54 protein-coding genes are annotated in these 54,119 nt (G+C 66.6%); 12 read left to right on the forward strand and 42 right to left on the reverse strand.

Translation table 11 applies throughout. The features are described from left to right. Positions 1-256: 256 nt before the first annotated feature. The 5 genes from Tchar_RS05985 (at position 257) to xth (ending at position 7,328) form a co-directional block, all read left to right on the forward strand. A complete protein-coding gene (locus tag Tchar_RS05985) occupies positions 257-1,303 on the forward strand; it encodes a PilW family protein (protein ID WP_144328159.1) in 1,047 nt (348 codons plus the stop codon). Positions 1,304-1,374: 71 nt separating this feature from the next. Beyond that, a complete protein-coding gene (locus Tchar_RS05990) occupies positions 1,375-1,902 on the forward strand; it encodes a pilus assembly PilX family protein (RefSeq protein WP_201739313.1) in 528 nt (175 codons plus the stop codon). Between the two features lie 11 nt (positions 1,903-1,913). After that, positions 1,914-6,089: a pilus assembly protein gene (locus Tchar_RS05995; protein WP_144328161.1), complete on the forward strand. Its 4,176-nt coding sequence runs from the start codon at positions 1,914-1,916 to the stop codon at positions 6,087-6,089. Between the two features lie 4 nt (positions 6,090-6,093). Then, positions 6,094-6,477: a type IV pilin protein gene (locus Tchar_RS06000; RefSeq protein ID WP_144328162.1), complete on the forward strand. Its 384-nt coding sequence runs from the start codon at positions 6,094-6,096 to the stop codon at positions 6,475-6,477. After that, positions 6,477-7,328, forward strand: coding sequence for an exodeoxyribonuclease III (gene xth, locus Tchar_RS06005; protein ID WP_144328163.1), 852 nt, complete (start codon positions 6,477-6,479; stop codon positions 7,326-7,328). Before Tchar_RS06000 ends, xth begins: the two co-directional genes overlap by 1 nt. 115 nt (positions 7,329-7,443) lie before the next feature. Here the strand turns inward: xth and ntrC are convergent, their stop codons facing one another. The 7 genes from ntrC to Tchar_RS06040 all read right to left on the reverse strand — a co-directional run bounded on the left by ntrC (position 7,444) and on the right by Tchar_RS06040 (position 15,373). Then, positions 7,444-9,072 carry a nitrogen regulation protein NR(I) gene (gene ntrC, locus Tchar_RS06010; RefSeq protein WP_144328164.1) on the reverse strand — a complete coding sequence of 543 codons (1,629 nt, stop codon included), beginning with the start codon at positions 9,070-9,072 and terminating at the stop codon, positions 7,444-7,446. A 38-nt stretch (positions 9,073-9,110) separates the two neighbouring features. Further along, positions 9,111-10,211: a nitrogen regulation protein NR(II) gene (gene glnL / locus Tchar_RS06015; RefSeq protein ID WP_144328165.1), complete on the reverse strand. Its 1,101-nt coding sequence runs from the start codon at positions 10,209-10,211 to the stop codon at positions 9,111-9,113. After that, on the reverse strand, positions 10,201-10,578 hold the full coding sequence (locus Tchar_RS06020) for a hypothetical protein (protein ID WP_144328166.1): 378 nt from the start codon (positions 10,576-10,578) through the stop codon (positions 10,201-10,203). Before Tchar_RS06020 ends, glnL begins: the two co-directional genes overlap by 11 nt. 416 nt (positions 10,579-10,994) lie before the next feature. Next, positions 10,995-12,410, reverse strand: a complete 1,416-nt coding sequence (gene glnA, locus Tchar_RS06025) for a type I glutamate--ammonia ligase (RefSeq protein WP_144328167.1) — start codon at positions 12,408-12,410, stop codon at positions 10,995-10,997. Positions 12,411-12,618: 208 nt separating this feature from the next. Then, entirely contained in the window at positions 12,619-13,437 is an 819-nt protein-coding gene (locus Tchar_RS06030) for a competence/damage-inducible protein A (protein ID WP_144328200.1), read from the reverse strand. A 182-nt stretch (positions 13,438-13,619) separates the two neighbouring features. Then, on the reverse strand, positions 13,620-14,603 hold the full coding sequence (locus Tchar_RS06035; RefSeq protein ID WP_144328168.1) for an EI24 domain-containing protein: 984 nt from the start codon (positions 14,601-14,603) through the stop codon (positions 13,620-13,622). A gap of 5 nt (positions 14,604-14,608) precedes the next feature. Further along, positions 14,609-15,373, reverse strand: a complete 765-nt coding sequence (locus tag Tchar_RS06040; protein WP_144328169.1) for a 16S rRNA pseudouridine(516) synthase — start codon at positions 15,371-15,373, stop codon at positions 14,609-14,611. Between the two features lie 71 nt (positions 15,374-15,444). Here Tchar_RS06040 and Tchar_RS06045 point away from each other — a divergent pair, with 71 nt between their 5' ends. Next, positions 15,445-16,056: a DUF2062 domain-containing protein gene (locus tag Tchar_RS06045; RefSeq protein ID WP_144328170.1), complete on the forward strand. Its 612-nt coding sequence runs from the start codon at positions 15,445-15,447 to the stop codon at positions 16,054-16,056. Between the two features lie 21 nt (positions 16,057-16,077). Here Tchar_RS06045 and Tchar_RS06050 read toward each other — a convergent pair whose 3' ends face one another. From Tchar_RS06050 to Tchar_RS06070, 5 genes are all read right to left on the reverse strand, one after another. Next, positions 16,078-17,352 (reverse strand): heme biosynthesis protein HemY, encoded by a 1,275-nt coding sequence (locus tag Tchar_RS06050; protein WP_144328171.1) that lies wholly within the window; start codon positions 17,350-17,352, stop codon positions 16,078-16,080. A 52-nt stretch (positions 17,353-17,404) separates the two neighbouring features. Next, positions 17,405-18,421, reverse strand: a complete 1,017-nt coding sequence (locus tag Tchar_RS06055; protein ID WP_236640296.1) for a uroporphyrinogen-III C-methyltransferase — start codon at positions 18,419-18,421, stop codon at positions 17,405-17,407. A gap of 110 nt (positions 18,422-18,531) precedes the next feature. After that, the gene (locus tag Tchar_RS06060; protein WP_144328172.1) at positions 18,532-19,320 is read right to left on the reverse strand and encodes a uroporphyrinogen-III synthase; all 789 of its coding nucleotides are present in this window, start codon (positions 19,318-19,320) and stop codon (positions 18,532-18,534) included. Further along, entirely contained in the window at positions 19,317-20,333 is a 1,017-nt protein-coding gene (gene hemC, locus Tchar_RS06065; protein WP_144328173.1) for a hydroxymethylbilane synthase, read from the reverse strand. The genes Tchar_RS06060 and hemC overlap by 4 nt, the downstream gene beginning before the upstream one ends. A 10-nt stretch (positions 20,334-20,343) precedes the next feature. Continuing rightward, positions 20,344-21,144, reverse strand: coding sequence for a LytR/AlgR family response regulator transcription factor (locus tag Tchar_RS06070; protein WP_144328174.1), 801 nt, complete (start codon positions 21,142-21,144; stop codon positions 20,344-20,346). A gap of 206 nt (positions 21,145-21,350) precedes the next feature. Between Tchar_RS06070 and argH the strand changes: the two genes are divergently transcribed. Continuing rightward, positions 21,351-22,811, forward strand: coding sequence for an argininosuccinate lyase (gene argH, locus Tchar_RS06075; protein WP_144328175.1), 1,461 nt, complete (start codon positions 21,351-21,353; stop codon positions 22,809-22,811). A gap of 106 nt (positions 22,812-22,917) precedes the next feature. On the opposite strand, the gene speE is transcribed toward argH, so the two are convergent. Beyond that, the gene (gene speE / locus Tchar_RS06080) at positions 22,918-24,195 is read right to left on the reverse strand and encodes a polyamine aminopropyltransferase (protein WP_144328176.1); all 1,278 of its coding nucleotides are present in this window, start codon (positions 24,193-24,195) and stop codon (positions 22,918-22,920) included. Positions 24,196-24,507: 312 nt separating this feature from the next. Beyond that, positions 24,508-25,161 carry a c-type cytochrome gene (locus tag Tchar_RS06085; RefSeq protein WP_236640299.1) on the reverse strand — a complete coding sequence of 218 codons (654 nt, stop codon included), beginning with the start codon at positions 25,159-25,161 and terminating at the stop codon, positions 24,508-24,510. Between the two features lie 127 nt (positions 25,162-25,288). Here Tchar_RS06085 and Tchar_RS06090 point away from each other — a divergent pair, with 127 nt between their 5' ends. The 4 genes from Tchar_RS06090 (at position 25,289) to Tchar_RS06105 (ending at position 33,173) form a co-directional block, all read left to right on the forward strand. Beyond that, complete coding sequence (locus tag Tchar_RS06090) at positions 25,289-26,131, forward strand: AAA family ATPase (protein ID WP_144328177.1); 843 nt, start codon at positions 25,289-25,291, stop codon at positions 26,129-26,131. Between the two features lie 18 nt (positions 26,132-26,149). After that, positions 26,150-27,337 (forward strand): vWA domain-containing protein, encoded by a 1,188-nt coding sequence (locus tag Tchar_RS06095; RefSeq protein WP_144328178.1) that lies wholly within the window; start codon positions 26,150-26,152, stop codon positions 27,335-27,337. 134 nt (positions 27,338-27,471) lie between these two features. Then, positions 27,472-29,241 carry an autotransporter assembly complex protein TamA gene (locus tag Tchar_RS06100; RefSeq protein ID WP_161595460.1) on the forward strand — a complete coding sequence of 590 codons (1,770 nt, stop codon included), beginning with the start codon at positions 27,472-27,474 and terminating at the stop codon, positions 29,239-29,241. After that, positions 29,241-33,173, forward strand: a complete 3,933-nt coding sequence (locus tag Tchar_RS06105; RefSeq protein ID WP_144328180.1) for a translocation/assembly module TamB domain-containing protein — start codon at positions 29,241-29,243, stop codon at positions 33,171-33,173. The genes Tchar_RS06100 and Tchar_RS06105 overlap by 1 nt, the downstream gene beginning before the upstream one ends. Positions 33,174-33,452: 279 nt before the next feature. On the opposite strand, the gene Tchar_RS06110 is transcribed toward Tchar_RS06105, so the two are convergent. The 9 genes from Tchar_RS06110 to Tchar_RS06150 all read right to left on the reverse strand — a co-directional run bounded on the left by Tchar_RS06110 (position 33,453) and on the right by Tchar_RS06150 (position 39,740). Then, positions 33,453-33,716, reverse strand: a complete 264-nt coding sequence (locus tag Tchar_RS06110; RefSeq protein ID WP_144328181.1) for a hypothetical protein — start codon at positions 33,714-33,716, stop codon at positions 33,453-33,455. A 403-nt stretch (positions 33,717-34,119) separates the two neighbouring features. Further along, positions 34,120-34,608 (reverse strand): lysozyme, encoded by a 489-nt coding sequence (locus Tchar_RS06115; protein ID WP_144328182.1) that lies wholly within the window; start codon positions 34,606-34,608, stop codon positions 34,120-34,122. After that, positions 34,608-34,964, reverse strand: coding sequence for a hypothetical protein (locus Tchar_RS06120; RefSeq protein ID WP_144328183.1), 357 nt, complete (start codon positions 34,962-34,964; stop codon positions 34,608-34,610). Before Tchar_RS06120 ends, Tchar_RS06115 begins: the two co-directional genes overlap by 1 nt. Before the next feature lie 2 nt (positions 34,965-34,966). Continuing rightward, positions 34,967-35,227, reverse strand: a complete 261-nt coding sequence (locus tag Tchar_RS06125; RefSeq protein ID WP_144328184.1) for a hypothetical protein — start codon at positions 35,225-35,227, stop codon at positions 34,967-34,969. Positions 35,228-35,229: 2 nt separating this feature from the next. Then, complete coding sequence (locus tag Tchar_RS06130; protein ID WP_201739315.1) at positions 35,230-35,628, reverse strand: GPW/gp25 family protein; 399 nt, start codon at positions 35,626-35,628, stop codon at positions 35,230-35,232. Beyond that, positions 35,625-36,680 (reverse strand): phage late control D family protein, encoded by a 1,056-nt coding sequence (locus tag Tchar_RS06135; protein WP_144328185.1) that lies wholly within the window; start codon positions 36,678-36,680, stop codon positions 35,625-35,627. The genes Tchar_RS06130 and Tchar_RS06135 overlap by 4 nt, the downstream gene beginning before the upstream one ends. Beyond that, complete coding sequence (locus Tchar_RS06140; protein ID WP_144328186.1) at positions 36,680-36,889, reverse strand: tail protein X; 210 nt, start codon at positions 36,887-36,889, stop codon at positions 36,680-36,682. The genes Tchar_RS06135 and Tchar_RS06140 overlap by 1 nt, the downstream gene beginning before the upstream one ends. After that, on the reverse strand, positions 36,889-37,314 hold the full coding sequence (locus Tchar_RS06145; protein WP_144328187.1) for a phage tail protein: 426 nt from the start codon (positions 37,312-37,314) through the stop codon (positions 36,889-36,891). Before Tchar_RS06145 ends, Tchar_RS06140 begins: the two co-directional genes overlap by 1 nt. Beyond that, a complete protein-coding gene (locus Tchar_RS06150; RefSeq protein ID WP_144328188.1) occupies positions 37,314-39,740 on the reverse strand; it encodes a phage tail tape measure protein in 2,427 nt (808 codons plus the stop codon). The genes Tchar_RS06145 and Tchar_RS06150 overlap by 1 nt, the downstream gene beginning before the upstream one ends. On the opposite strand from Tchar_RS06150, the gene Tchar_RS06155 reads away from it, so the two are divergent. Beyond that, a complete protein-coding gene (locus Tchar_RS06155; RefSeq protein WP_132963603.1) occupies positions 39,739-40,071 on the forward strand; it encodes a hypothetical protein in 333 nt (110 codons plus the stop codon). The two genes, Tchar_RS06150 and Tchar_RS06155, sit on opposite strands and share 2 nt — an antisense overlap. Here the strand turns inward: Tchar_RS06155 and Tchar_RS13725 are convergent. Genes Tchar_RS13725 through Tchar_RS06240 form a run of 19 tightly spaced genes read right to left on the reverse strand, consistent with a single transcriptional unit; the run spans position 40,019 to position 53,742 of the window. Continuing rightward, the gene (locus tag Tchar_RS13725) at positions 40,019-40,177 is read right to left on the reverse strand and encodes a hypothetical protein (RefSeq protein WP_161595461.1); all 159 of its coding nucleotides are present in this window, start codon (positions 40,175-40,177) and stop codon (positions 40,019-40,021) included. The genes Tchar_RS06155 and Tchar_RS13725 overlap by 53 nt on opposite strands. Then, positions 40,174-40,443, reverse strand: a complete 270-nt coding sequence (locus tag Tchar_RS06160) for a phage tail assembly protein (protein ID WP_165902871.1) — start codon at positions 40,441-40,443, stop codon at positions 40,174-40,176. The genes Tchar_RS13725 and Tchar_RS06160 overlap by 4 nt, the downstream gene beginning before the upstream one ends. Before the next feature lie 21 nt (positions 40,444-40,464). Next, positions 40,465-40,689, reverse strand: a complete 225-nt coding sequence (locus tag Tchar_RS06165) for a hypothetical protein (RefSeq protein WP_144328189.1) — start codon at positions 40,687-40,689, stop codon at positions 40,465-40,467. Between the two features lies 1 nt (position 40,690). Then, complete coding sequence (locus Tchar_RS06170; RefSeq protein WP_144328190.1) at positions 40,691-41,197, reverse strand: phage major tail tube protein; 507 nt, start codon at positions 41,195-41,197, stop codon at positions 40,691-40,693. A 12-nt stretch (positions 41,198-41,209) separates the two neighbouring features. Then, positions 41,210-42,376 carry a phage tail sheath subtilisin-like domain-containing protein gene (locus tag Tchar_RS06175; RefSeq protein ID WP_144328191.1) on the reverse strand — a complete coding sequence of 389 codons (1,167 nt, stop codon included), beginning with the start codon at positions 42,374-42,376 and terminating at the stop codon, positions 41,210-41,212. Between the two features lie 15 nt (positions 42,377-42,391). Beyond that, positions 42,392-43,054 carry a hypothetical protein gene (locus Tchar_RS06180; protein WP_144328192.1) on the reverse strand — a complete coding sequence of 221 codons (663 nt, stop codon included), beginning with the start codon at positions 43,052-43,054 and terminating at the stop codon, positions 42,392-42,394. 11 nt (positions 43,055-43,065) lie between these two features. Further along, complete coding sequence (locus Tchar_RS06185) at positions 43,066-44,319, reverse strand: hypothetical protein (RefSeq protein ID WP_144328193.1); 1,254 nt, start codon at positions 44,317-44,319, stop codon at positions 43,066-43,068. Positions 44,320-44,328: 9 nt separating this feature from the next. After that, on the reverse strand, positions 44,329-44,748 hold the full coding sequence (locus Tchar_RS06190; protein WP_144328194.1) for a hypothetical protein: 420 nt from the start codon (positions 44,746-44,748) through the stop codon (positions 44,329-44,331). Positions 44,749-44,762: 14 nt separating this feature from the next. After that, a complete protein-coding gene (locus Tchar_RS06195) occupies positions 44,763-47,012 on the reverse strand; it encodes a hypothetical protein (RefSeq protein ID WP_144328195.1) in 2,250 nt (749 codons plus the stop codon). Positions 47,013-47,015: 3 nt separating this feature from the next. Then, positions 47,016-48,233, reverse strand: coding sequence for a phage tail protein (locus Tchar_RS06200; protein WP_144328196.1), 1,218 nt, complete (start codon positions 48,231-48,233; stop codon positions 47,016-47,018). Continuing rightward, positions 48,226-49,170 carry a baseplate assembly protein gene (locus Tchar_RS06205; RefSeq protein ID WP_144328197.1) on the reverse strand — a complete coding sequence of 315 codons (945 nt, stop codon included), beginning with the start codon at positions 49,168-49,170 and terminating at the stop codon, positions 48,226-48,228. The genes Tchar_RS06200 and Tchar_RS06205 overlap by 8 nt, the downstream gene beginning before the upstream one ends. Continuing rightward, positions 49,161-49,715, reverse strand: a complete 555-nt coding sequence (locus Tchar_RS06210; RefSeq protein ID WP_144328198.1) for a phage baseplate assembly protein V — start codon at positions 49,713-49,715, stop codon at positions 49,161-49,163. The genes Tchar_RS06205 and Tchar_RS06210 overlap by 10 nt, the downstream gene beginning before the upstream one ends. After that, positions 49,712-50,275: a hypothetical protein gene (locus Tchar_RS06215; protein WP_161595462.1), complete on the reverse strand. Its 564-nt coding sequence runs from the start codon at positions 50,273-50,275 to the stop codon at positions 49,712-49,714. The genes Tchar_RS06210 and Tchar_RS06215 overlap by 4 nt, the downstream gene beginning before the upstream one ends. Beyond that, on the reverse strand, positions 50,275-50,784 hold the full coding sequence (locus Tchar_RS06220) for a phage virion morphogenesis protein (protein WP_132963590.1): 510 nt from the start codon (positions 50,782-50,784) through the stop codon (positions 50,275-50,277). The genes Tchar_RS06215 and Tchar_RS06220 overlap by 1 nt, the downstream gene beginning before the upstream one ends. Further along, positions 50,781-51,215, reverse strand: a complete 435-nt coding sequence (locus Tchar_RS06225; RefSeq protein WP_143897633.1) for a DUF1320 domain-containing protein — start codon at positions 51,213-51,215, stop codon at positions 50,781-50,783. The genes Tchar_RS06220 and Tchar_RS06225 overlap by 4 nt, the downstream gene beginning before the upstream one ends. Before the next feature lie 6 nt (positions 51,216-51,221). Further along, a complete protein-coding gene (locus Tchar_RS13730; protein WP_161595463.1) occupies positions 51,222-51,398 on the reverse strand; it encodes a DUF7302 family protein in 177 nt (58 codons plus the stop codon). 11 nt (positions 51,399-51,409) lie between these two features. Beyond that, a complete protein-coding gene (locus tag Tchar_RS06230; protein ID WP_132963588.1) occupies positions 51,410-52,390 on the reverse strand; it encodes a major capsid protein in 981 nt (326 codons plus the stop codon). A gap of 13 nt (positions 52,391-52,403) precedes the next feature. Further along, positions 52,404-52,775, reverse strand: a complete 372-nt coding sequence (locus Tchar_RS06235) for a head decoration protein (protein ID WP_132963587.1) — start codon at positions 52,773-52,775, stop codon at positions 52,404-52,406. 13 nt (positions 52,776-52,788) lie between these two features. After that, the gene (locus Tchar_RS06240; RefSeq protein WP_132963586.1) at positions 52,789-53,742 is read right to left on the reverse strand and encodes an HK97 family phage prohead protease; all 954 of its coding nucleotides are present in this window, start codon (positions 53,740-53,742) and stop codon (positions 52,789-52,791) included. Positions 53,743-54,119 lie beyond the last annotated feature (377 nt).

Here is a 54,119-nt window from a genome sequence, read left to right on the forward strand (position 1 = left end):
CAAGCGGAAGAAGTCCTCGGTGGCGGGGCAGGCAAACATCGAAAAACTCCCAGAAAACGGCGCATCAGACCATCAAATCTGGGGGAAATTGTACTCGCAAACAGACAATAACACAAGAAAAATCATGATGTTATGAATATTTCAGGGGCGACGAAATAACGTGTTCGTCGACCGACTGCCGCGTTCGTGTATATTGGGACGACAGTCGCGGAACCGATGGCACTTCAAATACGATGGTCGAGTTGCGGTCACCCCTATGAGCCACTTCAACTCCGGGTCACGTATCACTTCCTCCTGGCGCAATACCAGGAAGTGCGATACTGGGTTTTCGCTGATAGAGCTCATGGTCGCGCTGACCATCGGGCTGGTCGTTTCGGGCGCGGTGTTCAGTCTATTCATCGCCAACAAGGAAACTTACCGTATAACGGAAAATCTAGCGCGCATGCAAGACGACGCCCGTGTGGCTTTTGAATTGCTGGGTCGTAGCGTACGGGCAACGGAGGGCATTGTGTGTGGTCGCGTGCCGGTATATAACGTACTCAATAATTCAACCACGCAATGGTGGAGCAATTGGGCTGGTAGCCGCATACGCGGCTACAGCGGTAGCGACGCCGCACCGCGCGCCTTTGGAACCAACCCGACCGATCGCGTCAACGGCACAGACGCCCTGTACGTACTCGGCGCTGCACAACAGGAACCCGCAATCGTCATCGGCCACAATCCATCCGGCTCTCCACCAATTCTGACGACTAATAGTTCACATAGACTGCAAGTAGGCGACGTCGTGGCGATTTGCGATGGCATGCAGGCGACACTTTTTCAAATCAACGGCGTGCCCACCGCAACGACCATTACCCACGCGGCCGGCGGCGGGCCGCCAGGCAATTGTACCGATCGGCTAAACGAGTCTTGCGGTGGCACCAGCGGTGGCCCACCAAAACAATTTCCTGCTGGCGCCCAAATCACCCGCCTCGATGCCGAATTATGGTATATCGGACACAACAACCGAAACGGTCGATCCCTATACCGGCTACGTATGAACCAGGGCAATGTCATAGCAGAAGAAATGTTACCTGGAATTCATAACATGCAATTGAGCTATCTGACGTCCGACGGCGCGAATCCTCCGAATCTCGACAACCAGTTTCGCCCGGCAGCGGCCATAACCGATTGGAACCGCGTTGTCGGCGTACGCGTAGCGCTGACCCTGCAGAGCGCCGAAAGGGTTGACGCCAGTGGCAACGCGATACAGCGCCAATCGTTTGCCTTGTTCAGTATCCGTGCACGCGAGTATTTGCCATGATACCCAATGACCAGGTCAAACGCAGCACTCGGCACTCCCGGCAATGTTCGCATACCGCTTCCGAGCGTGGAATGGCGCTGATCGTCGCACTCGTCATGCTCGCTGCGATGACCATCGTCGGCGCCGCCACCTTGCGTACCGCCACCATCGAGCAAAAAGCCGCCAACGCCACACAAGATCGCAGTTTGGCGTTTGCAGCCGCGGAAACAGCCCTGCGCTTCGGTGAGACGGTGGCTTCTGCACAGGCCATGGCCAGCCCCGTCAATATTGGCTTTCCAGCACAAGGACTGTCTACAGTCACCGGTGGCAACGGTTGCACACCGACTCCGTGTGCAGCCGGCTTGTGCGAACCTCCCGATCCCGATTGCCCACCGCGCTGGCTGGACTCTGCCTTCACCGGCTGGGTCAACGCAACGCCGCTTGGGGGCGTCATCGGTACGCCGCAGTACTTTGTCGAATTTATCGGACTCAATTTCCCGTGCAGTGACGGCGGCCCGTCCGATCCGAGAAATTGCAAGCGCTATCGGATAACCGCGCGCAGCATCCCGAGTGCCGATCGCAGTGTCGTCATCTTACAATCCGTCTACGCCAGTGAGTGAGGATCTTCATCATGAAGCCGTTCATCGTCGCGTTGATGAGCGTCTGCGCCGCATCCTTCTGCCATGGCGCTGTCATTCCAAATGTCCCACCAATTGCCGCCGCAACTGCGGTCAAACCGCTGACGCTGCTCGTCGCCGGCCGAGATCACCGTTTATTTTATGAAGCTTACAATGACGCCGGTGACATCGACGGCGATGGTGTAATTGATACCCGTTTCAAGCCCACCATCGAATACGTGGGTTTATTCGATTCCAACGTCTGCTATGTGTATAGGCCTGCCGCCCAAAGATTCGAACCTGCAAGTGCTGCGAGCGGTCCTCTGCGCAAGTGTAGCGGGCAATGGTCAGGCAACTGGTTAAATTACATCACGACGTCCCGCATCGACGCACTCCGCAAAATTCTCTACGGCGGCATGCGTGAAGTCGATAGCCCAACCGAAACCGTCTTACGGCGCGCGTATATACCGCAAGACGCCCACTCTTGGGCTAAAGAATACACATCTCCAGCTATTGACGGGTACAATATCGCCGAATATACTCCGCTTGCTTCTCCAAGCGCGGGACGCCGCCACTTTTTTGGCAACCTAACGCGCAATGCGAGTACTAACTGCGCATCCTTGAATTCTTGCAGCGATGCATTACCCCCGATCTTAGCGGTGGTCCAAAATTCGACCAAGCGCGTTTGGGAGTGGGCATCGAAAGAGAGACCGGTGCTTGACAACACCCATGGTGGCACACTCACCGACTATGTCGTGCGGGTTCAGGTGTGCACCGCGACATTCAACAACGGTTGTAAGCGCTACCCCAATGGTACCTATAAGCCGACCGGCCTGCTGCACGAGTACGGAGAGTCCGAGTCCATGTTGTTCGGCCTGCTGACCGGTAGCTATGATCAAAGCGTCGCAGGCGGGCGCTTACGCAAGGTCATTTCGTCTTTTACCAACGAAGTCAATCCGACGACCGGACAGTTTACCGCTGCAGCCGCAATCGTTCGGACATTCAACAACCTGCGTATCCGCGACTTCAACAACGGGGTGACAGCCAGCTATTACCGCAGCGGTTGGATAACCACCCGCCCGCCGCTGCCGGGTGAATTTCCCGACTGGGGCAACCCGATCGGTGAAGCCATGTACGAGGCAGTACGCTACCTGGCTGGCAAGGGTACACCGACTTTGGCATTCATGGGAAGTACCGCAATCGATACAGAGGTCGGACTGGGCACGGTCGCATGGGACGATCCGTATAGCGGGCGACCGTATTGCTCGCGCGCCAATCTGATGGTTTTTTCCGACGTCAACATCTCCTACGACTCCGATCAATTGCCCGGCGTCGATAGCAATTTTGGCCCTGGGATCCCGGGCGATTTACCCGGCTTCAACGCAGCCGCCGAAACCAATGCGATCGGTGCTGCCGAGGGCGTAGTCGGACGGCGCTTCATCGGCCAGGCAGGCGCCTTGTATGACTCGGCGCCCACGCCCAAAGAAGTCGTGCCCGGTCTGGGCAATATTCGCGGGCTCGCGCCGGAAGAGCCGACCAAGCAAGGTAGCTATTACGCCGCCGGCGTCGCGCGCTACGCGCATCGCACCGACCTGCGGCCGTCTCTGCCTGGTAAACAAAGCGCAATGACTTTCTCGGTTGCCCTGGCGTCTCCGCTGCCGCGTATCGAAGTCCCGATACCCGGTGGCCGCAAGATCACGTTGGTTCCATTTGCCAAATCCGTAGGCGGTGGTGGGATCAACCCTGCCAAAGGCCAATATCAGCCGACCAACCAGATCGTCGATTTCTACGTCAACCGTATTGCGAATTCTGGCCCGGCGGACGCCGACCCGAGTGTCAACGGAGGTCGTTATTACGCAGAGTTCGTCATCAACTTCGAGGATGTCGAGCAAGGCGCTGACCACGATATGGATGCCATTGCCATCTACGCCGTTCACTTGAATTCTGATAACACGGTAACGGTGAAGGTCACCCCCGTATATCAAGCCGGCGGAATACAGCACCGCATTGGCTACGTCATCACCGGTACGACGGCCGACGGTATCTACCTTGAAGTACAAGACGAGGCCGATACGGTGCCCTACTTTTTAAACACGCCTCCCGGGAAACTCCCCGGTCATTGCGATCCCTCATCGGGCAAGCCCGAATGCGATCTTCTTCCCTATCTGGGCGGCTCACCAAGCTTCGCGACGGCGACGCGAACATTCACCGCGAACACCTCGACGCCGGCAGCCACACTGTTGCCTGATCCGCTGTGGTACGCGGCGAAGTGGGGCGGCTTCGAGGATCGAAACGGAAACGGTATTCCCGATCTCAGCGTCGAGTGGGATGAGAACGGTGACGGCGTGCCCGACACCTACTTTCTCGTGCAGAACCCCGCCAAGTTGCGCGATCAGCTTCGGCGGACGCTCGAGAGCATTGTCGCGCGAACCGCGAGCCTGACGCGGGTTACTGCCAACTCGACTTCGATCACGGCCGGCACTCGCATCTATACCGCGCAGTTCGAGTCCCAATACTGGAGCGGGGACGTGCGCGCCTATCCCATGACGCCATCTGGGCCGGGCACTACCCCTGCGTGGAGTGCTGCTTCCGCCATGCCGGCGCCCGCAGCGCGGAAAATCTACACCCGCAACTCTGCCGGCACGCCAGTCGAACTGCTATGGGGCAATCTAACGCCTGCGGATCGAAGCCACTTCGGCTCACCACAGATCATCGATTATCTGCGCGGCGTGCGCGCTCAGGAGATACAGAACGGCGGTATCTACCGGAACCGCCCGATCGCCAACGTTATCGGCGACATCGTTCACTCATCTCCGGTTTATGTCGGTGATACGCAAACGGTCTATGTCGGCAGTAATGACGGAATGCTGCACGCATTCAACGCAAATACAGGGGTCGAGATATTTGCGTACATTCCCAGCACGCTGTTGCACAGACTTCGAAATCTCGCGTCACCGACTTATACGCACGAGTATTTCGTCGATGGCGAGATCGTCGTAACCAATCATACCTTGACGCCCGGTTCGAATATATTGGTCGCCACATTGGGACGCGGTGGCAAAGGGCTGTTTGCCCTCAACGTCACCAATCCGAACGCGTTCAATCCATACCATACCTGGGAGCGACTCGACGGATCTGACCCGGATCTTGGTTATATGCTTGGCAAACCCGTATTGACCAAACTCAATAACGGCGAGGTCGCTGTCATCGTCGGTAACGGATATAATTCGACATCGGGCAAGGCGGTTTTGTATGTGATTCGCGTCAGTGACGGCGCAATATTGAGGAAATTCGACACATTGGTTGGCGGTGACAACGGTATGGGCAGCCCCAGCGCCGTCGACACCGATGGCGATGGTGATGCCGATCTTCTTTACGTCGGCGATCTCAAAGGAAATGTCTGGAAGATCGATATCGGCTCAAGTAACCCTTCTTCGTGGGATTTCGCATTCAAGTTAGGGACTACGCCACAGCCTTTTTTTGTCGCAAAGGATAGCGGCGGTAACACCCAGCCGATCACTGCGCCCATCGTATCCGTTATCAATAATGTATACGGTGATCCCAATTACGGCAAGCGGTTCGTCTTTTTCGGTACCGGCAGCTATTTTCGGTCAACCGATCCTGCCGACCCACAAACTCAAACGTTATATGGACTCATCGACAACGGCGTTCCGATTCTTAATCGAACGGTTCTGGTGAGTCGAACAATCGTTAGTGAGACCACATTTGGCGGCACAGACGTTCGGATTTTTAGCGGAGTGACGCCATTGGATATGGTCGGTAAAAGCGGCTGGTTCTTGGATTTTACGACCCGTCCACGGGAGCGATTCATTTACGGCGCCATGGTGCTACCTCTCATCCGTCCCACGCTGGTCGCAACGTCGATCATTCCGTCGACGGATGTTTGCCTACCCGGTGGAACTGGCTTCATCAATGCCATCGATCCATTCACAGGCGGGCGTATTGGTTTTGGAATTTTCGATGCTAATGATAACGACAATTTCGCCGATGACAAAGTTGGCAGTCATTACATCGGTGCGATTGGTACCGCCAGCATGCCCACAGACCCCGTCCTTCTTGGCAATCGGATCCTTAGTGGTGGCAGCGACGCCGACACCACAAATATCAGGGTTAATTTCGGTCAGCGTAGCACGGGACGCATTTCATGGCGAGAAATCGTGAGGGAATGAGACGATGAACACACGCGGTTTCACATTGATCGAGGTGATGATCGTAGTCGCGATCGTCGGTATATTGACTGCAATTGCTTATCCTAGCTATCAACGATACGTGCTCAAAAGTCACCGCACAGCGGCACAGTCCTGCCTGACGGAGTTGTCTACATGGATGGAGCGGTACTATGGTGCGAATATGACCTATAGCGGTGCTGCGTTGCCAGCATTGGCCTGTCGCAACGATTTGTCGAGTCGCTATACATTTTCTTTCGGTAGTGGCCCCACTGCGACGACGTACACGATTCAGGCGGTGCCGATTGGGTCGCAAGTGCCCGACGGCTGTGGCACGTTGGCGATCAATCAAGCCGGCGTACGTACCGCCGCGGCATCGGGGTGCTGGTGATGCACCTCGCCACTTGGAACGTCAATTCGCTGTCCGTGCGGCTGCCGCAGGTGCTCGATTGGCTGGCCGCGCACCCGGTGGACGTGTTGGCGCTGCAGGAGCTCAAGCTCACGGACGACAAGTTTCCGGCCGACGCGTTGGCGCGGGCCGGCTATACCGCCGCCTGGTTTGGCCAGAAGACGTATAACGGCGTGGCCCTGCTGGTGCGCTTACCCGGCGCGATCGCTCAAGTCCAGCGCAATATCCCGGGCTTCGACGATGGGCAGGCGCGCGTGATCGCAGCCACCGTGCTACCGGCGACGGGCGCCGAGCCGCTGCGCGTGATCAGCGCCTATTTTCCCAATGGACAGGCGCCGGGTAGCGACAAATTTGCCTATAAGCTGCGCTGGCTGCAGGCCTTGCGCGACTGGCTGGCGCTGGAGCTGGCCCGCCACCCGCGCTTGGTGCTGATGGGCGACTTCAACATCACCGTGGACGACGCGGACGTCTGGGATCCGGAGGGGCTGCGGGAAACGATTCACTGCACCGGCGCCGAGCGTGCGGCGCTGCAGGCGCTGGCCGAGCTGGGGCTGCACGATGCATTTCGCCTGTTTCCCCAGCCGCCACGCAGCTTTACGTGGTGGGACTATCGCCAGTTGGCGTTTCCCAAAAACCAAGGTCTGCGCATCGACCATATCTGGATCAGCGACGCTTTGAAGCCGCTGGCGCGGGCCTGTCACATCGACCGTGCCCCCCGTAAATGGAAGCAACCCAGTGACCATGCGCCGGTGGTCTTGACGCTGGATGACCACGCCGCGCCCGATGCCGCGGCCAAGCGCGATCACGGGGCGGCCGACCCGGCGCTGGCGTGAAGACTTGGCGCGCGCTCAACGCTCGGGCGTCAACCGTGGCGGGCATCGGTGCCCGCGCGGAGGCCCAGTCCGGATGGCGCGAACCTGGTGGCGCCATTCGCACTTCTGAAACCCGTCACGGATCGGGCGCGTCCATGCCCAGCTCCTGCATCTTGCGTGTGATGGTGTTGCGGCCGATGCCCAGACGTTGCGCGGCTTCGACACGGCGCCCGCGGGTGACGTGCAATGCCGCCTCGATGAGCCGTGTCTCGACACGCCGCACAACGGTATCCCAGACGTCGTCACGCCCGGCCATCAGCAAGCGCGTTGCTTCGGCCTGCAGGGCGGCTTCCCAGTCGCCGGCGGCAGTCACCCCGGTTTCTGCGACAGCCGGTACGGGGCTACCGCCCGCGACGTCCCGGCCGGTGGGGCGCTGCGTGTCCCGAGGCATAGTCGCTGCAGCATAACCGCTCAGCATGGCCTGTGCGCGCTCCAGGGGACCGGCGGCTGCCGCCGCGGGCGACGGGGCTTCAGACCATTCGCCCCCGGCTGCCGTGGATACGGCGACTGAACCAGCCTCGGCGTTTGCTGTGGTGGAGATGCTCGCCAGCACTTCTGGCGGCAGATCTTTCACCTGCACGACCTGCGCGGGCGCCATCACCGTCAACCAGTGACACAGGTTTTCCAGCTGTCGGACATTGCCGGGGAAGTCGTAGGCCATCAACGCCGCCAGCGCGTCATCCGACAAGCGCTTGGGCTCGACTTCGAGCTGGCGCGCACTTTGCTGCAAAAAGAAGCGCGCCAGCAGGGGGATGTCCTCGCGCCGCTGGCGCAGCGCAGGCAGGCGCAGGCGAATGACGTTGAGGCGGTGATAGAGGTCTTCGCGAAAGGCGCCTTCCTTGACGCGCCGCTCCAGATCTTGGTGGGTGGCAGCGATGACGCGGACGTTCGCTTTGAGCGGTGTATGCCCGCCCACGCGGTAGTAGTGGCCGTCCGAGAGCACGCGCAGCAGCCGCGTTTGCAGCTCCAGCGGCATGTCGCCGATTTCGTCCAGAAACAGCGTGCCGCCTTCGGCTTGCTCAAAACGGCCGCGACGCAGGGTCTGTGCTCCCGTGAAGGCCCCGCGCTCGTGCCCAAACAGCTCGGACTCCAGCAGGTCTTTCGGTATGGCGGCGGTGTTGATGGCGATGAATGGCCCTTTGGCACGGGGGGAGTGTTTGTGCAGCGCGCGCGCCACCAACTCTTTGCCGGCGCCAGACTCGCCCGTGATCAGCACCGTGACGTGACTGTGGCTGAGCCGCCCGATGGCACGAAAGACGTCTTGCATCGCCGGGGCCTGCCCGAGCATCTCGGGGGCACTGCCCAACACGTCCTCGGCAGCGGCTTCCTCGCGCAGGCTTTCCTGCGCCGCACGGCGAATGAGCTCGACGGCTTTGGGCAAGTCGAACGGCTTGGGCAGATATTCGAACGCCCCACCTTGAAAAGCGGCCACCGCGCTGTCCAGGTCGGAGTATGCCGTCATGATGATGACCGGCAGGGCAGGATACTGACGCTTGACCCTCTCGAGCAGCTCCAACCCCGATCCACCCGGCATGCGGATATCGCTGACGAGCACCTGCGGGCCTTCGTCTGCGCCGTCGGCCAGAGCGTCCAGCACGGCCTTGGGGCTGTCGAAACTGCGCGTCGGCAGCGCCTCCCGCGCCAGCGCCTTCTCCAGCACGAAACGGATGGAGGGGTCGTCATCGGCAATCCAGATCGGTTTCATGCGCGGCACTCGCTTGCGGTCTGCCCCCGCGGCCGATGCTACGGCAGCGGTATGAGGATCTTGAAATCGGTGTGGCCCGGTCGGCTGTCGCACTCGATCAGACCGTTGTGCTGCTGGATGAAGGTCTGCGCCAAGGTCAGCCCCAGCCCAGAGCCACCATCGCGCCCCGACACCAGCGGGTAGAAGATGCGGTCTTTGATCTCGTCCGGCACGCCCGGCCCGTTATCGATGACATGCAATTCCAATGCCAGCCGAAAACGCTGCTTGCCAAAGGTCACTTGCCGCTGCACGCGCGTGCGCAGGGTGATGCGGGCGTCCCCTGCCGCGATACGGTCTTTGAGCGCATGCGCGGCGTTGTGCACCAGGTTGAGCAGCGCCTGGATGAGCAGCTCGCGGTCGCCGCGCAACTCGGGAATCGAGGTGTCGTAGTCACGCACGACGCTGAGGCCACGCGGGAACTCGGCCAGGATGATGGCGCGCACGCGCTCGCACACCTCGTGGATGTTGACGTCGGCCATGACCGGGGCACGCCGATGGGGCGCCAGCAGCCGGTCCACCAGCGACTGCAGCCGGTCGGCCTCGTGCACGATGACCGCCGTGTATTCGACCAGATCGTCTCGCCCGGCCAGCTCCATTTGCAGCAGCTGCGCAGCACCCCGTATGCCGCCCAGCGGGTTTTTGATCTCGTGCGCCAGATTGCGAATCAGCTCTTTGTTCGCCCGAGCCTGTTCGAGCAAGCGCTGCTCGCGCTCCTGGCGCGTTTGCTGCTCCAGCGGCAGCATCTCGACGATGCGCTGCTGCGGTGACTCGGTGGCCGCCAGCACCAGATGCACGGGCAGAGGCTCGCGCAACAGGCGTTTGAGGTGGGTGTCGTAGCGGATGACGGCATACTCGTGGCCGCGCATGCCTTGCAGTGCATTTTGCAACAACGCGGGTTGTGTCAGCCAGTCGGTCAGCGCCACGCCGCGCAAATTGCGGCGCGACAGGCCCACTGCATCTTCCAGCGCGTGGTTGGCATAGCGTATGACGCCGTGCGGGTCCACCACTGCCACCAGCGTCGCCAACAGATCGAGCGCCGCCAGCAACGCGTCGTCAGTCGGCGGCCCGTCGGCGGCCAGCGTGCGGCGGTCAGCGCCCATCGGCGCCACCCAGTCGTCCCATCTCGCGGCGGATGGCGGCCACATCGGCCTCGGCCCGCTCGACCCGGGCGCGCAGCTCCTGCACGCGCGCTTGGTAGGCCGCGGTGTCGGCGTTTTCGGTAGCCAGCGGCGGTGGTCGGCCGTCGGCGTAGTCGGCGCGCGCGCGCTGCAGCCGCTCCTCGGCACGGCGTAATTCCTGCTCCAGGATGCGGCGCGCTTCGGCATCACGCTGGCGCTGCTGCTCTGGCTCGACACGCTCGCTGGGTGCCCGCGCGCCGCTGGCAACCGCGCGCGCAGGCACGGGCGCGTTGGCTGGCTTGTCGCCACTTTGGCCACCGCCGGGACGCGTACCCTCGACGATGGTCACGTTCCCCCCCTGGACCTCGCGGCAGCCTCGCGCGGCAGGGTTGGGTCCGGGTTGGTTGGTGTACTCGTTACCACAGCGCCAGATGGCACCACCCTGTGCCGCGGCGGCTGGGGCAAGGGTCAGGCACAACACACCAAGCAGGCTGGTGGTAAACCAGCCCCACATGCCCCCTGTCCCCCGTCTGTGCTGCGCGTCGATTCGGTCGTGCGACACCATGCCAATCCTGCCTTGATGCAACGCGTAGAGTATCCGGCAAAACGGACCGGAACGCCGAAAGCGCTACCGCGACGGCGCCGCACGCCCGCGCTCGGCAGGACAACGAAGCCCTGCGCGCCGTAAACCAAAGACGAAAAGGGCGGCACGAGGCCGCCCTGGTGTGAGACGGGTGCCTGCCGAGTCCCGGCGGCTTGCCCGCGTCACAGGCTGAAGTACATGTCGTACTCGGTCGGCGTGACTTCGACGCGAGCGCGCGTGACTTCTTGCATCTTCAGCTCGATGTAGGCGTCGAGCATGGAATCGGTAAACACGCCGCCCTTGGTCAGGAAGGCACGGTCCTTGTCCAGGTACTCCAGCGCCTGATCCAGGCTGTGGCAGACGGTAGGCACCAGCTTGTCTTCCTCCGGCGGCAGGTGGTACAGGTCCTTGGTCGCCGCTTCGCCCGGGTGGATTTTGTTCTCGACGCCGTCCAGGCCCGCCATCAGCAGCGCAGCAAAGCACAGGTAGGGGTTGGCCATCGGATCGGGAAAGCGCGCCTCGACCCGACGCGCCTTCGGGTTGGCCACGTAGGGGATGCGGATGGAGGCAGAGCGGTTTTTCGCCGAGTAGGCCAGCTTCACCGGCGCTTCGAAGTGCGGCACCAGGCGCTTGTAGCTGTTGGTGGTGGGGTTGGTGATGGCGTTGAGCGCACGGGCGTGCTTGATGATGCCGCCGATGTAGTACAGCGCGAAGTCGCTCAAGCCCGCGTAGCCGTCACCGGCGAACAGGTTTTTGCCGTCCTTCCACACCGACTGGTGCACGTGCATGCCGCTGCCGTTGTCGCCGTGGTAGGGCTTGGGCATGAAGGTGGCCGTCTTGCCGTAGCTGTTGGCCACGTTCCAGATCACGTATTTCAGCGTCTGCGTCCAGTCGGCACGCTCCACCAGGGTGCTGAACTTGGTGCCGATTTCGCACTGGCCGGCACCCGCCACTTCGTGGTGGAACACTTCCACCGGAATGCCCAGCGACTCCAGGATCAACACCATCTCGGCGCGCATGTCGTGTGTGCTGTCCACCGGCGGCACGGGGAAGTAGCCGCCCTTGGTGCGCGGACGGTGGCCGCGGTTGCCGTTTTCGAATTTGGTGCCGGTGTTCCAGGGCGCTTCGTATTCCTCGATTTCGTAGAAGCAGTTGCCCGGGTTGGTGCTCCAGCGCACGCCGTCGAACAGGAAGAACTCGGGCTCGGGGCCGAAGTAGGCGGTATCACCCAGGCCAGACGCCTTCAGGTAGGCCTCGGCGCGCTTGGCGATGGAGCGCGGGTCGCGGTCGTAGGCCTTGCCGTCGCTGGGCTCGATGACGTCGCATTGCAAAAACAGCGTGGTCTCTTCGAAGAACGGGTCGAGGTTGGCGGTGTTGGGGTCGGGCATGAGCAGCATGTCCGACGCCTCGATCCCCTTCCAACCCGCAATGGACGAACCGTCGAACGCATGACCCGACGTGAACTTGTCCTCGCTGAAGGCGGAAACGGGCACGGTCACGTGTTGTTCTTTGCCACGGGTGTCGGTGAAGCGGAAATCGACGAACTTGACGTCGTTTTCCTTGATCATGTTCATCACGTCGGCGACGGACTTGGCCATCGGTGTACTCCTGAGGGTTGGGTCGAACAATGCCTTGAGCAGCTTGCGAAGCGGCTCTTGTGAAGCAGAATCCGTGCCAGATACAACACGTTCGCTGGGGCGCCGCCCAGGGCTGCCCCGGCTGGCCGCAGCACCGATTATCCATCGGCACATGACATCGCGGCGACGCACTTTTTTTGTGCATTATGACCATTGTTGGTGCAAACATCTATTCGCGCACCAACTCGGGGCCCAGCGGCAGCCCCATGGCACGCAGACCCGCCAACAGCGCGTCATACGCCGGCGGCACGGCGGCAACCGGCCCCTTGACACCCAATTCGACGTGGCGGCCGTGTTCGGGATGATCGACACTGGGCAGGCTAAAGACGCGCACATCCGGATACTCGGCCTCGATGCGTTCCATCAAGGGCGTCAGCACCGCTTCGATGGCGCCGAAGACGATGACGGAGCGTTCGCTGTGGCGCCCCTGACCGAACAGGACACGGTAGTGGGTGTCCAACACCCACTCGATCATGGGCCAAGCCATGACCGGAAAGCCGGGTACGAAGTGAATCGTGCCGCCACCCGGGCCGTCGCAGCTAAAGCCAGGGATGCGGTTGTACGGATTGGGAATGAGGCGCGCGCCTTGCGGAAAAACGCCCATCTGCAGCCGTTGCCGGTTCTCCGGACGTTCGGGGTCGTAGGGTACACCCTGTTCGGCCGCGATTTCGCGCATGCGCTCCTCGATGAGGGCGCGCGCTTGCGGATGCAGCACCAAGGGCACGCCCAGCGCTGCGGCCGCGGCTTGGCGCGTGTGGTCGTCCGGCGTGGCGCCGATCCCGCCGGTGGAAAACACCACGTCGGCACTGGCGAACGCTTGGCGCAGCACGTCGATGAGGGCGGACCGATCGTCGCCGACGTAACGCGCCCAACTCAAGCGCAGCCCGCGCGCGCCGAGCAGCTCGATCACCCGCGCCAGGTGTTTGTCTTGCCGTTTACCGGACAGGATTTCGTCGCCGACAATGATGAGGCCAAAGCGCACCGCCATGGGAGCGTGCGCGGCGGAAGATGAGGCGAAATGGTTCATCAATCGAGGTGATCGTCACGAAAAAAAAAGCTGGCATCACACCACGGCGGCCGGGTTTGCTGCCCGCCTGCGTTTCGGCGGCAAGCGTGTCCAGCCCTGGCCAGCCGCGTCGCCTGCCGCCACACGTGCATGGCGCATCCCCATCATGGCGCCGCTGACCCGTTTGCCGGCGGCAACGCCGAGGGCGCAGCCGCTGCCGACGCCGGCGCGGCGGCTGGCCCTGGGCGCGCCTCGACATCCACGATGTCGCTGGCAGCGGGGCGCGCCAGCTTGCCCGCGACGTGGGCCACGCCGGTCGCCGCAGGCCCGGCTCCTGCGGCATCACCACCGGCCTCGCCCGCCCGCAAGTGCTGCAGTGCCGTGAGCAGATAGTGCGCAAACCACAGCGCGGCAAACGCAAAGATGAGAGCATAAATCCAGATGGCCAGCGGCACCAGCAGCGGCGCCAAGGCAATGAACATGGCTCCCGAGACCCACACCACACTGGGCGCGGCACCCAACAAGCCCACCAACACCCCCATGGCGAGTAGCGGCAGGCGGTGTTGCTGCAACAAGGCGCGCCGCTCGTCAGCCGAGGCATGCGACGCGAGCACGTCATAAGCGAACACGCGATAGGTCAGCCAGCCCCAGATCAGCGGCGGCAAGACCAGCGCCAACGGCGGAATGAGCCACAGCGGCACCGACAGCGCCAGCAGCAGCAGCGCCAGCAGGGCCGACCACAGCGACCACAGCACGCTGCCCAACACACCGCCGCCACGGCGACGCTCGAGGTCGGGGTAGCGGCGCAGTGCCACCAGCTCCACCAGTGCCGGCGTCATCGAGAACGCCACCAGCAACAAGGCCGACACGACGATCAGCGGCGTGGCCAGCGCCAGCACCAGCAGGGGCGCGACCACCACCCCCAACGCCCCCAGACCCACGCTGTCCAGCCAGCTCAGCGCGAACTCCACCGCCGCCCAACTCTGCAGCCACGCCAGCACCGCGTCCACCGCCCGGTCCCAGAAAAAATAGCCCAACGCAAAGGCGCCCGCCACCATCAGCAACAGCGGTAGCAGCGACAGGCCAATGACGCGCGGGTGCACGCAGTAGGCGACGGCACGCCAAAAAGAACCCAGGAGCAGACGCATGGCGCCTAGCATACCGCGGCTGACGCGTCGTGGCGCCCGGCCGCTGCCCACAGCCGCGCGACTTCATCGGGGTACAACCAGCGCCATTGCCCAGGCGGCAAGTCATCCGGCAGCCGCACGGGCCCGAAGGCGCTGCGATGCAGCTGCCGCACCCGGTTACCCGCGGCGGCCACCATGCGCTTGACCTGGTGGTAACGGCCTTCGGTCAACGTCAAGCACAAACGGTGCGCATCGAGGGGCTGCACGGCAGCCGGCCGCACGGCCTGCGGATCGTCGCGCAGCACCACCCCGGCGCGCAAACGCGCACACAGGGCTTCATCGACCGGGTGTACACAGGTCACCTCGTAGACTTTGGGCACATGATGGCGCGGCGAGGCCAGGCGGTGAATCAAAGCCCCGTCGTCGGTGAGCAACAGCAATCCGGTGGTGTCCTGATCCAGCCGCCCCACCGCCTGTACACCCGGCGTACCACCCGTGGGGCGCAGGCGCAGCGGCGCCGGCAGCAGCGTATATACGCTGGGCCAGGCCGAGGGACGCTGCGAGCATTCGGTGCCAGCCGGCTTGTGCAGCATCAGATAGGCTTTGGGTTGATAGGGCCAGCCCTGCCCGTGCACCCAGAACACGTCCCCCGGCGCCAGCGCAACGGGAGCCGCTGGATCGGTGACGGCCTGGGGCGGATCGCCCGCTGCCACGGCGCCGGCCAGCACCAGGGCGCGGCACTGGCGCCGACTGCCAAACCCCTGGGTGTAGAGTACATCTTCCCATCGCATGGTGAACAAGCATAGCCGGCTCGGACATGCCGCTTGAGCGACAATCGAGGCAAACGCAACGTACCCCGACGATGAAAGCACGCGTGCAGTCCCTGTTGCCCAGCCGTGAGCGCCTGTACCGCATGCGCTGGCTGCGCTGGCTCGCCCCCCATTTAAATCACCCACGCCTGTGGCATCTGAACCGCAAGGGCTTGGCGCTCGGGGTGGCGCTGGGCGTGTTTTTCGGCTTGCTGATTCCGGTGGCGCAAATTCCGCTGTCCGGTACGGCCGCGGTGCTGCTGCGCGCCCATCTGCCTGCCGCGGTGGCCAGTACCTTGGTCACCAATCCGGTCACCTTTGGGCCGGTTTACTACGGGGCGTACAAATTGGGTGCTTGGGTGATCAACGGTACCGACGACGAGGCCAGCACCCCCGAGGCCGTGATTCTGGCGGCCACCCAGGGGCCAGCCGTAACCGACGGTGCCGACGACCGTCCCTGGTGGGCGTGGTGGCGCGATCTGTGGACCTGGTTGGGCAGCGTCGGCAAGCCGCTGGTGGTGGGTCTGGCCATCGTGGCCACGGCAGGTGGCATTGCCGTCTATGTCGTGATCAATGCGGTGTGGATTGGGAAGGTGCGACTGGCGCGACGCCGGCGCCGCGCGCGTGGCCTGGATGGAAGCCGGCGCCCACCGGTGCCGCGCTGAAGCCACGCTGCGGCGGCTGAATCAGACACGGGCCGCTTCGCGCCAGGCAGCGCAGGCCGTCTTCTCGTCCCCCCGCTGCTCGGCCAATTCCGCCAGTGCACACCACGCACGTCGCCGCAAGACACGGTCGGGCAGCGCCCGCACCGCTTGTTGCAACAGACTCTGCGCTTTACCCCACAGGCCGTGCGCACGATAGGCCTGCGCCGCCAAATACTGCAAGGCGGCATCCGCTGGGTCGCGCTGCTGTGCCTCCTCCAGCCGCGACAGCCACGGGGCGTCGAGCCGCGACAACCAGGGCTCCACCGCTGCCACGGCACGGCAGCGCTGCATCGGTGACAGCGTCGCATAGCCCGCCCAGGCCACCCGAATGGCCTCATCCAGCACCTCGGGCAGCGGGCCGTCGGCGGGCAGAGCTCCGTCGTCGAGCAAGCGCTGGGCCTGTTCGAGCAACGCCAGCGCCCGCGCAGCGTCACGCCGCTGGACCCCCTGTAGGCTGCGCCAGACCGCGGCCAGCGCGGCCACATCACGCGCTTCGCGCAGGGCATCGAGCCAGATGCCACGCAGGACGGTATCCGCCGCGTCTTCGGAAAACGCGCGATGCTTGGCCAGCAGACGCGCCAGTTCGAGTGCCTCGCGGCGGTCGCGACGCAGCTGCGCCAGCCGCAGGCGCAGCCGCACCGCTTGGATGCGCCGCGCTGCCCCCTGCGGCAGCTCGCCCAACCAGCGCGCGGCCTGCTCGGCGTCGCCGGCTTGCAGCGCCCACTCGGCTGCCCGCAGCAGCGCGCCCTCACGGGCCTCGGGCGCGGTGTGCGCGCGCTTCGCATCGGTGGCAGCGGCGATCCAGGTGTCGCGCCAATCGCGTTGGCCCAACTGCTGGGCCGACTCGGCGGCGATCAAATGCGCCAGCACCCACAGCGTATCGGCATAGGGCAGATCGCCGGCGCCGTCGGCCTGCAGCCGCGCGATCGCCTCGCGAGCGGCGGTCTGTGCGCGCACGAAACGCCCACCCAACCCATACCCCCAAGCTTGCAGCACCAAGCCGACGGTGGCCCGCTCGTGCTGCCGTGCGCGCCAGCGACTGGCGCGCGCCGGCAAGGCACGCAAAGCGGCCACACCGCGCCAGGCCGCGTAACCCAGCACGAACAGCGCCACCACCGAGATCAACACCAGGTTGAAGGAGACATCGAGCCGCCAGGGTGGCCAAAACAGCGTGACGGTGGCCGGGTTGTCTCCCATCAGCAGCGCTGCCATCACCGCCAACGCCACCCAGAACAGCCAGCCGACGATGGCTTTCACGCTCACCCTCCCTGCCCGCCGACGGGTCGCCGCACCCCCGATGCCCTCATCTTCAGCGCCCCTCCGCCGCTGCAGCCAAGGCCGCCAAGGTTTCGTCGGGCCGTGGCAAGCCCTCGTGGCGCAGATCGCGCAACAGCTCCTCCAGCGTCTGCATGGTAACCTGCACGCGCGGCTGCTCGGTGTCGAAATAACGCTGCAGATGACGCTGTACCGCGCGCACGTCCGCACGCGCGCTGTCGAATTGGCGCGCCAGCACCCCTAAGCGCGCATTCAACAACAGCAGGCGAACGTGTTCGCGCAGAAAATACGTCTGCTCGGGCGCCAGCAGCACCGCCTCGGGCGAGTCGATGCGGCGCAGGCGAACCAAATCGCGCAGGCTGGCCTGGATACGCTCCCAACCCTGTTGTAACGCCAGCTCCGCCCAGTCGTGCACACGCTGCCACGGTGATCCGCTGGTCGCCTCGCTGGCCGGGCTGGAGGTGGGGGGCGCCGCACGGGCCGGGCGCAGCGCGTTCTTTTTGGGCTGTTCGGTCCGCGGCGGGGACGCATCGGCTTTCAAGGGCCATTCATCGACCTGCCGCGCCAGTTCGTCGAGCCGGCCAATCAAGGCCGGCACGTCCAGCACGGCCGCGGATTGTACACGCGCCAAATCGCGTGCGATGGCGCGCTGCACCGGATTGAGGCGGGGTTGCGCGGCGCGTTCGAGGCGCTGCTGAGCGGCCTGCAACGCGATGACCAGGGGCTGAACACTGCCGGTGAGCTGGCTTTGCTGAATGGCCAGTCGCAGCGTCGCCTCCAGCTCCTGCACCAACGCATCGTCGCGTGAACGCGACACGGCCAGCATCAGTTCCTCGAGCTGGCTGCGCTGCAGGACCACCTCGGACAGTTTCAGCTCGGCCACCCCCAGGCGTGCCTGCAGCTCACTGGCGCTGGCTTGCGCCTGCTCAGCCAGCGCGCGCGCAGCGGCGACGTCGGCCTGCCACTCGGCGCTGCGCCGCGCCAGCTCCTGCTGCGTCAACGACAAACGTTGCCACAGTAGGCCCACGCCAACGAGCGCGCTCAATGCCACCAGCACCGCGCTGGTTGCCCACCAACGCCCCGGCCCGCCACCGGCGCGGTGCGATGGCGAAGGAACGGGGCCGGGCGCTGGTTGTGGCGCAGGCAAAGAGGCTGAGTCATTCACAGCAACGATTCTAGAGCCTGCTGCACATCGGCCAAGGTGGGCCGGGTCTCGACGACGGTACCAAACCCAGCGGCGCGTGCGGCCTGTGCGATGCGCGCATGGGTGGCTAGCGCCCGCGCGCCCTGCCAGCACTCGGCAGGCAACAGGGCGCGCAGATGCGCCAGCGCCTCGCTGCTGCTGAACAGCCAAATGGAGCCATCGCGCGCCGCCTGCTGGGCGCGCGTGCGCTGCGCGGCCTGCCAGGGCGGCGCCACGCGCCGGTACACCACCAGGGTATGCACGTGCACACCTGCCTCTTGACAGCGCCGGGCCAGCCAGTCACGGCCGGTGCGGCCATCGGCCGACTGTCCACGCACCGCCAGCACCCGCATGCCCGAGCGCAGCCGGGGCGCCACCACCTCCCACAAAGCCTCGGAGTCCATCTGTGGTGCCTGCGGCGGCGGCGCGTCGATGTACGGCGCTGCCACCCCCCAGTCGCGCAGTGCATCAGCGGTGCCGGCCCCCGGCGCCCAGCAGCGGCAGCCGCTCGGCGCCGGTACACCGGCGGCGCGCACCACCTGCACCGCGGCCGGACTGGCAAACCACAGGGCGTCCCAGCCCGTGCCGTCGCCAATGACGGCGCGCCAGCGCGCGCCGTCGGCGATGGACTCGATGGCGATGAGTGGCAAAGCCAACACCGGCCAACCCGCGGCCTGCAGCTCGGTGATCCAGTTCTGGGCCTGCTCGGCAGGGCGCGTCACCACCACCGTGGGCCGAGCTGGCGAGGCGGCCGCAGCTGCCTTCATACGGTTGGTCGAGCCACGCGCGCTCCTTGCGCGATGAGCGCGTGCGCCGCTTGCTGACCCAGCCGCTCGGCTGCAACCAGATCGGCCACCATGCCTTCGACCTGGGCGTGCAGCAGCGCTGCCGACCCGTCGGCCTCGGCCCAGACGGCTTGCACGCGCATGCCCGCCGGCTGCCCGGCCTCACCGGGCGCGGGCCCGACCCAGGTGGCGTGCGCTGCCAGCGGCACGGTGCAGCTGCCGCCCAAGGCGCGCGAGACGGCGCGCTCGGCCGCCACCGCCGCCCAGGTAGCCCAGTGCGCCAGCGGCGCCAGCGCCAGGGCGACGTCGGTGCGTTCGGCCCGGATTTCGATGCCCAGTGCCCCCTGCCCAGCGGCAGGCAACATCTCGTGCGGTTCGAACACCCGCCGAATGCGCTCGCCCAACCCCAGCCGACGCAGCCCGGCAGCGGCCAACACGATGGCGTGAAACTGCCCTTCGTCGAGCTTGCGCAGCCGGGTATCGAGGTTGCCACGCAGTGGCTCGATGCGCACGTCGTCGCGCCCGAGACGATCCAGCCAGGCGCGCAGCTGCGCCATGCGGCGCAGGCTGGAGGTGCCCACCACCGCGCCCGTCGGCAACGCGGCCGGCTCGCCGGCCACGGCCGACACCCAGGCATCGCGCGGGTCTTCCCGCTCCAGCACACAGGCCAGTGCAAAGCCGGCGGGCAGCTCCATCGGCACGTCTTTGAGCGAGTGCACCGCCAAATCCGCGCGCCCCTGCTCCAGCGCCACCTCCAGCTCTTTGACGAACAGGCCCTTGCCACCGACCTGAGACAGCGCCCGATCGAGAATCTGATCGCCGCGCGTGGTCATGCCGAGTAGCTGCACCGGGTGGCCGCGCTGCTGCAGCCGTGCGCGCACGTGCTCAGCCTGCCACAAGGCCAGGCGGCTTTCGCGGGTGGCGATGATCAAGGGCAACGGGGCAGGGCGGGTGGCGGCTGGCTCGGCGCACGCACTGGATGCGGGGGCGGACATGACGGCGATGCTAGCACGGTAGCCGCGACCCCAGCAGCGCCTCGCGCACGTGCGGCAACTGGCGGCGCGAGACCTGAAGCCGCTCCGCGACCCCATCGAGCCGCACCACCCAGCCATCGAATGCCTCATCGGCGCCCTGTGGCATCTCGTGCACACGCTCGAGCGCGCGCACCCGATCACGCGCCACCAATGCGTTGCGGTGAATGCGCAACCAACGCTGCGGCTGGCTGCGCTCGAACTGGTGCAGCGAGCCGTCGTAGATGTAGCTACGCGCGGCCGTGCGCACGGTCACGTACTTCCACTCCGCCTTCAGATAAATCACATCGTCCAGGGGCACGCGCTCGGTGCGGCCACGCTCGTGAATGATGAGCGCGGCAGCCGCAGCGCCCGCTGGCGCCTGCGCTGCACCCGCGTCACGCTCCGCACCGCCGACCGATGCCGACGCTGGGCGCCAACGCTGCGCCTTGTCCAGCGCCTGCTGCAGACGCTGCCGACGCACCGGCTTGGTCAGATAATCGACTGCGTCGAGCTCGAACGCGTGCAGTGCATGCTCGGCATGCGCCGTCACGAACACCACCGCGGGCGCGGGGTTGCGCTGACGCACCAACTGCGCCAGCGCCAAGCCGTCCATGCCCGGCATCTGCACATCCAGCAACACCACGTCCCAGACCTCGCTGAGCAGCCGGGCGTAGGCGCTGCGCGCGTCGGCCGCCTCGCCCACCTCGACTTCGGGCGTCAGCTGCGCCAGCATGTCGCGCAGGCGCTGCCGCGCCAGTGCCTCGTCATCGACCACCAAAACGCGCAAGGCCATCGCTGCTCTCCCCGCCCTGGTCGGGACGCCCTACCGGACCGCCGGCTAGAATCGCCCTATCCGCATCCCGCTTGGTCGATGTTATACGACGCCGGCGTCGGCTCGTCTACCCGCGTTCGCCGTCTGCCGGCATCCGGGCGCGCCACCCCCTCTCGGTAGCGCTGCCCGTCGTGTCATTGGCTTGTCTCATCACACCGCCCTGCACCATGTCGCCCAACCAGCTCGACGCCAAGTCCCAAGCCTGGTCCGCCCTGTTTTCCGAACCGATAAGTGAGCTGGTGCAGCGCTACACCGCCAGCGTCTTTTTCGACCGCCGGCTGTGGAAGGCCGATATCCAGGGTTCGCTGGCGCACGCCGAAATGCTGGCCGCCCAAGGCATCATCAGCGCTCAGGACTGGGCCGACATCCAGCGCGGGCTGCAGCAGATCGCGCACGAGATCGAATCTGGCACCTTCGAGTGGAAGTTGGCGCTGGAGGACGTGCACCTGAACATCGAGGCGCGCCTGACGCAGTTGGTGGGCGACGCCGGCAAACGGCTACACACCGGCCGCAGCCGCAACGACCAGGTGGCCACCGACGTGCGTCTGTGGCTGCGCGATGAAATCGACGGGCTGCTGGCGCTGTTGCGCGACCTGCAACGCGCGCTGCTGGAAGTGGCCGAGCAGCACGTGGATTCCATCCTGCCGGGCTTTACCCACCTGCAGGTGGCGCAGCCGGTGAGTTTTGCGCATCACCTGCTGGCCTACGTGGAGATGTTCGCACGCGACGAAGAACGCCTGCGCGACGTGCGCCGGCGCACCAACCGGCTGCCGCTGGGCAGCGCGGCGCTGGCCGGCACCACCTACCCGCTGGACCGCGAGCGCGTGGCGCGCACGCTGGGCATGGTGGACGAGCACGGTGCGCCCCAACTGTGCCTCAACAGCCTGGACGCGGTCAGCGACCGCGACTTTGCGATCGAGTTTATGGCGGCGGCCTCGCTCATCATGGTGCACATCAGCCGCCTGAGCGAAGAACTGATCCTGTGGATGAGCCAGAACTTTGGCTTCATCCGCATTGCCGACCGCTTCACCACCGGCAGCTCCATCATGCCGCAGAAGAAAAACCCCGATGTGCCGGAGCTGGCGCGCGGCAAAACCGGGCGCGTGGTGGGGCACCTGATGGCGCTGCTGATGCTGATGAAGGGACAGCCCCTGGCCTACAACAAGGACAACCAGGAGGACAAGGAGCCGCTGTTCGACACCGTCGATACGCTGCGCGACACGCTGCGCATTTTCATCGACATGATCGGCGGCGAGCGCGACCCGGCCACGGGCGAGAAGTCCGGCGGCCTTGGCGTCAACCGCGAGGCGATGGAGGCCGCCGCCCGGCGTGGCTTTGCCACCGCCACCGATTTGGCCGACTATCTGGTGAAAAAAGGCGTGCCGTTTCGCGACGCGCACGAAACGGTAGCGGCAGCAGTGCGCAGCGCCAGCGCGCGCGGCTGCGACCTGGCTGAGCTGCCATTGGTCGAGCTGCAACAGTTTCACCCCGCCATCGGGCCGGACGTGTTCGAAGCGCTGACGCTGCGCGGCAGCTTGCAGGCGCGCAACACCTTAGGCGGCACCGCCCCGGCGCAAGTGCAGCGCCAGCTCCAGCGCCACCGCCAGCGCCTGGGACTGGCGGGCTAAGCACGCCGGACAGCGGGCGTAGGCGCGTCTTCAGACGCCGCTTAGGCGCGCAGCAAGGTCGGTGCAGAAAAACGCGCCCCAGTCACAGGCACCTTTGCAGAGCGGCTCAGGTCAAAGCCGCTTCGGCACACAGCGGGGGCGTCGCGCACACAGTCGGCTGCACCAACTCGCGGTAGTAGTTGGGCAGCGCAAACAGAGCGTGGTGCACCTCGGCGTTGTAGTAGCGCAGATCGGGCAGCGCCGCCACCCGCTGCTCCAGCGTCACCGCATCCAGCGCCCGCGGCTGCAGCGACTGCGACGCGATGGCAAAGCCCCAGTAGGCGCCGTACAGCGGAATGTAGAGCCCGAACGGGTGCACCTGGGCGAACACGCGGCGCAGCTGAGCCACGATGTCGCGTACCTGCTCGGGCTCGAACACCGGGGTGCCCGTGTGCAACACGATCGCCGCGCCCGGATTCATGATGCGTGCCAGCGAACGGAAAAACGCCTCGGTGTAGAGTGAACCCGCCGGCGTCTCCGGATCGGTCAGATCGAGCAGGATCAAATCGAACCGATCGCTCGTCTCGGCCACATAGGCCAAGCCATCGCCGATGCGCACCTGCAGGCGCGGGTCGTCGAAGACGCCACGGTGTACCGCGTGCAGATGCGTCTTGGCCACCTCGACCACCGCGGCATCGAGCTCGGCCATCACCACCCGCTCGACGCTGCGGTGCTTGAGCACCTCCTCAGCCGCTCCACCGTCACCGCCGCCGATGATGAGCACGTGGCGCGGCGCGCCGTGCGCCACCGCCGCCGGATGCACCAGGCATTCGTGGTAGAAAAACTCCTCGCGCTCGGAGGTCATGAAGTGGCCGTCGATGCGCAGGGTCAACCCAAAACGGGGGGTGCGCATCAGTTCGATGGTCTGGTACGGACTGCGGCGCGCCAGCACACGCTCTTGGCTGGTGTAGCCATAGACCGCATCGCCGGCGTCGTTGAGCGACTCCAGAATCATCTCGGCGGGCGGACGCTGTTCGCCGCCGCGCTGCAGGCGGTGGATTTCGCTGCGCCCGGGCTCGAACGCGGCGACGATCTCGCGCAGCAGCGCTTCGGCCTTGGCCGAATTGTCGGTGGTGAAGTTGCAGACGTAAACGTCCAAGGTGACCGCGCGCCGCTCGGGCCACGTGTGCACCGCCAGGTGCGACTCGGCCAGCAGCAACATACCGGTGACGCCACCGGGCTGCCCGTTGTAGGGCGGAAACGGATACCACTTTTCGTCGACCAAGGTCAGCCCCACGTCGATCGTGTGGCGCCGGCACAGCTGCGCTAGCGCCGCCGCATCGGTCAGCAGACCGTCGGCCCCTCGGCAGTCGTACAGATCAGCCGTCAGATGAAGCCCTTGCATGGCCCAATCCCCCATCCAATCGTGTGAAACCACCAGACCGAAGCGGCCTGGACGAAAAGCCAACTATTCTACCGCAGTCGCGGCCGCCCGATGTGTTCTGGCTACCCACACAGCACAGCGGTGAGACGCTTCCGATGCCAGCGGCGAAGAACGGGCCAGCGCGCGAGGCGCAGTCGCCGCAACCCGCCGGCGAGCGCTGGCCAAGCAGTGAGGCGGCGTCGATCGCCGCTTCCAAATGAAAAGGCGGCCCATCGGCCGCCCGCTCATAGCGATCTCACCACGCTCGGCGCACACACCGAGCGCAGCGCCGCCTCAACGAAAGCGCGGCTGCGGCTTGGTCGCCAGCTCGCCCTGCACCGTGGCCAGGTAGTTGGCCAATTGCTTGAGTTCGCTCAACGAAAACTGCTGCACGATGCCGCCCATGATAGGGTTGGCACGCCCGATGTGCGGATTGCCTTGCACGGCGTAGGACTTCAGCGCCACGTAGAGATAGTCGGCATGCTGGCCCGCGATCTTGGGGTAGCTCGGATCGATGGGCTGGCTGAAGTTGGCGCCATGGCACGACGCACAGGCGCCCTTCTCCAGCAGCGCCGCCACCGCAGCCGATGCAGCACGGGGCTGAGCGGGCGCCGTGACACCGGCGTTGTGGCCGCTGTAAAACGCCGCCAGATCGGCGATATCCTGGTCACTCAGGGAACCAGCGATCCCGCGCATGGTCGGATGTTTGCGATCGCCCTTGCGGTAGGCTTGCAACGCTGCACTGATGTATCCGGCGGATTGCCCCGAGATCATCGGTACTTTATGGATCTCGGGAAAGCTGTTTTGGTAGCCCGGAATACCATGACAGCCGATGCACATCGCCGCCTTCGACTCGCCGGCCTTGGCGTCGCCGGTCACGCCCTGGGCATGGGCGGCAACGGCCAGCGTCGCGCTTGCGACAACGGTGTGGAGGAGCAAGATCTTCATTCGGTTCATGTTGCAAGCACAATCGAAGGGACGTTTGACAAAAATCAACGACAGATTATATAGACTCCCCCGATGGTCCCCGGTCGGGGTCTTCCCTAGCCCGTCTCTACCGCCGAGTCCCCACATCATGCGTTTTACTGGATCCGCTTCCTACGTCGCCACCCCCGACTTGTTGCTGGCCGTCAACGCCGCCATTCGCTTGCAACGCCCTCTGCTGCTCAAGGGCGAGCCAGGCACCGGCAAAACCATGCTGGCCGAGGAGGTGGCCAAGGCGCTGGACATGCCGCTGCTGCAGTGGCACATCAAATCCACCACCAAGGCCCAGCAGGGGCTTTACGAGTACGACGCGGTCAGCCGACTGCGCGACAGCCAACTCGGCGACGACCGCGTCAAGGACATCCGCCACTACATCGTCAAGGGTGTGCTGTGGCAGGCCTTCGAGGCCGAGCGGCCCGTGGCGCTGCTGATCGACGAAATCGACAAGGCCGACATCGAGTTCCCAAACGACCTGCTGCGCGAGCTCGACCGCATGGAGTTTTATTGCTACGAGACGCGCGAGCTGATCCGGGCCCGCCATCGGCCCCTGGTGTTCATCACCTCCAACAACGAAAAAGAGCTGCCCGACGCCTTCTTGCGGCGCTGCTTCTTTCACTACATCCGCTTCCCCGAGCCGGCCACGATGAAGCAAATCGTGGACGCGCACTTTCCCGGGTTGAAGGACGAGCTCGTCGGTGCCGCCCTGCGGGTGTTCTTCGATATCCGACAACTGCCCGGCCTGAAGAAGAAACCCTCCACGTCGGAGCTGCTGGACTGGCTCAAGCTGCTCGCCGCCGAGGACATCGACCCCAAGGCCTTGCCCTCCGACGATGGCAAGCTGGCGGTGCCGCCGCTGGTGGGCGCGCTGCTCAAAAACGAGCAAGACCTGGTCCTATTCGAAAAACTCGTCTTCATGAACCAGCGTAACCGCTGACGCGGCCCACGGTGCCCCATGCTGATCGACTTCTTCTACACTCTGCGCGCGGCCCGGCTGCCGGTGTCGGTGAAGGAGTACCTGACGATGCTGGAGGCGCTGCAGGCCGGCGTGGTCGGCCCCCTCAACCCCGAAGCGTGCTCGATCGACGATTTCTACTACCTGGCGCGCGCCACGCTGGTCAAGGACGAAAAGCATTACGACAAATTCGACCGGGCCTTTGCGGCGTACTTTCGTGGTGTGGAGCAGATCGCCGATTTCACGCAAGAGATCCCCGCCGACTGGCTGCGCCAGACGCTGCAGCGCCTGCTGTCCGAGGAGCAGAAGGCCAACGCGCCGCATCTGGAATGGGACGCCTTGCTTGAGGAGCTGCGCAAGCGCCTGGAAGAACAGAAGGAACGCCACGAGGGCGGCAGCAAGTGGATCGGCACCGGCGGCACCTCGCCATTTGGCCACGGCGGCCACAACCCGCAGGGCATCCGCATCGGCGGCAAAGGCGGCAACCGCAGCGCCGTCAAGGTGTGGGACCAGCGCCTGTACCGCGACTACGACGACTCACAGGAGCTGGGCACGCGCAACCTCAAGATGGCGCTGCGCCGGCTGCGGCGCTTTGCGCGCGAGGGCTCAGAACTGGAGCTGGACCTGCCCGACACCATCCGTGCCACCGCCGCCAACGCCGGCTACCTGGACCTCAAGATGGTGCCCGAGCGGCACAACCACGTCAAAGTCCTGCTGCTGATGGACGTCGGCGGCACGATGGACGAGCACGTCCAACGCGTCGAGGAACTCTTTTCGGCGGCACGGGCCGAATTCAAGCACCTGGAGTTTTATTACTTCCACAACTGCGTCTACGACTATCTGTGGAAAAACAACCGCCGCCGCTACGCCGAGAAGTTCCCGACCTGGGACGTGATCCGCCGCTACAACAAAGACTACAAGCTGATCTTCGTCGGCGACGCGACCATGAGCCCCCATGAGATTTTGCAACCCGGCGGCAGCGTCGAGTACAACAACGCGGAGCCAGGAGCCGAGTGGCTGCAGCGCCTCACCCACGCCTTTCCGCACCACGTCTGGATCAACCCCGAGCCGCAGGGTCTGTGGGCCTACCGCCAAAGCATCGCCATCATCCAGCAACTCATGGGCGGACGCATGTTTCCCCTCACCCTCAAGGGTCTGGAGGAGGCGATGCGGCTGCTGTCCAAATGAGTGCTGCCGAGCGGCACCCGCGGTCGCGGGTACCGCCCAGCGTTCGACGGCCCATGGCGGCCCCCGCGCAAGCGGTGACGCGCGGGTGCTGGCCCACTGGTATGGACTGGTACCGGGCTGTATGGGCCGTTCTGTTGAGTGCCGCCTTGGCCGGTTGCGCGAGTGCCCCCAGCGCCGACGCCGCCCCTCCTGAACCGAGCCCCAGCGCCTTCACGCTCGACATCGATGCCCCGCCTGCGCTGGCCGCGCTGCTGCAGCAACACCTCGACGCGCAGCGCTTGCGCGCCGTACCCGACCTCACCCGCAGCGAGTTACTGCGCATCGAAACGACACTGCCGACACAAGCGCGTGATTTGCTGGCCACCCAAGGCTATTTCAGTCCCCTGATCCAAGTGGCGCTCAGCCCGCCGGAGATACAGCCGCCACGGCTGCACCTGCAGGTGCAGCCAGGACCGCGCACTACCATCGAGGCGGTGGACCTGCGACTGGACGGACCCGATCCTGAACGGACCGAACGCCTCGTGACCGAAGTACGCCGCCAGTGGCGCCTACCGGAGGGCGCATACTTCACTCAGGCGGCTTGGGATGAAGCCAAACGGGAAGCACTTCGGACTCTGCAGCAGCGCGACTTCGCGCGGGCCCGTCTGGTCGCCAGCCGCGCCGACATCGACCCCGAACGCGCTCGCGCCACGTTGCACCTACATTGGGACAGCGGACCCGCCATCCGGCTTGGTCCGGCGCAGGTAGAAGGGGCACAGCGCTACCCCGACGAACAAGCGCTGCGCTGGGCCGAGCGCGCCGGGTTGCGTGCTGGCCTGCCCTACGATGAGACGCTGCTGCTGGCCGCCCAACGGCAACTCACGCAAAGTGGCCTGTACGACAGCGCCTTCGTCCTGTTGGCCGACGACGGTCCGCCCGATGCGCTGCCGGTGCGTGTACAGGTGCGCGAGGCGCCACGCCAGCGTCTTCAAATCGGACTGGGGCTGAGCACCGACAGCGGCGTGCGGCTGAGTGCCGAGTACACCCACCTTCGGCTGCCCGGCTTGGACTGGCGGCTGGATACGCGGCTGCGCTGGACGCAAAAGGACACGATCGTTGGCCTCGAAGGTATCAGCCCGCTCGACGGCCAAGGGTGGCGCCAGCGTCTGGGCTGGCAAGCCGAAGCGCAACGCGACGAGCCGCGCACGCGGACGCAGCAATGGCGCTGGACGCGCGAACAACCGGGCCTGCGGCTGGACCGTGCCCTATTCGTGCAGTGGGACACCTCGACCGAACGCCGTGCCGGTGCCGCCCCTGAACGTGCCAGTGGCCTGGGCGCGGGATGGACATGGACCCGTCGCGCATTCGACGATCTGGACGACCCGCGACACGGCTACGGCTTAGTAGCCGAACTGGGTGCCGGCTGGACCCGAACCCCCGAGCAACGCCCCTACGCGCGCGCACGAGCGCGCGCTCTGCTGCTGTGGTCGCCGGCAGACGACAGCCGGGGGCAACGGCTGGCGTTGACGCTGGAGGGCGGCGCCGTGTGGGCAGCAGCCGGCGCCCGCGTGCCGGCCAGCCTGCGTTTTTGGGCCGGCGGCGACGGCAGTGTGCGCGGCTACGCCCCCCGCAGCATCGGCGCCCCCGGCGACGGCGGCGCGCCACAGGCGGCCCGACTGCTGGCACTGGCCAGCCTGGAATGGCAGCGTCCCTGGCGCCACGACGGCGCCCTCACCCCGTGGGAACTGGCGCTGTTCGTGGACGGCGCGACGGCTGGCGATCGCTGGTCGGCGCGGGAGAGCGCATTGGGCGTGGGTGCCGGATTGCGTTATCGCAGCCCGGTGGGGCCACTGCGCGCCGACCTCGCCTACGCGGTACGGGATCGCCGCTGGCGGCTGCATCTGGGCGTCGGTTTCGTATTCTGATGATGCACATCACCGGTTCGACCCCGTCCGACGCCGCTGAGCCGATACCAGCGCGAAATGTCGATCTAGGCAACGCCCGCGGCCACTTTTGGATGCGCGGCCGCCTGCGCCGACTGGCAGTGGGGATACTGGCGGCTGCTGGCGCCTTGGCCGGACTGCTCCTGGCGCTGCTGATCGCCGCCCTGACCTGGCTGCGACAGGACACCTCACTACCACAGGCCCTGACCTGGGGCCAACGCTGGCTGGGCCCCGAGTGGCAGTTGACCTGGAGCGGCGCACGGGGTCCCTTGGCGGTAGGCGGCGAGATCGACACGTTGCGTCTGGATGGCCCAAGCTTCAGCCTGCACGTGGAGGGCCTGCACTGGCGCTGGGCGGCCGACTTCTGGCCGCGCCTGTGGCGTGAGCGACGCGTGGCCTTGCAGACCCTAGGGGCCCGGATCGTCACTTTACGGCGCGAGCGCGTCCACCCTGATACCACTGGTTTGCCACCGCCGCCCGAGGCCCGCGCACTGCGGCTGCCCTGGCTCGCCGCTCTCCAGGTTCCAATACACCTTACCCGGCTCGACAGCGACGGGGTCACCGTCGAGCAGCTGCAGGCCGAATATCGCTACGTCGGCAGCAACGGCGCTGCTGCCGACCCGACGCCCCCTGCTTCGGCGCACGCAGATGCCTCGTCCCTTGCGCCCACGGCGCAAAACCATAGCGCCGTGCGAGCAGCGAACGATGCCACCACGGTCAGCCACACCCTGGTCATCGAAACTGCGACGGTGCGCCTGACACACCCCAGCGGACAGTTGCGCTGGCGCGGCCATGCCACACTGGCGCTACAGGCAGGGTCACAGGTAACGGTCGCCTTCGATGCAAAGGGGCAGTGGTCCGGTCAACGCATCGGATGGCCTGCACAGGCTGGACCGATGCAGCTGCGCCTCGATGGCCCCCTGCGCACCGACGCGGCCTTGCGTGCGGCGCTGACCTGGCACGCCGAACGCAGCGGTAATGCCCCCGCCATGACGCTGAGTGCCGATCTAACCGTTGCGCCCTGGGCGGCGTGGCCGGTGCGCGCCTTGACACTCGATACGCAGGCGCTGGACCTGGCCCTACTGTGGCCGGGGGCACCACACACCCATCTGAGCGGCACCGCACGGTGGCAACCCGATGCCGACGCTGCCGACGGGACAAGCGGACGACTACGCGCCTCCCTGCGCAACGCCCGCTCAGCCCCCTGGAACCGTGGCGGACTGCCGCTGGACAGCGCCGACTTGATCCTGCGCCACGATGGTTCGACCCTCATTATCGAAGCGCTGCAAGCGCGCCTGGCCCAGGGCCAACTGACCGCGCGCGCCAACGCCGTCCCGCCAGCCGAGGGCAGGCTCACCGTGGACGCCGTCCATACCCTAAGCCTGACGCTACACGACCTCGACCCTGCGCGGGTGTGGGCAGGACTGGATGCCACCCCGTTACAAGCCGTGCTGCAATGGCAGCGAGGCAACACGGCACGGCATTCTGCGGCCGTCCCAGCGACATTCGACGCCTCGTTACGTTGGGGTGCAACGCTGCACGCACACGCGCGCGGCCGTTGGTACCCTGGCCAGCAGGTCACGGGCACGCTGGCGGCCACCGTGCCCGGCGCGCGGCTCGAGGCCGAGGGAGCGCTGCCCTTGGGCCAGCGCCTGCTCGCCTTGCCGCACGGGGGCCAGCTCGCGCTGCGCGGCGATGACCTTAGCCACCTGCGGCGCTGGCTGCAGGACGGTGCTGCGCGCGCGTCCGCCATCGCGCCGGAGCTGGCGCAACGCATCGCCCGCGCCGCCGATGCCGTGCCCGACGGCGATGTGATGGTGCAGGCGCACTGGGGTTCGCGGCTGCCGCTGCGCGACGCTCGCGGCGCCGACCCCTGGCGGCTGATGTTGAGCAGCCACCGACTGCAGTGGCCCCCTATGGGTGACACCCGCGACCGCCCGCTGCGTGTGCAAACGATGCGGTTCGAAGCCACTGGCGAGGGCCACCGCGCTCACCTCCGCGCCAGCGCCACGCTACCGCGGACGCCACGCACACTGCGACTGGCGCTGCCCGACGCCACCGTTGCGTGGAGCGGCGAAAACCCGCACACGGCCCGCGTTTGGGCCAACGACGTGCCGCTGCTCGTGCATGCCGGCGACGCCTCGGCGCAGCTGAGGCTACAGCATCTGGTGTGGGAAGCCGGCGTGGTGCAGCTTGCGGGACAAACCGGCTCCCTGCCGCTGACCCCATGGCTGGCCGCCCTGGGGTTCGAACCACCCGCAGATGCCGCCCTGCAGCCCGATGCGTCCTTTGCCTTAGGGGCGCAATGGGACGTGACCCTGCCGCTGACCGCAGAGGCGGCACGACGGACCCGCCCGCATCTGGCCGTGACCTTGCAACGAAACCATGGGGATGTGTGGCTGCGCGCGCTGACCGAAGTCGAGCCGGCACCCGCGGCAGGCTTGCGCGAGGCCTTCGCGCACCTACGCTGGGACGGCGCCACAGCCCAGGCCCGGCTGCGCTGGGATAGCCGCCTGGGCGGTGACGCCGACATTCAGCTGACGCTGAACTGGCCTGCCTCCCACCAGGCGACGATGGCTACCCTGCCCTGGCTGCCGCCGCCTGATGCGGCCGTGCGCGGCACGGCACGCCTGCGCACACCGCCCCTGGCGGTATTGACCCCTTGGTTGCCCCCCGGCTGGCGTATCGATGGCCAGCTCCAAGCCAACGTCGCCATCAGCGGTAGCTGGAGCGAGCCCGATTGGAGTGGCGCCCTCACCGGTGACGACATACGTCTGACCCAACGAGCCGATGGCATCGACTGGCGTGTCAGCCCCCTGCGCGCCACTGTGGCCGACCACCGGTTGACCCTGCAGGCGCTGACGCTGCGCACGGCTGCCAACGACCCAGCCGATGATATCGGCGGCACGCTACAGCTCAGCGGCTGGGCGCAATGGGATGCCGAAACCCGTACACCGCGCGTTGCGCTGACCGCGCGCGCGGATCGCTGGCGCCCACTGGCACGTGTCGACCGAAGAGTCGTTCTGAGCGGCATGCTCGACATGCGTGCGCAGCAACGTCACCTCGACCTCGGTGGTCAGCTGCGGCTGGATACGCTGCGCTGGCTGCTACCGAGCGAGGACACGCCGACATTGAGCGCCGACGTCGTGGTGCGCGGGCGCACGCCATCCGCCATGCCGTCCCTATGGCCCGCTGGATGGACCGGGTCCGTGGACCTCGGCATCGATCTCGGCGCCGATGCCCGTATCAGTGGCCGTGGGCTGGACACCGGTTTACGCGGAACGCTGCACTGGCGGCAGCGCGACGACCTGGCCCCACAACTGGTCGGTGAAGTGCGCACCGTGGACGGGCACTACCGCATCTACGGCCAGCGTTTGACCCTGACGCACGGGGTATTGCGTTTCAATGGTGCCATCGACAACCCCGCGCTGGACCTGTTGGCAACCCGAACCGCATCCCAGCAAACCGTGGGCGTCGCCGTCACGGGCACGGCGCAGGTACCGCGTGTGCGCCTGTACGCCGATCCAGCCCTGCCCGAGACCGACATCCTGGCCTGGCTGATATTGGGCCGCCCCCTGAGCGGCGCCGGCGTCGAGGCCGCGCTCGTGCAGCGTGCCGCCTTGGCACTGCTGAGTGCCCGTCAGGGTGGAAGTCCCTCACTCCCAGCCCGCCTGGGGCTCGACGAGCTCAGCGTCGACACCGGTGGTCCCCAGGGTGATGGCAGCGTGCGCGCGGCATCGGTATCGCTGGGAAAACGCCTCTCCGATCGGCTTTACCTTGGCTACCAGCGCAGTGTTTTTGGTTTGGTGGGTACGGTGTCGGTGCTGTACGACCTCTCCCGCCATCTGACATTGCGCGCCCGCGCGGGCGACGAGCAAGGCGTGGAACTGCTCTACCAGCGCCGCTACGATTGAGTGCCGCCGTGAACGCAGCCCCCTGCGGATGCATGGACCGCGACAACGGCCGCGCCTGTCACGGACAGCGGGTGGGTGATAATTCGGACTGCGTGACCCGCCGTAGTTCAATGCGTCGCGCCAGTCGTAAAACCGCACTGCGGTAGCATTTTTGGTAGCACTGGGCCACAGCGGCTAAGAAAAAGAAAAGCCCGGCTAGCGCAAGCGCTTAGCCGGGCGGCACAGGACAAGCCGCAAGCGATCAATCCGAGTGCGCAGACAAGTTCATCAACTCGCGCCTTACCGCATCGTAGGCAGCCGTACATCGCTCGACGGCAGCGCGTAGTCGGTCAGCGTCGGCAGCGATCCGGACAAGAACTTCCGCATCATCTCGGTATAGCCTTGCGCCGGTGCAGGCGGCAAGTCCAGCTCCAGCGCTGGCGGAATCGGGCAGGTGTGCGCCACTGGCGGGGCGCTCGGGGCGGTGGCGCAGGCTGTCAGCCAGGCGGTCACGATCAGCGGCGACAGCCGCCAGGCGCGCGCGGTATGCGGTGCGGTCAGCATCAATCGTTTCCCTCATCTTCGTCTCGACCTCGATGCGGCGCTCCAGGGCCCTCGATGTCGCGCGAGCGACCTCCACTCGCTCGCGGTGCCATTCGGCGGTCACGGCCGCTTCGCCGGTCGCGCGTCCAGTCCGGTAGGCCAGCACACCCACGGCCGCGCAGGCAAGAGCCGTCACAGCCACCCGGCTTAGCACAGTCGTCATCCAGCCACTGTTCACCAACATAATCAATTCCAGTGCTCATAGGCAAGGTACAGAAACCGCAGAACGCCAAGCCACACAAACAACAGCGCCACAACAGGCAGCGCAACCGCCACTACCAAACAATTTACGACGACGCGCGCCACAGATCAACCCACGGGCCGAAAACAATCATCCAGAACAACACCGGCCACAACACCATCATCACGGCGTCTCTCCCATACACGTCCGGCACTCCGCTTGTCTGCGCTTCACAAGTCCAGGCAATTCGCGCCCGCCTGCACGTGTCCACTTCAACAACTCTGCGCACGCTCCAGCATAGTCGGGCGGTTGTTGCTTGAGCTTTTTCACCAGTGTTGACTTGCACGCTGCACCAATACCGACGTTGTATGCCCATGAAACGTATGCGTCCCATTCGCCTTTTGTCAGCGGCACATCGCCGATACACGCTGCCAGCTCACGCGCAATGCGATTCGCATCAGCTTGTAGAACAACCAAAGCCCTAACAGGATCGAGCCGATCACCTTTTTGTACAGGGCGACCATCTGGCATCCTGGTGGTACCAAACCCTACCGTCTGAACTCCGGTGCCGTCATCGTAGCTGCGCTCACGATACCCCTCGTAACCGGCGATAGCAGCAAGCGCGTCTGCGGTGACGCCGATAACCCCCCATTGACGCGCGGAAAGCCTCATCAGAACACCCCCGCTTTACCGGCCACAAACATAACCGCTGCCGTAGCAAGCGCCCACAATGCAGATTGAACCCACTCCGTCGCTTTGGCCTGCATCGGCTCGGCCACCTCCAGACGGCGCAAGCGCTCGTCGAGCTTTTCCAGCGATTGCGCGATGCGATCTATAGCGGTAGACGCCGCAGCCTGTCTTTCCTCTACGAGAGCTAGCCGAGTCACAGCTTCACTCATCCGTTCAATGGCCGCGCGCATAGCGTGCTGGTCCTCACGGATTCGCTGGATGTGATGCGTTATTCGTTCAAAACGAACGACTTCATCGGCTTGTTTGGCGATGGAGTGCAAATCATCAGGATCGACCATAATCATCCTCTATAAACGCTCGGCAACTGCGCCCGCTGAACCTCTGAAAGCCACGCTTTGTAGCAGTGGTCTTTTTCAATCGGTCGGAACAGCAAATCAACTAGCGGTCTAAAAACCCTGCCAGCGATTTTGCCCTGCTGCTCCATGCGCCAGGCGGCCGCGCTGATGGTCTCATCAGGATGCCCGCGCCCGAGCGTCAGCAGCACCCACGCAAGCTGATCGAGCGCGATCAGGACGTTGATGATGCGCTGCTGGACGCCCATCGTCACACCTCCACGCGCAGCGTCTGCGGCTGCTCCTGCGCGCCGAGGCGCAGCGTCAGGTCGAGCGTGACGTGGCCTGGCGTGTCCATCGTGGCTGCCACGCGCAGCACGCGCACGCGCGGCTCCCAGCGCTGGATGGCGTAGGCCACCTCGAAGTACAGATCGGCCAGCCACTGCGCGTTGACCGGTCGGTCGATCAGGTCGCGCAGGCGGCTGCCGTATTCCGGGCGCATGATGCGCTCGCCAGGGTAGGTGGTGACGATGTCGAGGATCGACTGGCGCAGATGGTCGATGCCGTCGATGGGCCGCGCGCTTCGCGCTGACAGGCCGATCCAGCGTTTGAGCGCGGCGATATTCGGCGCCCGCCGCGGGAGGATGTCGATCAGGCTGATGTCGCTCACTGCACTTCCTCAATGATCTCGTCGATCAGGTCTTGACTGGCGCGGCCGCCTTCGGACGGCGGCACGCACTCGATGCGCGTGCGCAGGCCTGACGCATCCAGCGTGTGCTCGGCGCGCTGAACGACCCACTGCCCGCCGACAGGATCGGATAGCCCAGTCACGAGCACGTGATGACCCGCCAGCAGGCGTGTGTCGCCCGGCAACTCAAGCGTCAGGCTGCCGCTTGAGCGCCGCAGCTGGCGCAGGCGGGCGGCGGCGGCATCGCGTGCGGCGCGCTCGTCTTTGGCGTCGTGGCGCACCTCCATGACGGGCGCATCCGGGTGCTGGCCGTCGCCGACTTCCACCGGCACGCGCCGGCCGGTGTCCGGGTCGTAGTAGTGGCTCCTGACCTTGCTGTACTGGCTGCGGCTGTTGCTGGTGTAGTCGTAGCGCGTGATCTGCCGCGCATCCAGCCGGTGCAGCGCCGGGCGCCATGGCTGCGGCTCGCGCGCCGGTGGCAGGTTGCCCGCGTGTGGGCGCAGCGTCAGGCGCTCGCCGTCCAGCCGCAGCACCCAGTCGCGCGCCCTAGCCACGCGCGTGAGCAGCGCCATGTCGCTCTCACCCTGCTGGTCGATATGGCCGATGGGGATGTGGGCCGCGTCCGGATGGATGTGGGGCTCGAGACCCTGGCGCTCGGCGATGCGCCGCGCAAGCTTGTCCAGCGTGTCGTCGTCGCCGGCATCGATGCGCGGGGCTTTGACCGATGTGCGCACCATGTCCGCGCCCTTAGCGGAAAACGAGATGGTCAGCGGCGGCCCGGACAGACGCACTTCGTCCACCACGAAGTCGCCGATGGTGGGCACGGGCGGGCGCTCCAGATACCCCAGCAGCAGGCGCAGCCGGTCGCCAGATGCCGGCAGCTGGATGCGCTGGCCGCGGTCGTCGAGCTCGACTTCCAGCGTGTCGCTGGCCAGCCCTTCGGCGTCCACGACGGTCAGCCGTGTCACGCGATCCATCAGCGTGTCGGTGAGGTCGGCGCCGTCCACGCTGAAGAGGTAGAACACCGGGCGCATCAGATGATCCTCGGCGCAGGCGTTGCGCGCGCAGGCGCGGGCGGCATGGCGATGGACGTGCGCGCCGGCAGGTTGACCGGGTCGCGCGCGGCCAGGCCAGGATTGGCCTCCAGCACGCGCTCGACGGCGCGGCCTGCGAGCGTGCCATACCAGCGATAGCAGATGAGGTCGAGGCGCTCGCCGTCGCGCTTGACGGTGTAGGTGGGCATCATGCGGTGTCCCTCGCGTAGGCGGCCAGCGTGAGGCGAAAGCGCTGCTCCAGCGGCGCGCCGGATGGGCCGATGACCGGCTGCTCTTCCTCCAGGCCGGTGATGACCCACTCGCCCAGCACGTCGCCGTAGCCGGTGGTCAGCATCAGCGGGCGCGCGGCGCTGCCGTCTTTGAGCGCGGCATCGGCCAGCTCTCGCATGGCCTTCATCTGCTGCAGGCCGCCGCGAAAGGCCGGCAGGATGACGCCTTCTATCGTGATCTCGTCAGTGCCGCGCCCGGTGAACTGGCGCGCCGGCTCGCTCCACAGCCGATCCTGCGCCGGCCAGCGCCACTCAGTGCGGCGCGAGAGCGACTGGTAGGCGGCGGTGTCAACGGCGAAGCGGAACACCTGCGCGCCGTCGCCAAGCGTCATGAGCACATCCATCAGGCCATTCCTCCATCAATGAGCGCGGCGCGGCGGGCGAGCTGCTCGCGGCGGCCAGCCTCGGCCAGTGCCCGCTCGACCTCGCGGCGCACGGCGGCGGCGACGTCCTGCGCGGCTTCGGGGCTGGCCGGGCCGTTGAGGTTGACGGTGATTTGGATCGGCGCAGCGGGCATGCCGCCAGCAGTTGCAGCGCCTGCTGAGCCAAGCGCCATCGCGCCGGCCGCCATCGGCACCGCAAGCGCGCCGGCCGCCATCGGCACCGCAAGCGCGCCGGCCGCCATCGGCACCGCAAGCGCGCTGGCCACCGTGCGCATGGCCGCCAGAGGCCGGCCGGACGAGCGCTCGATGCCAAGCTGCAGGCCACCCATCAGGTGGCCGCCAAGCTCGGCAAAGACACGGGACGGCGAGCGGATGCCGAGCTTGTCCTTGAACCAGTCGGCAATGTTGCTGCCGATGTTGCTCACGCCCTCTTTGAGGGCCGCCCAGCGCTCTCGCATACCGGCGAGTAGCCCGTCGATGATCTGGCGGCCAATGGCGAGCATCTGGCCAGGCATCGCGCTGATCCACTGCCAGGCCGAGGAAAATGCGCCCTTGACCGTCCCCCACACGGCGGCGAGCTTCGGGCCAATGGTCTCCCAGTTGCGCCAGACCAGATACGCCGCCCCGGCGATGGCGGTGAGCGTGAGGCCAATGGGGTTGAGGAGCACGGCGCGCCCAAGCCACAGAATAGCCCGGCCCGCCACCCCGGCGGCCGAGGCAATTGCCGAGCCGACCGCGCCCGCCATCACCGCAAGCTTGCTGCCCCCGGCGGCAAGCACGCCGCCCATGCTGATGACGCGCGCCAGCGCGCCAGCGGCCATGCTACCCAGCGCCGCCGTGGCCCTGCCGACCGCCGTCTTCAACAGCGTCACCGCCATCGTGACCTTGCCAAACGACAGCGAGAGCCCCATCACGCGGGCGGCAGCCGAGGCGACGCTAAACGCGCGCATGGCGGTGAAATAGCCGGCCGCGGCAGCCCCTAGGGTGACCAGTACTTGCGTTGCGCGCGGGAAGGCGTCCATGAGGCCGCTCACCCACTCGAGCGTGACTGCACCCGCGCCGAGCAGCGCGTCGGTCACTGGCTTGATAGCGCGCCCGATGCGCGAGGTGAGTCCTTCCCAAGCCACCGCCAGCCGCTTGGTGGCCGATTCGGTGGTGTCGATGGCGTGGGCGAAGTCCTCGTCGAGCGGGTTGCCTTGGAGCGCTTCGCGGGTCACCTTCTGCTGCAACTCGCGGTACATGAGCGCAGCGCGGATGAACTTGGCCGCCTGCATGTCGGTAAAGAGCTCGCCCAGGCCGTGCGCCTGTTGCAGCTCGGCGATGGCGGCTTGCGCATCGGCGTCCGTCCCCTTGGCCAGCTTGGTCATGAGCTCGCCTTTGCCCTGACGCTTCATGTAGGTCTCGATCAGCTTCAGGGTGGCCCCGACGGCGTCATAGCCCTTGGCTACGAGCCGCGCCTGATCGTGCGCCAGATTGCGGCCGGTCAGGTCTTTCCAGCGGTCGGCAAACTCCCGGCTGGTGACCTTGGCGAGGAAGTTGGCGAAGTTGGTAGCGGCCTCCTCGGCGGTGCCCGCGCCACGGCGCGAAGCCTGCAAATAGCCCACGCCCTGGGCCAGGCCCTTCTCGCCGCGCAAGCCGATGGCGGCCAGCTGCGGGGCCAGCGAAGGCAGGTAGCGGGTCATGTCGGGGATTTCGAACTCGCCCAGCTTGCCGCCGGTGCCCACGATGTTGAACGCGCGCCGCGCGTCCGCGATACCCAGCGTGTCGCGAGCCACCAGTGCCAGCGCGGCCATGTCCTCGGTGGTGGCGCGCCACGCCTTGGCCGCACGGGCCACTTCCGGCATCATGCGGCCGAACTCGGCCACATCCGACACTCCGCCGGCCGCCAGCCGCGCCATGCCGGTGCGCACCTCCTCCAGCGACAACCGGGTCTGGCGCGCCGTCTGCTCCACGATGGAGCCAAGCCGTGCCTCATCCGTCGTGCGCGCCACCCCCACGGTGATGGCGATGTCGCGCAGCGCCGCTTCCGAGCGCGCCTGGGCCGCCACCACGCCGCGTGCGGCCATGAGGCTGCCGCCTGCGGCCACCAGGTCGGTCCAGCGCGACTGCAAGTCTTGCATGGCGAGCTTGCGCATTTCGGCGCGCACCCCCTCAACCTGCCGGCGCAGCACGGCCATGCGCCGGATGGTCATGTCGGTGGCCGACTGCGCACGGCGGCCAAACCAGCTCACGCTGTCGGCCAGCGTGCGATACTTGGATTTGACCTCATCCTGTCGGCGCTGCAAGATGCGATAGGATCGGTCGGCCTCGCTGGCAATCGACTTGATCGCACCCGATACCGCCCCGGCCCCGACGGCACTCAGAACGATTTTGACGGAGGTATCCATGGCCCTGTCCCGGCTGGTCTATCGCATCGACAACGCGGTCATCAGCCCCGAGCGGCTACTCGGGGCGGCGTGGACGCTCAGTGCCTTGCTCGCGCTGGCCATCGCCATCGCCTTCGGCGAGCCGATGCCGGGGGCGTGGTGGGAGCAGGCCCTGCTATGGACGGCGGCCTTCATCCTGCTGGCATCCATCCTGCTTGTGCCGGTGTTCTCCGCCCTGTGGCTGGCGCTGCGCATGGCCAGCGCCGCGCTCATGGCCGCCTCCATCGTGCTGGAGCCAATCATCGAGCTGTGGCGGCTGATTGCCGCTCGGCCACCGCGCGCGCGGCCTTGAGCCAGCGCGCCGACTCCGCCAGCGGCATCGCCAGTGCTTGCGGCAGACTCAGGCGGCACTGCTGGCACAGCCACAGCACGACCTCGCGCGCGGCCTGCTCGCTCAAGGCAAAAAATCCTCACCCGACAGCTCATCGAACGCCTTTTGCAGCCGCTTCACATCCCGCAGTGGCAGACGGCGGATCACCTCGGGCGGGGTCTCGGTGAGCGAGGCAAACAGCAGCACATCGCGCTCGGCCTCGTCCGCCGTGCGGTTGCGCCGGGCTGCAATGATGTCGTCCCACACCGGCTCGCGCATGGTGATGTAGCCGACCTTCGCCCCATTGATTTCGATGGGGCTTGAGAGCTGCACGCGCACGGTTTGCGGTGCCATGGTTGCAGGTTGTTGATCCATTCAATCCTCCTTTTTCGCCCGTTTGCGGGCCGGTTTGTTCGCATTCGAGGCGACGACTTCATCAGGCTGGCTGGCGCCGGTGACCGCATCGGGCAGTCGCACGATGCCGCGCCGGGCCAGGGCCTCGGCGGTGGCGGCATCGAGCGTGAGGGTGTCGCCAGCGGCGAGGTGGCGGCCCGGCAGCCACCAGCCGCCCACCAGCACGGTGACGGTCACGGTGTCCATGTCACACCCCCAGCGCGGCGCGCACGGCCTGCAGCTGATCCTGCCCGTTGATCACGGCCACCATGTTGACCGGGTCGAGCTCGTGCAGCGTGCGGCCTTCGATGTCCAGCTTGTAGTAGTGGCACATGGCCGTGATCTTGAGGTCGGAGGCCTCGGTGGGCTTCCACGCGTCCGGCTCGAAGGCCAGCACCGCGCGCAGGGTGATCTCGATCGGGCGGCAGGTGCCGTCGTAGTCAACCAGCGCGCCGGTAAAGCGCAGCTGCACCAGCCGCCCGGGCACCACGGCAAACTGCGCCAGCACGTCGGGGTCGTAGCCGGTAAGGGTGAAGGAGCATTCCAGCTTTTCCACCGCGCCCATTGGGACGGCGACTTCTGCCCCCATGCCGCCCGCCTTGTACTCGCGCACGATGGGGGCGAGTTTGGGCGGGGTGAACTCCGTCACGCGGCCCAGGTAGCCTTTGCCAGCCACGAAGGCGTTGAGGTTGGCGAGAATGTGCTGGATGGCCATGATCGTCTCCTATCAGGCGGCAAAGAGCTCGGCGGCGTAGTCGGCCACCAGGTGCGAGCGGAAGGTCACGCGCTCGGCGGGCGCGGGCGGCGTGAAATCGAAGTCGAAGTACACGCGCCCGGCGGCGATGTTGGCCGGGCTGTTGAGCTCATCATCCAGCCAGCAGCGCCCGCCCAGGATGGCGCCCACGCTCTTCAAGTGCCGCAGGTAGGCGTTGACCGACTCTTGCACATCGCGCACATAGGCCTTACCGATGGCGCGGTCCACCGCCCACAGGTGGGCCTGCAGCAGCGACTCGTGGATCATGTCGGCGGTGCGCCGCACCGACAGAAACGCCCACTTCGGGTCGGACGAGCAGGTGCGGTTGCCCCACAGGCGGATGCCCTGCTCGGTGATGAGTGTGGCCACGCCGGGTTCGTTGAGCAGGTTCGCTTCGGAGTCCACGCGCCCGAGGCCAAAGTCGATCGGCCGCGCCGGGCGCTCGATGCCCAAGAGCGGGTTGTTCGATGGCGAGTGCCAGAACCCGCGCTCGTTGTCGATCTTGGCGATCAGCCCGGCCACATGGGGGCTGACCGGCACCACGTCGCCATCGGCCACCGCCCAGGGGTCGATGAGGTAGGCGCGGCTGGAGTCGAACTGCGCGCGGTAGGCGATCGCGGCGGCCGTCGTGCTGTTCGGCCCGTCGATCAGCGCCACGGCGCGGAGTTTTTCCGCCTGTGCGATCAGAGCGTCAGCCACCAGCTTGTACTGCGTGAAGCCCGGCACCAGCAGCACGCGCGGCACCACGCCCAGCACCGAGCGCGCGGTCTCCAGCGCGGCGATGCCGGTGCGTGCGCCGCTGCCGGTGTCGATGCCGCCGACGACGGCGGCCAGGCGCTCGTCGACAGTCGCGGTGGATGGATTGTCGGCCACATCGGGCACGCGGATGACGACGATGGGCGGGGCGTAGCCCTGCGCGTGGATGGCTTTGATCGCCTGCGGCAGCGTACCGGTATTGCCTAGGCCGGCGGCGCTGCGCGGGGTGGCGACCAGCACCGGCGTGTTGAGCGGAAACACCGACGCTTGCGCGTCGGGCGCTGTGCCGACCAGCCCGATGACGCTGAATCGAGCCGTCTGAATGGGTCGCAAACCGTCGTCGATCTCGATGACCTCGACGCCGTGGTGAAAGGCGGTAGGCATGATGTGTCCTCCTGGTCAGGTGGGGTTGGGTGGGGTGAGGATGGCTTCGGCGCGGCCCGGCGCGATCAACCCAGCAATCTCCAGCGCCTGGACGCCAGCCACGGTGGCCGGGTCGGTCAGCACGATGCCTTCGGCGGTCTGCCACTTGAGCAGCGCGGCTTTGAGTGCAGGCGAGGTGTCTGCCGCCGCGACGATAGACTGCATCTCCTCGTCCGTGAAGCGGCGCAGGAACTCCAGCCGTGTCAGGCGCTGCGGGATGGCGCGGTCAGCCTCGGTCACGGCAAACTGCACCGCCTGCACCGCCTGCACGTCCAGCGCGGCCTCGACCTCGGCCTCGCAGCGGTTCGACGCGCGGCGAATCGCCTCGCGCTCCAGAAACACCTCTTCGACGGTCTCGCCGGGCAGCCCCAGCCGGTCGCGCTCCTCGGCGCGCTCGATGCGCCATTGCAGGGCGGCGATCAGCCCAGCTGCTTGGCGCTTGATCTCGGCAATGCGGGCGGTCTTGGCGCGGGCTAGCGCCACGGTTTCATCGGCCACGATCTCGCCCTCATCCGAGAGCGACAGGATGGACAGGTCATCCGGCAAGGCATCCACCTCCACCACCAGGCCGCCGCCATGCCACGGCCCCTCGACCGCGCCGATGCAGGCGCGTGTGGCTTCGTCGAAAATCAGCTTCATTGCTCACCCCCTTAAGCCGCCAGATAGGCGATTTCGTAGCTGTTGTGCAGGTAGTACTGGATCGTGGTGTTATTCACCGGTCGCAGCGCGTTGTCGTAGACGTGCGGCAGCGTGGTTCTGTTGATAAGGTTGTTTGTCGATTGCCCATTGGTGGCCGTCCAGCTGCTGCCGCCGATGCGGATGTATTGGCCGTTGGTCGTGCCGTCGCCCCAGCCGGCCTGGTTGGCGGTCTGCCGGATGCGCACCAGCAGGAAGTTGCCCGTGACCAGCGTAGCCGGGTTGGTGCTCCAGCTGCCGCCGGAGTAGGTGAACTTGGTGGCTGCGGCGTAGAGGATGTCCAGCGCCTGCGCGTTGGCGTTGATCGCGCTGATGGCGGTCGAGGACTGGCGGATCGCCGCCAGCGCGGTTTGGCTGGCCACCACCGCCTGCATCGCCGTGCTGCTGGCCGCCACCGCCGTCATCGCCGTGCTGCTGGCCGCCACCGCCTGCATCGCCGTGCTGCTGGCCACCACCGCCTGCATCGCCGTGCTGCTGGCCGCCACCGCCGTCATCGCCGTGCTGCTGGCCGCCACCGCCTGCATCGCCGTGCTGCTGGCCGCCACCGCCTGCATCGCCGTGCTGCTGGCCACGACCGTGTTCCACGCTGCGCTGTTCGCCAGCAACGCACTCATCGCCGTGCTGCTGGCCGCCACCGCCTGCATCGCCGTGCTGCTGGCCGCCACCGCCTGCATCGCCGTGCTGCTGGCCACGACCGTGTTCCACGCTGCGCTGTTCGCCAGCAACGCACTCATCGCCGTGCTGCTGGCCGCCACCGCCTGCATCGCCGTGCTGCTGGCCGCCACCGCCGTCATCGCCGTGCTGCTGGCCACGACCGTGTTCCACGCTGCGCTGTTCGCCAGCAACGCACTCATCGCCGTGCTGCTGGCCGCCACCGCCTGCATCGCCGTGCTGCTGGCTGCCACAGCCTGCATCGCCGTGCTGCTGGCTGCCACAGCCCGCATCGCCTCGGGGCTGGACAGGATGCGCTCGAAGGTTTCGCGGTTGGCGGCGTCCTGCAGCCAGGTCTGTAGCTGCCCGCCGCTCATCAATTCGAGCAGCCGCAGCGCCGATGGGCCGATCAGGTCGGCCTCGGCGATGGCGGCCGCCATTTTGTACAGCGCCCCGGCGGCGAGCAGCTCGTTGGTGGTGGCGGTACTGATATTGACCGCCGCGAGACGGTTTTCCGCCTCAGTCAGGTAATTGTTGCGAAACTGGGTATAACTCATGGCGACTCCTTACAGGGCTGCAAACACCAGGGTTTCGATGGTGCTGATTCGGTCAGCCAGCGCCTGCCGCGCCGTCTGCTCGGCGGCGATGGCGGCCTGCCGCGCAGCCTGCTCTGTGGCGATGGCCGCATCAAGCTGCGCCTGCGTGGCCAGGTTGCCGACGTTGCCGATGGCGGCTTCCAGGTCGGCACGCAGCTCTTGCAGCGCATCGAGCGTGGCCTGCGTCTGGGCGATGGCCGGCCCGACCAGCACGTCGATGCGCTGCAGGCCAAAGGCGGTGAGATCATCGATCACGCCTTGAAGACTGGCGCGCTGGTCTTCGAGCTGCGCGATACGCGCGTCGATGTCGGCCAGCACCGGGTTGAAATAATCCTCCGCCAGCGGCGTGATGCCATCGCGCATGCGGTAGGCGGGAAAGCGCACGGGCATCGCTCAGTCTCCCGTCACAGTGCCAGGTCGTAGCGCTCGGCCACATGCCATGGAGCGGTGGCCGTGACGCCGTTGCCGCTGATGCGGATGCGGTAGCTGCTCAGTGGCGTGGCGGGCGCAAAGCGATATTCGCGCCAGCGGCTGCGGCCATCGACGATATCGTCGCGCGTGGTGGACGGGTTGATGGCGGTGCTGCCAGCAAGGATCTGACACGCGACGGTGTGCCCGGCTGCCGGGTCGAAGTCTTCCAGCAACAGGCGGACGCGGATGTTGCTCGACGCATAGCTGAGCGTGCGCTGGGTGCTGATGTGCACGAAACCGGTGCCGGTGCGTGCTACGCGCACCTGCGAGCCTGTCAGCCGCACCGCCGGCATCAGGTCGCTGGTGCCGATGAAAACCGCCCTGATGGGCAAGATGGCCGCTCCACCGAACACTGGATCGCGGTCTGCGGTGATAGGCCGCCAGACTCCGCCCGTCTGATACTCAAACACGAGGCTCGTGGGATCCGGCGTCACTCCATCGAAAAGCATGTCGATGTCGGCGATGCCGCCTGCCAGTTGCAGCGGCTGCATCTGAATGACGGTACGCGGCGAGCGGAAGCGCGCGAAGTTCAGCCGCATCATTAGGTCGCGGTCTGCGCTGCCTTCGGACAGCCACTGACCATCCTGTCGATAGAGCAAGATGCCCTGAGTGTACTCAGTGCCATCGGTGAAGCCAACCCGATGCGGTGCGCCGCTGGACAGGACGATGGCATAGCGGCGGCCAGACTCGACCATCACGGGGTCGGTGAACGGGATGCGCAGCCATCCGCCTGTCAGCGCGGAAGCCGAGAGGTTAGCGCGGGCGATCACGCGCGATTCATCCGGCACCCCAAGCGGGGCGTCGCACAGCAGCACGGTCAGGCCGCCGGAAGGTGACACCGATGTGAAGTACAGCTCGATGCTGGTCAGCCAGCCGGTTTGTGCCATCAAGATCGTCTGCGCCAACAGCGACCCCTGGATGGTGTGGGTGTTGGTGACCGCTTCCCAGTACGTTTCTGTGTAGTTGTCCAGCCAGAAGCGCGTGCCACGAACGGTGCCGCTTTGGCTGAGCATGTTTTGCACGTCGGATGGGTCGATCTCCCAGGTCTCATCACCACGTCGATAGATGCGCGTGATGGGGTCGAAAGCGCCCTGCCGCCAAAACCCAGTGTTGGTGCAATACGTGCGCGTCTCCCCATAGCGGATGCGCTGCCGCGATAGGGTGCGCTGCACCATGCTGGTGGTCTGGTACTGATACTGGTTGATGGTGATCTCGCCGCGGCGCGTCTCCATGCGCAACCGCGCCACCTCATCGTAAGCCGGCAGCAAAAGCCCGCCGGCCGATACGCTGGCGTCTGGGTCGATGGGGTTGAGCAGCGCCAGCGCCGACGATTGTGTCCCCACGATGGGCGGACGGATGCCCTCTTCGGCGCGGGCGCTGTAGTCTGGGTGCGCGGTGTCGCTTTCGTCGTTGCCCAGGAAGTGGTCGGCCCCGTAAAAAGCGTAGTCGTCGGGCATCTCAAGCCGCTCCTTCACGCGGGCCATATCCTGAGCCAATTGCAACATCTGCTCAGTGGTCGCGGTTTGCGCGATTTTTTGCCCAAGACCTGCGATGTCGCTCATGATGTGGGCGATGCGCGGCTCGGCGCGGGTGATCCAGCCCTCGGCAGTGCGAAGGCGCTGGTCCACGGCAAAAAGGTTGGGCAGTTGTCGAGTCGTTGCGAGCACGACTTCTTGCACACCGGTTGGCGACAGCCGCACATGCGCCAGCAGCGTGTAGCCGGTCGGCGGCTCGGGTCGCTCTGGCGTGGGGCTTTCCAGCCCCTGGGCGATGTGGACCACCGCCACCCGGCGGCGCTGCATCGCCACCGCCTCGGGCTCCACCTCACGGGTCTGCAGATCGATCAGAAAATCACGGGGCTGGATGTCGGTGTCCTCCTCCTGCCCGAAGGCCGACACCGCCAACCACTTCTGATCCTGCAGCGGCAGCATGGCAAACACGCTGTGCACCTGCGCCGCCTCGATGGCATAGACCTTGCCGCTTTGGCCGTCGTACAGGCGGCCCGGAGACACTTCGATTTCGGTTGCGCTGCGCGCGCTGACCGTCAGCCCCACGAACTGCCGCTCGGGCGTGATGGCATCCGTCACCAGATGGCGCTGCGCCTCGTCGGCCCAGGTCTGGGTGTTGTTCAGGTCGGCGGCTTGCAGCTCCTGCCGGTCGCGGTAGATGACTTGCTTTTCCACAGATCAGCTCCTGATGGTGATTTGTCCGGCCAGCACAGCGCCAGCCTTGTGGATGCGGGAGGCGCGCGCGCGGGCATGCAGCCGGGTGCGCACCAGCACCTTGTCGTGCACGGCGCGCGCCCAGTCCATGGCATCCAGCACCGGCGCGATACGCTCGCGTGCGTCGCCCATCGACAGCGCCGCACGCATGGCGGTGGAGGCAATGGCCATCGGCAGCCGCCTGGGCGGCATACGCACGTGCGCCAGCGCCACGAACGGCGGGCTAGTCAGGCGCGTAAAGCCCAGATAGGTCGGCCCGTGCTTCGGGCGCGCGGCCACGTCAGGATCGTGCAGCCGGATGCGGTGGTACAGCCGCGCCGTGGCGTCCGAGCGCACGGTGTGCGCGCCACCCAGCGTCGCGCCGAATGCGAGCACGCCCGCGCGCTGTGCCCGCTCGGCCACCAGCTCCACGTCCGGCGACAGCGGCGACAGCGACGGTGCGGTCTGGCGCAGCGTCAGCAGGTGCACGCGCTCGCGGTAGGCGACGCGCGCGATGCGCCACAGCCTGGCGCTCGCATCGGCGCGGCTGACCTGACCGGCTAGCGGATCGCCGATCACCTGCCCCACGGCCACGGCGCGGCGCGCCAGGTCCACGGTGCCGCTGGCCTCGCTGTCCAGCGTCGTCCAGCCGTGGCTGGTGAGCGCCTCCGTGCGCCCATCGGGCCAGACAATCTCGGCCTCGATCGCTGAGCGCGCCATCGCGGCAGTGCGCGTTGGCGGCTCTGACGGATGGCCGACGAAGGCGCGGCCCAGCATCAGGCCCTCGCTGGCGCTGCGCTGGCGCTGCGTGCGGATGCGCATCTGCGGGTGTGCATCCAGCCACTGGCGGCGGCTCGCCTCGTCCCAGAAGCCGAGGAAGGTTTTCGCGGGCGGCATCTCCAGCCGGGCGATGCGCGCACCGGCCAGCCTTGCCAGCTCGCGCAGGCCCTTCGGGGTGCCGATGAGCGCGTGCAGCCGTGGGCTGTACTGGATCAGGGCGCGCCGGCCGGCCTCATCCGCCGGCCACACGGGCGGCAGGTCCTCGCCCGCGCCCAGGTGCGGCAGCAGCGCGGCCGGGATGCGCTGCGGGTCGGCCAGCGTGGAGAGCACCTCCGCGCCGGGCGTCCAGGGGCCGATGGCTCGGCTGATGGCGCGCTCGGTCCCGGTGGCGGCCAGCGGCAGCAGGTCGGCGCGCTCAGTCATGACGCGCCTCCGTGGTGATCGTCACGGCAGTGATGGCGGCGATCTCGCCTTGCCCCACGGACACATCCGCCGTCGGCTGCGTCAGGATCACATCGCGCACACCGTCGCCCATGAGCGCAGCGGTGATCTGCGCGCGCGTCAGATCCACGCGGAAGCGCATCTGCGCGGCCAGCGCCATGAGCCGTGCGCGCGCCTGAGCCGCCAGCAGCGCGCCGTCCGGCCCTGGCGGGTGGATCAGCGTGGCAGTCACCGTCACCGGCTTGACGGTGGCGGTCGTCACGTCCACCTCCACCGACAGCGGGCGCACGTCCTCCGCGAGCAGCGCGGCGGCCACCTGCGCGACGATGGCGTCCGCTGCCGTCGCCGCGCGCCAGCGCATGGGCGTGGCTGCGTCGTGCTGCGGGTGGCGGCCAAAGAGCGCCTCGCCGATGGCGGCCTGCTCGGCGGTCACGGCATGCAGCGGGGCCGCCACGCGCGCAAGCACAGCGATCTTGGCGCGCCCCGGCCGATCCGCCCACACGTCCACCTGACGGATGTCGGTCGAGACCGACAGCGCGCGCAGCATCCAACTCTGGCGGCTGCCAGCCGCCGACAGCGCGTGGTAGCCGATGAGCACGCGGCGGCGGAACCGCTCATCATCCTCGCCCGGCAGGCGGGCAAGGTCGTAGCGGGCGGCCAGGTTGTCGAGGTCGGCGCCGGTGGCCCACGGCAGCATCACGGCCTTGGTTGCGTCGTTGACCCGCTGGCGCAGCACCGTCTCGCGCCACGCGGCCACCTCTAGCAACTTGACCAGCGGCTCGGACTCCAGCGCCAGCACGGGCGCCAGTTCCGGCGCGCGCGCCGTTAGGTCGGCCTTGAGCGCGGACAGGATGGCCTCGAAGTCCAGCGTCTCGACGACGGCAGGCGCGGGCAGGCGCGACAGGTCGATCACTGACATGCCGGCGCCTCCCCGCCCGTCGGGCCGTCGCTTGTGCTATCGCCGCGGCGCACGCCAGTGTGCCGATGCTTGCGCAAGCTCACGCCTCCGGCATACACATCGCCGGTGACCAATAAGTCCCCCTCGATGCGCACCACGCACGAGGCGTGCAGGATCAGCCGGTGCGTGTCGCGCTCGTAGCGAATGTAGCCGCCATCGTCCCAGGCCAGAAGCGTGTGCTCCGGCTTGTCTGACGGCGCGGCAAAGCCAGGCCGCTGCTGCTGAAAAACCGCCGGCAGCGCCACCGCCTGCGCCATGTCGCCCGATGGCGCCAGCACCAGGCACTGCTCGCCGATGGCGGGCGCCTGCCACACGCGCAGATGGCCGGCCGCCCATGTCGCCCACGGCAGCCAGCCGGTGCGCACGGACGTCTCGCCTTCGCCCGCGATGCGCACGCGCGCGCGGCAGCGCTGCGCGTCGAAGTCGGTCACGGTGCCAAGCCGCACCGCGCCGCCGCGGCCCCAGTCGGCGGCCTCCAGCGTGAGGGTGTCAGGCGTGATAGTCATGGCAGCAGCTCGCCGATATCCTGCTCGCCCACGCTGGGCGCGTCGCCCTGAACACGTTCGTATTGGGGCTCGTGGGCCGCGCCGATCCACGGCGCCCAGCTCGAATACAGCGCCTCGTAGCGCTGGTGCAGCAGGCACGATGGCAGCGCCGCCGGATCGACGGGCGCAAGCTCGTAGCGCCGGCTGGCCTCGATCTCCCACAGGCCGATGCCGGGCTGATCCAGCCCCGCCTCGTCGCGGTAGATGAGGCGCGCATCGGTCACCAGCGGGTCGGCGGCCACCACCGCCAGCGCCACCTCGGCCATCGCCCAGCCCGCCTCGGCGGGCACCCGGCGCAGGTCAGCGAGCCGCGCCAGCACGTAGACGCGCAAGCGCAGCGTGGCCTCGCGGGCCTTGACATCAACGCCTTCGCAGGTGACGTAGATGCCGGGCAGCTTGATGCGCCACTCGCTGACCTTGCGTCCGGAGAGGTCTTCGGCGTGCACGGCCACCACGGCCGCGCCCGGCACGGCCGCGGCGATGCGGTCTTTGAGGGAGGCGAGGGCGGCGAGGATTGGCATCACGCGCCCCCCACACCGCCTGCGACGTGGCGGCGGATGATGTCCTCGATCTCGCTCTTGGCCTGCTCAGACAGCCCAAGGAATGGCCGCGCCGGGATGCTGACGCGCCGCCCGCGCCCGGCCCGGCCCCCGAACTGGTGAATGGCCGCGTGCGGCAGCTTGGTGCCGACCACGGCCTCGGTGTCGGTGACGCTGTACACCTGGATGCTGTTGCGCAGCTGGCCGGTGTCCAGCAGCGGCTTGGCGTCGGCAAAGCGCGCCAGCGTGCGTGCGCGGTTCTTGACGTAGCCCTTGGGCGAGTGCCGCCGCGCGCGCGAGACGATGCTGGCGGGCTTCAGGCGCGGCCATGCCTTGCCGTCAGGCGAGCGGCTCTCGTCGAACGCCTGCATGGCCGCCTCGCGCAGCACCTGCGCGGCCGCCGCCAGCGCCGGGCGCATGTTGGCGATGCGCCCCTGCAGCCCATCGATGGCGACCTTCAGCGCCCGGTCGTCGAGGGTGACGGTGATCATGGCCCCATCCCCGCCAGTGCAGCGTCCGTCATGACGCGCGGCGGCGCCCAGCCGATGCCAGCGCCCAGGCTCACCACAGGCGATCCGCCATCATCGAACGGCAGCGCCACCTGGCCTGCGGCAATCGCCTGCAGCTCGCGGATGGCGTCCTTGTAGGCGACATAGGCCGGGTGCTCCACCGGCACGTCGCGCCGCCACAGGTTGTAGCGCGCGATCACGGCCACCAGGCGCTTGAGCACCGGCGGGGCCGGATCAGGGATCGGCGCGGACGTTGCCTTGCGCACGTAGGCCAGCACCTCGTGCTCGGCGTCGTCGATCGCAGCCTGCACCGCGCCCGCATCCTCGCCAGCCGGAGCGTCGCGGTCGGCCAGACGCACGATGTCGTCCGAGCCGATGCGCGCTTCCAGCTCCGCTCTGGTGAGGATCGGCATGGCGCGTCACTCCTGCGTCTTGGCGCGCTTGCGCGGCTGCGACTCAGGCGCAGGCTGATCCAGCGCCTGCGCGGCTCCCGCCTCGATCAGCCAGGCGGCAGTAGCGTCGTCCACATCGACCACGACGCCGGGGACGAGCATCTGCCCGGCCAGAACCGCCTGCTGCAGGATCAGCACACGCATGACGGCTCCCATCAGTTGCTGGTGAAGACCTTGACCAGCGCGGCCGGCTGGTGGCACAGCGGCAGGCTGTTGCTCTGCGTGTGCAGCACGTAGCCGCGGTCGCCTTCCTGCGGCCAGGTCTTGGCGTAGAACGGCAACGCCACGGTGTTGACGGTCTCGTTGAAGTCCGCCGGGGCGAAGTAGGTGGCGAACGTGTCGGTCGTGCCAACAGGGATCGCATGGCCTTCGTTGGCGGCGATGAAGCGCTGGCCGTTGACGCTGGCGCGGTACTGCTCGAACACCACGCCGAAGACCTCGATCTCGTTGAAAGAGGACTGCATGAACGCGCGGGCGCTGGGGGTGTTCTTGATGTAGTCCACCACGGCCGGATGCGCCACCAGCTTGTGCCAGAACTCGGGCGAGACGAACACGCGCACGCCGGTCATCGTGTCGCCCATGAGGTTGTCTTCAATCTGGTTGACAACGGCCTCACACTTGGCGCGAATGTTCGTGGTGCTGGTGCCGAGCGTGAAATCGACGCTGGCTTGCGTCACTCCAAAGTGCTGATAGAGGTCGTAGAGCACGGTCCCGGCGCCATCCGTCACCACGCCCTTGATGGCGCTGAAGCGCTTCCACTCAAGCGTCTGGTCGTGCTTGGCGCGCATGCGCTGCAGCTTCAGCGCGATACCGTCGTTCACGGAAGACATGCCGGCGTCCTGTCCGAACGCGCGGATGCCCATCACGTCAGACGGGTGCAGGAAGTCCTCGTGCACCGTCTGCTTGATGCGGAAGGACAGCGTGCGGCGGGTGGAGGCGCCCGCCTTGGTGCCTTCGCCGCCCCACTCGTGATCGGGCAGCAGTGCCAGACCTGAGGACTGCTCTTCGATCACCACGTCGCGCGTAGCCAGCGGGCGGCTGCTGAAGATGCCCAGTTCGCCGATGCGGCCCCAGCGGCGCGGGATTTTGTTGATGGCAGCGGTCAGCTCGCCGACGGTGAAATCATTGATGTTCATGTTGCCCTCCAGGTCAGACAGTCTTGCGGGCCAGGATGCCCAGCGCTTTCAGTTGCGCCACCGCCGCATCCTTTTGCGCGTTGGTGGGGCTGCCGGCGAAAACGAGGTTGTCGCGGTCCACCACGATGGCGTGGCGCGCGATGATCACGCCGGGCTTGTCGCCGCTGGTGGCATCCACGGCGTCGAAGGCGATGCCAACGGCGTTTTGCGTGCCGTCGGAGGCGGCTGGGTTGAAGGCGGCGATCTTGCCGCTGGCCGTGATGCGGCCAACCACCTGGCCCGGCACCAGCGTCTGGCCGGAGGCCACAGTCACATCTTCGCGGCTGTAGCCGTGCGGGGCTTCGTACTTCAGGAAGTCACCGATGGTCTTGGTCATGGTCGGCATGGCGATGCTCCTATCAGATGTTGTTCACGGTCTGCGCGCTGGCGCTGACGCGATCCACAGCGGCCAGCAGCGCCTTGAGGCGGTCTTGCGGCTCATCCTGGACCGTCGAGGCGGCGCGGCTGAGCGCCTGCGACGAAAACAGCGCCGGGTTGGCCTGCGGCCGCTTGGCCACCGCCCGCAGGTCGGCGGCGAACGCGGCGAAGGCCGCGTCGCTCATCTCCAGGTATGGCTTGATCGCGTCGCCTTGCGGCGCGTCGCGGCCCACCTCTTCAAACAGGGCCGAGAGGCTTTCGACGCGGCGCTCCGTGCGCGCGCGCTCCAGCTCGGCCTGCAGGTTCTTGACCTGCTCTTGCAGCCCTGCAATCAGGGCTTCGTCTTCGGCAGTGCGAGACATGGTGGCTTGCTCCTTTGCTGGGCTGGGTTGAGAAACGGGGTCGAAGGCAAAGCGCAGCGCCGCGGCCGACGTGGCCGGGTCCGCGCCAACCGGCACGAAAGACACTTCACGGATGTGCGGCTGCTCGAAGACGCCCGAGACGCGCACTTCGCGGCCGTTGACCACGAGCGGCTCGGTGACCTCGCGGAAGTTGGCATTCATGCCCACCGACATCTGCAGCGGGAAGTCGGCCTGCAAGAGCGCCGCGATCTGCCGGCCGGCGTCGGTGGCCGAGAGCACCTCGCCTTCGATGCGCAGGCCCTGAGCGCCGTCAGGCTGGCGGAAGCGATAGATGCGCCCCTTGCCCGCGATGGCGCCGACGCTGGCCTGGTGATCGACCAGCACCGGCAGCTCCTCGCCGTCGGCGTTCTTCAGGCCAGCGAGGTCGATCACCACGTCGCCGTGCCAGCCGTAGGCCGGCACCACGCCGCCGGAGTAGGCCACGCCCTCGAAGCGCAGCGGGCCGTCCTCGGTCGGCTTTTCGGCGGGCCGGACGGCAAACGTCAGGGTGTGCAGGCGTTGGTATGCATCCATGCTCGCCGATGGTGGCGAGCGGGTGCCGGTTTGTCGGCGTGAACGGGTTCGTCGGCAGCGATCGCGTCGCGGCGCATCTGGCTTGCTGCCGCAGCTCAGCGCAATGCGTAGTCGCGCCCGTCTTGCAGCTGTCAAGGCAAAGTAGAAATGTCCGCCCTCTGAGCAAGTTAGAAATGTCCGGTTTGACGCCGAAGGTATGTCCTCATGGGCTGGCCCATGGGCCAGCCCATGAGGGCGGAGCGCTGAAGAGACGACGCCAGGGGTGCTCAGGGCCGGGACACCATGGCTGTTTGACTTGGCGCGCTTTGAGGATGTCATCCACCCGCGCATTGAGCGTCTTGTCATCGACGGCGCTGGGGGTGGCTGGAGCAGGATCG

It is taken from the genome of Tepidimonas charontis, assembly GCF_007556685.1.
Taxonomy (GTDB): Bacteria; Pseudomonadota; Gammaproteobacteria; order Burkholderiales; family Burkholderiaceae_C; genus Tepidimonas; species Tepidimonas charontis.

What these genes read in the sequence shown, in the direction of transcription:
- Tchar_RS06000 (WP_144328162.1), top strand. Translation starts at nt 6,094, where the DNA reads ATGAACACACGCGGTTTCACATTGATCGAGGTGATGATCGTAGTCGCG.
- Tchar_RS06165 (WP_144328189.1), bottom strand. Translation starts at nt 40,689, where the DNA reads ATGGACACCGTGACCGTCACCGTGCTGGTGGGCGGCTGGTGGCTGCCG.
- Tchar_RS06110 (WP_144328181.1), bottom strand. Translation starts at nt 33,716, where the DNA reads ATGCTGACCGCACCGCATACCGCGCGCGCCTGGCGGCTGTCGCCGCTG.
- glnL (WP_144328165.1), bottom strand. Translation starts at nt 10,211, where the DNA reads ATGGGCGCTGACCGCCGCACGCTGGCCGCCGACGGGCCGCCGACTGAC.
- ntrC (WP_144328164.1), bottom strand. Translation starts at nt 9,072, where the DNA reads ATGAAACCGATCTGGATTGCCGATGACGACCCCTCCATCCGTTTCGTG.
- Tchar_RS06095 (WP_144328178.1), top strand. Translation starts at nt 26,150, where the DNA reads ATGCTGATCGACTTCTTCTACACTCTGCGCGCGGCCCGGCTGCCGGTG.
- Tchar_RS06225 (WP_143897633.1), bottom strand. Translation starts at nt 51,215, where the DNA reads ATGCCGATCCTCACCAGAGCGGAGCTGGAAGCGCGCATCGGCTCGGAC.
- Tchar_RS06220 (WP_132963590.1), bottom strand. Translation starts at nt 50,784, where the DNA reads ATGATCACCGTCACCCTCGACGACCGGGCGCTGAAGGTCGCCATCGAT.
- Tchar_RS06190 (WP_144328194.1), bottom strand. Translation starts at nt 44,748, where the DNA reads ATGCCCGTGCGCTTTCCCGCCTACCGCATGCGCGATGGCATCACGCCG.
- Tchar_RS06105 (WP_144328180.1), top strand. Translation starts at nt 29,241, where the DNA reads ATGATGCACATCACCGGTTCGACCCCGTCCGACGCCGCTGAGCCGATA.
- Tchar_RS06235 (WP_132963587.1), bottom strand. Translation starts at nt 52,775, where the DNA reads ATGCCGACCATGACCAAGACCATCGGTGACTTCCTGAAGTACGAAGCC.
- Tchar_RS06040 (WP_144328169.1), bottom strand. Translation starts at nt 15,373, where the DNA reads ATGCGATGGGAAGATGTACTCTACACCCAGGGGTTTGGCAGTCGGCGC.
- Tchar_RS06035 (WP_144328168.1), bottom strand. Translation starts at nt 14,603, where the DNA reads ATGCGTCTGCTCCTGGGTTCTTTTTGGCGTGCCGTCGCCTACTGCGTG.
- hemC (WP_144328173.1), bottom strand. Translation starts at nt 20,333, where the DNA reads ATGTCCGCCCCCGCATCCAGTGCGTGCGCCGAGCCAGCCGCCACCCGC.
- Tchar_RS06215 (WP_161595462.1), bottom strand. Translation starts at nt 50,275, where the DNA reads ATGCCAATCCTCGCCGCCCTCGCCTCCCTCAAAGACCGCATCGCCGCG.
- Tchar_RS06170 (WP_144328190.1), bottom strand. Translation starts at nt 41,197, where the DNA reads ATGGCCATCCAGCACATTCTCGCCAACCTCAACGCCTTCGTGGCTGGC.
- Tchar_RS06140 (WP_144328186.1), bottom strand. Translation starts at nt 36,889, where the DNA reads ATGCCCACCTACACCGTCAAGCGCGACGGCGAGCGCCTCGACCTCATC.
- Tchar_RS06150 (WP_144328188.1), bottom strand. Translation starts at nt 39,740, where the DNA reads ATGGATACCTCCGTCAAAATCGTTCTGAGTGCCGTCGGGGCCGGGGCG.
- Tchar_RS06205 (WP_144328197.1), bottom strand. Translation starts at nt 49,170, where the DNA reads ATGTCAGTGATCGACCTGTCGCGCCTGCCCGCGCCTGCCGTCGTCGAG.
- Tchar_RS06145 (WP_144328187.1), bottom strand. Translation starts at nt 37,314, where the DNA reads ATGGATGTGCTCATGACGCTTGGCGACGGCGCGCAGGTGTTCCGCTTC.
- glnA (WP_144328167.1), bottom strand. Translation starts at nt 12,410, where the DNA reads ATGGCCAAGTCCGTCGCCGACGTGATGAACATGATCAAGGAAAACGAC.
- Tchar_RS05990 (WP_201739313.1), top strand. Translation starts at nt 1,375, where the DNA reads ATGGCGCTGATCGTCGCACTCGTCATGCTCGCTGCGATGACCATCGTC.
- Tchar_RS06085 (WP_236640299.1), bottom strand. Translation starts at nt 25,161, where the DNA reads ATGAAGATCTTGCTCCTCCACACCGTTGTCGCAAGCGCGACGCTGGCC.
- Tchar_RS06155 (WP_132963603.1), top strand. Translation starts at nt 39,739, where the DNA reads ATGGCCCTGTCCCGGCTGGTCTATCGCATCGACAACGCGGTCATCAGC.
- Tchar_RS06180 (WP_144328192.1), bottom strand. Translation starts at nt 43,054, where the DNA reads ATGAAGCTGATTTTCGACGAAGCCACACGCGCCTGCATCGGCGCGGTC.
- Tchar_RS05995 (WP_144328161.1), top strand. Translation starts at nt 1,914, where the DNA reads ATGAAGCCGTTCATCGTCGCGTTGATGAGCGTCTGCGCCGCATCCTTC.
- Tchar_RS06125 (WP_144328184.1), bottom strand. Translation starts at nt 35,227, where the DNA reads ATGGGCGTCCAGCAGCGCATCATCAACGTCCTGATCGCGCTCGATCAG.
- Tchar_RS06115 (WP_144328182.1), bottom strand. Translation starts at nt 34,608, where the DNA reads ATGAGGCTTTCCGCGCGTCAATGGGGGGTTATCGGCGTCACCGCAGAC.
- Tchar_RS06240 (WP_132963586.1), bottom strand. Translation starts at nt 53,742, where the DNA reads ATGGATGCATACCAACGCCTGCACACCCTGACGTTTGCCGTCCGGCCC.
- Tchar_RS06135 (WP_144328185.1), bottom strand. Translation starts at nt 36,680, where the DNA reads ATGCGCCCGGTGTTCTACCTCTTCAGCGTGGACGGCGCCGACCTCACC.
- Tchar_RS06060 (WP_144328172.1), bottom strand. Translation starts at nt 19,320, where the DNA reads ATGAAGGCAGCTGCGGCCGCCTCGCCAGCTCGGCCCACGGTGGTGGTG.
- Tchar_RS06045 (WP_144328170.1), top strand. Translation starts at nt 15,445, where the DNA reads ATGAAAGCACGCGTGCAGTCCCTGTTGCCCAGCCGTGAGCGCCTGTAC.
- Tchar_RS06030 (WP_144328200.1), bottom strand. Translation starts at nt 13,437, where the DNA reads ATGGCGGTGCGCTTTGGCCTCATCATTGTCGGCGACGAAATCCTGTCC.
- Tchar_RS13730 (WP_161595463.1), bottom strand. Translation starts at nt 51,398, where the DNA reads ATGCGTGTGCTGATCCTGCAGCAGGCGGTTCTGGCCGGGCAGATGCTC.
- Tchar_RS05985 (WP_144328159.1), top strand. Translation starts at nt 257, where the DNA reads ATGAGCCACTTCAACTCCGGGTCACGTATCACTTCCTCCTGGCGCAAT.
- Tchar_RS06120 (WP_144328183.1), bottom strand. Translation starts at nt 34,964, where the DNA reads ATGGTCGATCCTGATGATTTGCACTCCATCGCCAAACAAGCCGATGAA.
- Tchar_RS06185 (WP_144328193.1), bottom strand. Translation starts at nt 44,319, where the DNA reads ATGAGTTATACCCAGTTTCGCAACAATTACCTGACTGAGGCGGAAAAC.
- Tchar_RS06160 (WP_165902871.1), bottom strand. Translation starts at nt 40,443, where the DNA reads ATGGCACCGCAAACCGTGCGCGTGCAGCTCTCAAGCCCCATCGAAATC.
- Tchar_RS06175 (WP_144328191.1), bottom strand. Translation starts at nt 42,376, where the DNA reads ATGCCTACCGCCTTTCACCACGGCGTCGAGGTCATCGAGATCGACGAC.
- xth (WP_144328163.1), top strand. Translation starts at nt 6,477, where the DNA reads ATGCACCTCGCCACTTGGAACGTCAATTCGCTGTCCGTGCGGCTGCCG.
- Tchar_RS06090 (WP_144328177.1), top strand. Translation starts at nt 25,289, where the DNA reads ATGCGTTTTACTGGATCCGCTTCCTACGTCGCCACCCCCGACTTGTTG.
- Tchar_RS06200 (WP_144328196.1), bottom strand. Translation starts at nt 48,233, where the DNA reads ATGACTGAGCGCGCCGACCTGCTGCCGCTGGCCGCCACCGGGACCGAG.
- speE (WP_144328176.1), bottom strand. Translation starts at nt 24,195, where the DNA reads ATGCAAGGGCTTCATCTGACGGCTGATCTGTACGACTGCCGAGGGGCC.
- argH (WP_144328175.1), top strand. Translation starts at nt 21,351, where the DNA reads ATGTCGCCCAACCAGCTCGACGCCAAGTCCCAAGCCTGGTCCGCCCTG.
- Tchar_RS06230 (WP_132963588.1), bottom strand. Translation starts at nt 52,390, where the DNA reads ATGAACATCAATGATTTCACCGTCGGCGAGCTGACCGCTGCCATCAAC.
- Tchar_RS06210 (WP_144328198.1), bottom strand. Translation starts at nt 49,715, where the DNA reads ATGACTATCACGCCTGACACCCTCACGCTGGAGGCCGCCGACTGGGGC.
- Tchar_RS06070 (WP_144328174.1), bottom strand. Translation starts at nt 21,144, where the DNA reads ATGGCCTTGCGCGTTTTGGTGGTCGATGACGAGGCACTGGCGCGGCAG.